General features: G+C 61.5%; 50 protein-coding genes, 1 tRNA gene and 5 pseudogenes (1 of these 56 only partly in view). 34 read left to right on the top strand and 22 right to left on the bottom strand.

The annotated features are described in order from the left end of the window. The 3 genes from NKI97_RS07485 to NKI97_RS07475 form a co-directional block, all read right to left on the bottom strand. Positions 1-699: the 5' end (the start) of a Rossmann-fold NAD(P)-binding domain-containing protein gene (locus NKI97_RS07485; RefSeq protein WP_352450575.1), read on the bottom strand. The gene continues 918 nt to the left of window position 1, outside the view; the window shows 699 of its 1617 coding nt (coding positions 1-699); it begins with the start codon at positions 697-699; the stop codon falls past the left edge of the window. After that, positions 700-1866 (bottom strand): glycosyltransferase family 2 protein, encoded by a 1167-nt coding sequence (locus NKI97_RS07480; protein WP_352744546.1) that lies wholly within the window; start codon positions 1864-1866, stop codon positions 700-702. A 192-nt stretch (positions 1867-2058) separates the two neighbouring features. Then, complete coding sequence (locus NKI97_RS07475) at positions 2059-2349, bottom strand: hypothetical protein (RefSeq protein WP_352746488.1); 291 nt, start codon at positions 2347-2349, stop codon at positions 2059-2061. A gap of 340 nt (positions 2350-2689) precedes the next feature. Here NKI97_RS07475 and NKI97_RS07470 point away from each other — a divergent pair, with 340 nt between their 5' ends. The 8 genes from NKI97_RS07470 (at position 2690) to NKI97_RS07435 (ending at position 13151) form a co-directional block, all read left to right on the top strand. Continuing rightward, positions 2690-4345, top strand: a complete 1656-nt coding sequence (locus NKI97_RS07470; RefSeq protein WP_352833324.1) for a glucosamine inositolphosphorylceramide transferase family protein — start codon at positions 2690-2692, stop codon at positions 4343-4345. 666 nt (positions 4346-5011) lie between these two features. Further along, a complete protein-coding gene (locus NKI97_RS07465; protein WP_352450579.1) occupies positions 5012-5818 on the top strand; it encodes a glycosyltransferase family 2 protein in 807 nt (268 codons plus the stop codon). After that, complete coding sequence (locus tag NKI97_RS07460; RefSeq protein ID WP_352833321.1) at positions 5818-6963, top strand: glycosyltransferase family 4 protein; 1146 nt, start codon at positions 5818-5820, stop codon at positions 6961-6963. The genes NKI97_RS07465 and NKI97_RS07460 overlap by 1 nt, the downstream gene beginning before the upstream one ends. Positions 6964-7187: 224 nt before the next feature. Continuing rightward, the gene (locus NKI97_RS07455; RefSeq protein ID WP_352833318.1) at positions 7188-8939 is read left to right on the top strand and encodes a putative glycosyltransferase family protein; all 1752 of its coding nucleotides are present in this window, start codon (positions 7188-7190) and stop codon (positions 8937-8939) included. A 100-nt stretch (positions 8940-9039) separates the two neighbouring features. Next, positions 9040-9684, top strand: a complete 645-nt coding sequence (locus NKI97_RS07450; RefSeq protein ID WP_352450582.1) for a hypothetical protein — start codon at positions 9040-9042, stop codon at positions 9682-9684. 14 nt (positions 9685-9698) lie between these two features. Beyond that, positions 9699-10976: a glycosyltransferase family 4 protein gene (locus NKI97_RS07445; RefSeq protein WP_352450583.1), complete on the top strand. Its 1278-nt coding sequence runs from the start codon at positions 9699-9701 to the stop codon at positions 10974-10976. Continuing rightward, a complete protein-coding gene (locus tag NKI97_RS07440) occupies positions 10967-12283 on the top strand; it encodes a lipopolysaccharide biosynthesis protein (RefSeq protein WP_352744557.1) in 1317 nt (438 codons plus the stop codon). Before NKI97_RS07445 ends, NKI97_RS07440 begins: the two co-directional genes overlap by 10 nt. Positions 12284-12311: 28 nt before the next feature. Then, positions 12312-13151 carry a class I SAM-dependent methyltransferase gene (locus NKI97_RS07435; protein ID WP_352744560.1) on the top strand — a complete coding sequence of 280 codons (840 nt, stop codon included), beginning with the start codon at positions 12312-12314 and terminating at the stop codon, positions 13149-13151. 114 nt (positions 13152-13265) lie between these two features. Here NKI97_RS07435 and NKI97_RS07430 read toward each other — a convergent pair whose 3' ends face one another. From NKI97_RS07430 to NKI97_RS07415, 4 genes are all read right to left on the bottom strand, one after another. Next, entirely contained in the window at positions 13266-14444 is a 1179-nt protein-coding gene (locus NKI97_RS07430; protein ID WP_352744563.1) for an acyl-CoA dehydrogenase family protein, read from the bottom strand. A 78-nt stretch (positions 14445-14522) separates the two neighbouring features. Continuing rightward, complete coding sequence (locus NKI97_RS07425) at positions 14523-17498, bottom strand: amino acid adenylation domain-containing protein (RefSeq protein ID WP_352744565.1); 2976 nt, start codon at positions 17496-17498, stop codon at positions 14523-14525. Between the two features lie 47 nt (positions 17499-17545). Continuing rightward, a complete protein-coding gene (locus NKI97_RS07420; RefSeq protein ID WP_352833315.1) occupies positions 17546-18592 on the bottom strand; it encodes a TubC N-terminal docking domain-related protein in 1047 nt (348 codons plus the stop codon). A gap of 256 nt (positions 18593-18848) precedes the next feature. Beyond that, positions 18849-19478 (bottom strand): 4'-phosphopantetheinyl transferase family protein, encoded by a 630-nt coding sequence (locus NKI97_RS07415; RefSeq protein ID WP_352744568.1) that lies wholly within the window; start codon positions 19476-19478, stop codon positions 18849-18851. Between the two features lie 796 nt (positions 19479-20274). On the opposite strand from NKI97_RS07415, the gene NKI97_RS07410 reads away from it, so the two are divergent. After that, on the top strand, positions 20275-20472 hold the full coding sequence (locus NKI97_RS07410) for a hypothetical protein (RefSeq protein ID WP_352744570.1): 198 nt from the start codon (positions 20275-20277) through the stop codon (positions 20470-20472). A gap of 313 nt (positions 20473-20785) precedes the next feature. Here NKI97_RS07410 and NKI97_RS07405 read toward each other — a convergent pair. From NKI97_RS07405 to NKI97_RS07390, 4 genes are all read right to left on the bottom strand, one after another. Continuing rightward, a tRNA-Asn gene (locus NKI97_RS07405) sits at positions 20786-20870 on the bottom strand. 250 nt (positions 20871-21120) lie between these two features. Beyond that, the gene (locus tag NKI97_RS07400; RefSeq protein ID WP_352450591.1) at positions 21121-22410 is read right to left on the bottom strand and encodes a GNAT family N-acetyltransferase; all 1290 of its coding nucleotides are present in this window, start codon (positions 22408-22410) and stop codon (positions 21121-21123) included. A 453-nt stretch (positions 22411-22863) separates the two neighbouring features. Continuing rightward, the gene (locus tag NKI97_RS07395) at positions 22864-23493 is read right to left on the bottom strand and encodes a class I SAM-dependent methyltransferase (RefSeq protein WP_352833312.1); all 630 of its coding nucleotides are present in this window, start codon (positions 23491-23493) and stop codon (positions 22864-22866) included. 186 nt (positions 23494-23679) lie between these two features. After that, positions 23680-25671 (bottom strand): polysaccharide biosynthesis/export family protein, encoded by a 1992-nt coding sequence (locus NKI97_RS07390; protein ID WP_352833309.1) that lies wholly within the window; start codon positions 25669-25671, stop codon positions 23680-23682. A gap of 204 nt (positions 25672-25875) precedes the next feature. On the opposite strand from NKI97_RS07390, the gene NKI97_RS07385 reads away from it, so the two are divergent. From NKI97_RS07385 to NKI97_RS07365, 5 genes and pseudogenes are all read left to right on the top strand, one after another. After that, positions 25876-26070 (top strand): hypothetical protein, encoded by a 195-nt coding sequence (locus NKI97_RS07385; RefSeq protein WP_352450595.1) that lies wholly within the window; start codon positions 25876-25878, stop codon positions 26068-26070. A gap of 193 nt (positions 26071-26263) precedes the next feature. After that, positions 26264-26542: a hypothetical protein gene (locus NKI97_RS07380; RefSeq protein ID WP_352833306.1), complete on the top strand. Its 279-nt coding sequence runs from the start codon at positions 26264-26266 to the stop codon at positions 26540-26542. Between the two features lie 321 nt (positions 26543-26863). Beyond that, positions 26864-27703 carry a LuxR C-terminal-related transcriptional regulator gene (locus tag NKI97_RS07375; RefSeq protein ID WP_352833303.1) on the top strand — a complete coding sequence of 280 codons (840 nt, stop codon included), beginning with the start codon at positions 26864-26866 and terminating at the stop codon, positions 27701-27703. A 101-nt stretch (positions 27704-27804) separates the two neighbouring features. Then, a pseudogene (locus tag NKI97_RS07370) lies at positions 27805-28112 on the top strand (PIG-L deacetylase family protein); the annotation flags it as partial. 218 nt (positions 28113-28330) lie between these two features. After that, on the top strand, positions 28331-28627 hold the full coding sequence (locus NKI97_RS07365; RefSeq protein WP_352450598.1) for a hypothetical protein: 297 nt from the start codon (positions 28331-28333) through the stop codon (positions 28625-28627). 810 nt (positions 28628-29437) lie between these two features. On the opposite strand, the gene NKI97_RS07360 is transcribed toward NKI97_RS07365, so the two are convergent. The 4 genes and pseudogenes from NKI97_RS07360 to NKI97_RS07345 form a co-directional block, all read right to left on the bottom strand. Beyond that, a complete protein-coding gene (locus tag NKI97_RS07360; RefSeq protein WP_352744730.1) occupies positions 29438-30136 on the bottom strand; it encodes a LuxR C-terminal-related transcriptional regulator in 699 nt (232 codons plus the stop codon). Between the two features lie 993 nt (positions 30137-31129). Next, positions 31130-31834 (bottom strand): Crp/Fnr family transcriptional regulator, encoded by a 705-nt coding sequence (locus NKI97_RS07355; RefSeq protein ID WP_352744577.1) that lies wholly within the window; start codon positions 31832-31834, stop codon positions 31130-31132. Between the two features lie 159 nt (positions 31835-31993). Beyond that, positions 31994-32668, bottom strand: coding sequence for a protein-L-isoaspartate(D-aspartate) O-methyltransferase (locus NKI97_RS07350; protein WP_352744733.1), 675 nt, complete (start codon positions 32666-32668; stop codon positions 31994-31996). A 187-nt stretch (positions 32669-32855) separates the two neighbouring features. Then, a pseudogene (locus NKI97_RS07345) lies at positions 32856-33050 on the bottom strand (recombinase family protein); the annotation flags it as partial. A 186-nt stretch (positions 33051-33236) separates the two neighbouring features. Between NKI97_RS07345 and NKI97_RS07340 the strand changes: the two are divergent. Together NKI97_RS07340 and NKI97_RS07335 are read left to right on the top strand one after the other, a co-directional pair. Then, a complete protein-coding gene (locus NKI97_RS07340; RefSeq protein ID WP_352744579.1) occupies positions 33237-33626 on the top strand; it encodes an antitoxin Xre/MbcA/ParS toxin-binding domain-containing protein in 390 nt (129 codons plus the stop codon). Continuing rightward, positions 33623-34141 (top strand): RES family NAD+ phosphorylase, encoded by a 519-nt coding sequence (locus NKI97_RS07335; RefSeq protein ID WP_352744582.1) that lies wholly within the window; start codon positions 33623-33625, stop codon positions 34139-34141. The genes NKI97_RS07340 and NKI97_RS07335 overlap by 4 nt, the downstream gene beginning before the upstream one ends. Positions 34142-34169: 28 nt before the next feature. Here the strand turns inward: NKI97_RS07335 and NKI97_RS07330 are convergent. Both NKI97_RS07330 and NKI97_RS07325 read right to left on the bottom strand, forming a co-directional pair. Continuing rightward, a pseudogene (locus NKI97_RS07330) lies at positions 34170-35093 on the bottom strand (tyrosine-type recombinase/integrase); the annotation flags it as partial. Between the two features lie 110 nt (positions 35094-35203). Further along, positions 35204-35446, bottom strand: coding sequence for a type II toxin-antitoxin system Phd/YefM family antitoxin (locus tag NKI97_RS07325; RefSeq protein ID WP_352450602.1), 243 nt, complete (start codon positions 35444-35446; stop codon positions 35204-35206). Positions 35447-35486: 40 nt separating this feature from the next. Here NKI97_RS07325 and NKI97_RS07320 point away from each other — a divergent pair. The 5 genes and pseudogenes from NKI97_RS07320 to NKI97_RS07300 all read left to right on the top strand — a co-directional run. Beyond that, a pseudogene (locus NKI97_RS07320) lies at positions 35487-35830 on the top strand (helix-turn-helix domain-containing protein); the annotation flags it as partial. A gap of 83 nt (positions 35831-35913) precedes the next feature. Next, the gene (locus NKI97_RS07315; RefSeq protein ID WP_352833300.1) at positions 35914-36597 is read left to right on the top strand and encodes an XRE family transcriptional regulator; all 684 of its coding nucleotides are present in this window, start codon (positions 35914-35916) and stop codon (positions 36595-36597) included. Then, the gene (locus NKI97_RS07310; RefSeq protein ID WP_352833297.1) at positions 36598-37206 is read left to right on the top strand and encodes an RES family NAD+ phosphorylase; all 609 of its coding nucleotides are present in this window, start codon (positions 36598-36600) and stop codon (positions 37204-37206) included. Positions 37207-37487: 281 nt separating this feature from the next. After that, positions 37488-38480, top strand: coding sequence for a LacI family DNA-binding transcriptional regulator (locus NKI97_RS07305; RefSeq protein WP_352833449.1), 993 nt, complete (start codon positions 37488-37490; stop codon positions 38478-38480). A gap of 43 nt (positions 38481-38523) precedes the next feature. Continuing rightward, the gene (locus NKI97_RS07300) at positions 38524-38934 is read left to right on the top strand and encodes a heme-binding protein (RefSeq protein ID WP_502907079.1); all 411 of its coding nucleotides are present in this window, start codon (positions 38524-38526) and stop codon (positions 38932-38934) included. Positions 38935-38974: 40 nt separating this feature from the next. Here the strand turns inward: NKI97_RS07300 and NKI97_RS07295 are convergent, their stop codons facing one another. Both NKI97_RS07295 and NKI97_RS07290 read right to left on the bottom strand, forming a co-directional pair. Beyond that, a complete protein-coding gene (locus NKI97_RS07295) occupies positions 38975-40006 on the bottom strand; it encodes an L-idonate 5-dehydrogenase (protein ID WP_352450608.1) in 1032 nt (343 codons plus the stop codon). Between the two features lie 14 nt (positions 40007-40020). Further along, complete coding sequence (locus NKI97_RS07290; RefSeq protein ID WP_352450687.1) at positions 40021-40941, bottom strand: 2-hydroxyacid dehydrogenase; 921 nt, start codon at positions 40939-40941, stop codon at positions 40021-40023. A 172-nt stretch (positions 40942-41113) separates the two neighbouring features. Here NKI97_RS07290 and NKI97_RS07285 point away from each other — a divergent pair, with 172 nt between their 5' ends. From NKI97_RS07285 to NKI97_RS07235, 11 genes are all read left to right on the top strand, one after another. Beyond that, a complete protein-coding gene (locus NKI97_RS07285) occupies positions 41114-41851 on the top strand; it encodes an SDR family oxidoreductase (protein ID WP_352450688.1) in 738 nt (245 codons plus the stop codon). Next, the gene (locus NKI97_RS07280) at positions 41820-42395 is read left to right on the top strand and encodes a gluconokinase (protein WP_352693926.1); all 576 of its coding nucleotides are present in this window, start codon (positions 41820-41822) and stop codon (positions 42393-42395) included. The genes NKI97_RS07285 and NKI97_RS07280 overlap by 32 nt, the downstream gene beginning before the upstream one ends. Continuing rightward, positions 42392-43276, top strand: a complete 885-nt coding sequence (locus NKI97_RS07275; protein ID WP_352450610.1) for an NAD(P)-dependent oxidoreductase — start codon at positions 42392-42394, stop codon at positions 43274-43276. Before NKI97_RS07280 ends, NKI97_RS07275 begins: the two co-directional genes overlap by 4 nt. 82 nt (positions 43277-43358) lie before the next feature. After that, on the top strand, positions 43359-44855 hold the full coding sequence (locus tag NKI97_RS07270; RefSeq protein ID WP_352833294.1) for a sugar ABC transporter ATP-binding protein: 1497 nt from the start codon (positions 43359-43361) through the stop codon (positions 44853-44855). 19 nt (positions 44856-44874) lie between these two features. Next, complete coding sequence (locus NKI97_RS07265; protein WP_352450612.1) at positions 44875-45930, top strand: ABC transporter permease; 1056 nt, start codon at positions 44875-44877, stop codon at positions 45928-45930. Positions 45931-45959: 29 nt separating this feature from the next. Further along, positions 45960-46895, top strand: coding sequence for an SMP-30/gluconolactonase/LRE family protein (locus tag NKI97_RS07260; RefSeq protein ID WP_352744592.1), 936 nt, complete (start codon positions 45960-45962; stop codon positions 46893-46895). 74 nt (positions 46896-46969) lie between these two features. Beyond that, positions 46970-48085 (top strand): ABC transporter substrate-binding protein, encoded by a 1116-nt coding sequence (locus NKI97_RS07255; RefSeq protein ID WP_352744594.1) that lies wholly within the window; start codon positions 46970-46972, stop codon positions 48083-48085. 131 nt (positions 48086-48216) lie between these two features. After that, the gene (locus NKI97_RS07250; protein ID WP_352450615.1) at positions 48217-48552 is read left to right on the top strand and encodes a hypothetical protein; all 336 of its coding nucleotides are present in this window, start codon (positions 48217-48219) and stop codon (positions 48550-48552) included. Between the two features lie 389 nt (positions 48553-48941). Continuing rightward, entirely contained in the window at positions 48942-49175 is a 234-nt protein-coding gene (locus NKI97_RS07245) for an AbrB/MazE/SpoVT family DNA-binding domain-containing protein (protein ID WP_352450616.1), read from the top strand. 123 nt (positions 49176-49298) lie between these two features. After that, positions 49299-49538 (top strand): hypothetical protein, encoded by a 240-nt coding sequence (locus tag NKI97_RS07240; protein ID WP_352833291.1) that lies wholly within the window; start codon positions 49299-49301, stop codon positions 49536-49538. Positions 49539-49599: 61 nt separating this feature from the next. Then, positions 49600-50028 (top strand): nucleotidyl transferase AbiEii/AbiGii toxin family protein, encoded by a 429-nt coding sequence (locus NKI97_RS07235; RefSeq protein ID WP_502907078.1) that lies wholly within the window; start codon positions 49600-49602, stop codon positions 50026-50028. 309 nt (positions 50029-50337) lie between these two features. Here NKI97_RS07235 and NKI97_RS07230 read toward each other — a convergent pair whose 3' ends face one another. Further along, a complete protein-coding gene (locus tag NKI97_RS07230) occupies positions 50338-52266 on the bottom strand; it encodes an adenylate/guanylate cyclase domain-containing protein (RefSeq protein ID WP_352833285.1) in 1929 nt (642 codons plus the stop codon). Positions 52267-52886: 620 nt separating this feature from the next. Between NKI97_RS07230 and ligD the strand changes: the two genes are divergently transcribed. Further along, on the top strand, positions 52887-54659 hold the full coding sequence (ligD, locus tag NKI97_RS07225; protein WP_352682392.1) for a DNA ligase D: 1773 nt from the start codon (positions 52887-52889) through the stop codon (positions 54657-54659). A gap of 74 nt (positions 54660-54733) precedes the next feature. On the opposite strand, the gene xth is transcribed toward ligD, so the two are convergent. Then, positions 54734-55522 carry an exodeoxyribonuclease III gene (xth, locus tag NKI97_RS07220; protein WP_352744601.1) on the bottom strand — a complete coding sequence of 263 codons (789 nt, stop codon included), beginning with the start codon at positions 55520-55522 and terminating at the stop codon, positions 54734-54736. Positions 55523-55676: 154 nt separating this feature from the next. Here xth and NKI97_RS35455 point away from each other — a divergent pair. After that, positions 55677-55810: pseudogene (locus NKI97_RS35455) on the top strand (IS21 family transposase); the annotation flags it as partial. 601 nt (positions 55811-56411) lie between these two features. Here NKI97_RS35455 and NKI97_RS07215 read toward each other — a convergent pair. Continuing rightward, the gene (locus NKI97_RS07215; protein ID WP_352833446.1) at positions 56412-57401 is read right to left on the bottom strand and encodes a Tim44 domain-containing protein; all 990 of its coding nucleotides are present in this window, start codon (positions 57399-57401) and stop codon (positions 56412-56414) included. Positions 57402-57671: the final 270 nt, after the last annotated feature.

Genomic DNA, 57671 nt, shown 5'->3' with positions numbered 1-57671 from the left:
CGAGGCCGAATAGACTAGCGACCGCGGGCACCCAGTCATGCACAGCCCGCAGGGCTGGCATTCGGGCGCTGAGAAGGCGAGGCGGGCGCGGCCTATCGTTATTCCCGTGGAGCGCACTCGATCGCGGTGCCGGTCGTAGTTGGCCAGGACCATCTGCGTCCGCGGCGCCAGCGGCGGAAGCGGGTCCGGGGATCCGATGAGCGGGAACCACTCCTCGAGATCGTCGGACTCTCCAGCGAAAGGAATGTGACCCAGGATCGTCCGATAGTGCTCTTCCATATCCGAGAAGTCGAACGGCCATCCCTTGAACGAGGCGGCGCTGAAGGGCATGATCTGGGCTCCCCAGACGTTGCTGAACCCCCCGTAGGCGCTTGATATGACAGCTGAGTTGACTCTACCCTCGGAGTGGACGCCGTCGAGCTGGCCCTTGTTGACAAACGGGAAATCGGATCCGTAGCTTCTCTTTTCAGGCAGCGAATCGGACCGGATCCGCTTGGGTTGCAGGCTGACCCCGCGGACGTCCTCCTCATCCCAGTTGTCGACACGCAGCTTGGACATCCTGGAGATTACCTCTTGCGTCTCCGCGTCAAGCACGGTGCCCGGATCGAACACGGTTACCTTCTCGTCCGGTTTATCGGACAGCGCCAACACGGCGGCGGCTGCAGCCGGACCCGAACCAATGATTATCGAAGACGGCATCTACTTGCCGCGCCCATCGCCTTGCGCGGCTGTGTCCAGTATCTGCTTGGTTGCCTGTTGGCGCCGCCGGCGCAAGCGCCGCACCAGCTCGATCCGGCCGGCGACGTGGCCTACCGCGGCCAGCCCCACGCCAGCGACTATCGCCGCGGACCGGGCCAGCCCGTGGGCGTCACCCTTGGCCGCCTGCAAAATCTCCCGCGGTAGGCCCTTGGTCAGCGCGTACCAGGCGAAGCGGGCCTCTGCACCCAGTGTGGCCGCGTCGCCCATCTGGGCAAAGGCCTCGACCTTCCCCTTGTTGACGAACAGGCAGCGGCGCCAGAAGTACCTCCAGGTCGGCCGTGAGGCGGGCACGAAGTGGCGAACGGTCGCCGCTGGTTCGTAGATGACTGCCTCACTGCCCCTGAGGTGCGCCACGCGGTGACACATGTCCATGTCGTCGTGACGGTCGGAGTGGAACCCTCCCACCTGCTCGAGGAGGGTCCGCCGCACCGACATGTTGGCTCCTATGAGGTGAGCCAAAGGACCTCGGCTGGTCGGAAGGCCGTCATAAGCGCATCCGAACACCCAGTCGAACTGCACAGGAAACCAGGCCGGGCGGCTCGTCTCGAAAACCGGTATGGGGCGCCCGCCGACGGCGCCGATGCGCTTATCCCGGTAGGGTTCGATGAGAATCTCGAGCCAGTCCCTGTCGGCCGCCGCATCGTCGTCCAGGAACGCCAGGATCTCTCCAGTGGCTGTCTCGGCTGCCGTGTTTCGGGCCGCCCCCAGGTGCCCGTCATACTTGTTCTGGATCACCCGTATCGGAGGGGCGGATGCTGCGAAGTCAGCCCAGTGCGCGGCACAACGGTGGAACAGGGGCTGGTCGACAGATACGATGATCTCGCGGGGTTGCAAGGTCTGCTCCTGAACCGAGGCCACCGACTGAAGCAACAGCTCCCATCTGTCCTCGGAGTAGGCACAGATAATCACTGAGATCGTAGGGGGCGGCTGCCGGCATTCGCTGCTGACGCCATCCTCGGGCTGCCCGGTTTTGGATCCAGGCTGACCGGTTGTGGCAACGGCAACGTCATGACCGCGGCGGGCGAGACCGATAGTTAGGTTGCGGACGTGGCCCCGCTGGCCAACGCCAATCGACATATAGGATTGCGCAAGCATCAGAATACGCATCTAGGAATTCTCCCGACTTGAGCTGCCAATGTCTGTCCAAACTCTTTGATAGACGTGCGATGGTCTTGGTTTTTGAAACGCAGGCTTCCACGCGGGATTCGGCCTACCCGGAAGCCGGTTTTCAGCATAAAAAGTTACCAACCAGGGCCGAGGTTTGCGCCATCGTAGGCTTGCTTCCGTCGAGCGACCCGATCACCGGCTGGAGAAGGTGCGGACCACATTGGCGCCCATCGCCACCGCGTCGTCGAGCACGCGGGTGACCTCAGCCTGCAACCGGTAGGTCAGATAGTGGTTGTTTACGCCGGTCACGAAGAACGGCCTGCCGTCCAACGCAAAGTTCGTTCCGGAAGTCTTGATGAGGGATGTTGCCGACGGATCGTCCGCGGCGCTCGCGACTGCCGGAACGGACAGCAACGCGGACACCAGCACCCGCAGTCCGGCGTTCCGCAGCCCATTTTTCACTCGTTGCCAGTCGATGATCATCCTGGCATTTGGCTCTCGCCGGCCACAGGGTGCAATGGCCCGTAAGGATTACCTCCTCTGACCTCACACAGCCACGGCGTCGTTCGGGCATAGTGGTGCTTAGCCGTTTCCAGTCGCTCGAGTATGGACCCGTGCTCAGGCATCTCCCAATCAAGTGTTCGGCTCCCGACATGGCGAGTCCCCGCAACCATGGTGGGTGGAAACCATCCTCGCGCTGCGGCTTTCTATCTGCCGCCCTTGGCTCGCGTGCCTGCGGCGGAATCCAGGGTAGGCGGATCGCCTGAGGTGGTTCTCGTGGAAGCTGTAAGCTGGCTTTTTGAAATCGGCCGTGAGAACAACAATGCGCATTTGCCTGAGTCTCGATTCGTCCCGGCTGCTGCGGTGGCACCTCTGGCTGGCAGAAGCGCTCGCTGAAGTGCCCGGCAACGAAGTCTTCTGCGCTTTGGCGGCCGGTCGCTGCCCGCTGCCGATAATCTGCCGTCTGCTGCTGGAACTCGAACAACTGGTCTGTGGCTTTCGCGGGAACGGCGCCATCGACCCCGTCCAGGCGGCGCTGCGGTGCCTGCCGCCGCCTCCGGCCGACCAAGTGGATGTGGTGATCGATTTGAGCGGCGCAGAATCGCTCCCGGCGGGGCGGCGCGTGCTCACCCCGGTCTTCAACGGCGCACCCGGCGAGATCGGAGTTGTGGCGGCCTGGGTGAATCATCAGGATCTTCTCGTCCACCTGCATGACACGGCGCGCCCGTTGCGGCCGTGGACGGCGCGTCCGGCCAGTGCAGACCGTGAATTATTGGCAGCGAGGCTCGACAGCGCCCTTTCCTGCGCTGTGCCGCTGATCCTCAAAGCCCTGTGCGAGGAAAGCGGTTCAACTGCGTCCGGTATCCGCGGTCCGCGGACGGCAGTGCCCTCGTTTGGCGCGCTTTCGGCGCTTGCAAGGGCGAGCGGCACGGTTGCATCGAAGGCGATCGGGCTTTTGGACGTCCTGGCGAGGGGCGGCAGGATGTGGGGGATTGGCTGGCGCTTCGATGAATCGGCGAGCCTGCTCGACAAAGGCGAAGCAGCCTTCCGGGTGCTCACCGGAAATGCCGACAGCTACCTTGCCGACCCGTTCCCGTTCCGGCACCAGGGGCAGAATTTCATCTTTGTCGAACAGTACCTCTACTCGAAGAACCGGGGGTGCATTGCGGTCGTGGCAGTGAACCGGGACGGGACAGCCGGCGCATCCCGGATCGTCGTAGAGGAACCGCATCACCTCTCGTACCCGTTCGTGTTCGAGCAGGATGGGCAGATCTGGATGATCCCCGAATCGGGGGCGGCCAAGAATGTCAGCCTCTACAGGGCAGTGGAATTCCCTTACCGGTGGACGCGGGAGGCCTGTCTCATGGAAGGCATTGAGGGCTACGATACCACGCCGCTCTGCCATGAGGGCGGCTTTTGGTTTTTCGTCAGCCCAAGGCTTTGGAGGTCCACATCCTGGGATCTTCTCAGCCTCTACCGTGCCGAGAGCCTGACTGGGTCCTGGACGCCCCATGCCGCCAACCCCGTCCTGCTCGATGCAAGGCTCAGCCGTCCCGCAGGCGCCGTCATCCGACATGGCGGACGCACGCTACGCCCGGTCCAAGACTGCGCGCGCGGTTATGGCGGCGCGGTGACGTTCTGCCAGATTGATGCGCTCGGCGCGTCGGAGTTTGCCCAGACCCCGGTCGGTCGCATTTGGTCCGGAGCGTTGGGGTGTCACACCTACAATCGCCGGTCTGGCCTGGAGGTGATCGACCTGTTCGGGCATATCCGGGGTTTGCGAGAGGTCACGACCTCGTATCGTGTGCTGATACCCAACGCGCCGGTCTCGGGACCGCGCGGGGTCTCGGGACCGCGTGGGCGGTCGCTCTCTTGGCCGGTTTTGCCCGGGTTAGTTACCCGTAGCCAGGCGGTCGAGCGCAAGGTGCCCCGCCTGCGAAGGGCCGGGCGCGCTCGACCCTTCTCGGGCACAAAATAAGCTCGGAAATCACGGCCGAGTGAAGGAGCGAGCCCACCTGCACTTCGCAGCTTCTGGCCAGTGGCAAGTCAGCGTTGCGCTGGACGTTCATTTCTTCGCGCCGGCGAGCTTCGCTGCCTTCTGCACGGTTCGCTCAATAGAAAGTGTCGCTGTGAGCTAGTCCCAGCCGCGGGTCGATGAATGTCCTCGCTGGGGTTGAAGGTGGACCCAGAGGTCTAAAACGGGTTTGGCAACGCTGCCAACACAGCTGCTGAAGGTGATCGGTGCCGCTGCCGTACTATCCGCGCTGGTCGTATGGCTGGAAATAACCTGTAGGGATACCCCAAAAGAGCTAATCATCTATTTGCTTTTCATAACCATCTATCGTCCTTCCATTTCAGATCTGCATCAGTAATCGTCGCATCACAACCCAATATTAGGGGGCGACAAGCTTGCCAATCCTCTTTCATTTCATCTTCATTTCATAATGGCCGGGAGTCCGCATATGGTTGGATCAAGCACATCCGTGGATGTGGCGGTCATTGGAGCTGGCCGCCGCGGCTTGTCGCTGGCCGCGCATTTGCGTGCGCGATATGTGGAGCACCGGATTTTCGGGGAGCTCATGGGGTCATGGAAGCACAATATGCTCCCCGGATGGGTCCCATCGTACGACCTCAAAGCGCTGCCATGAACGCCCGTCTCTCCGGCATTCTCGCCCCCGTCGGTGCCACATCGCCGCCTGACCCGTTAAATGTCGCGCTGCGGGGATCACTGACTCTGCCCCGAGTCAGCTTCGTCGTCCCGACGCTCAATGAAGCCGAGAACCTCCCGTGGCTTCTGCCGCGCATCCCCAACTGGGCGCATGAGATCATTATCGTAGATGGTCGTTCGACTGACGATACGGTCGCGGTCGCGCGCCGCCTGCGAGAGGACGTGAAGGTCGTGATGGAGCCCCGGCGGGGCAAGGGCGCTGCACTGCAAGCGGGATTCCTGGCCGCCACAGGCGAAATCATCGTCATGCTGGATGCTGACGGCTCCATGGTGCCGGAGGAGGCGATCGTCTTTGTCAGTGCGCTGATGGCCGGCGCGGATCTCGTTAAGGGTTCACGCTTTATCCAGGGCGCCGGCACCGACGACATGTCGCTGTTCCGGATGTTCGGCAATAAGGGGCTGACCCTGTTCGTGCGGCTGCTCTATGGCGGTTGGTTCTCCGATCTATGCTACGGATACATAGCCTTCTGGACCAAGCACGTCGCCACGCTGGACTGCGATTGCGATGGGTTCGAGATCGAGACCCTCATCAACGTGCGGGCCTTGAAGAACCACCTCAATATCGTCGAGGTGGCGAGTTTCGAGGCTCCGCGCATCAGCGGCGTGAGCCATCTGCGCGCCATGCCGGACGGCTGGCGCGTCCTGAAAACCATCCTGCGCGAGAGGGTGCACCAACAGCGCAGGCGGAGCGCGACAGCCTGTGTTGTCGGTGGACAGACCTGATGCGAATCCTGATGGTTGCCGCTCGCTGCTACCCCCTCATAGGTGGCATCGAAACTCACATCCAGGAAGTCGGTCCCCGCTTGGTGGCGCGTGGCCACGCCGTCGACGTGCTCACTACCGATCCCTCGGGGGAGTTGCCGGCTGAGGAGGAGGTGCGCGGTATGCGCGTGCAGCGCGTGCCGGCCTGGCCGAGGGAGCTGGACCTCTATGTTGCGCCCGGCATTTATACCGCGATCCGGCGCGGGGCATGGGATCTGATCCATTTCCAAGGTTACAACAGCTTCGTGGCGCCGATCGGGCTGCTCGCGACCCTTCGCGGGGACCTGCCGTTCATCCTGACCTTCCACAGCGGCGGGCATTCCTCCCGGCTGCGCAATGCCGTGCGCGGCACACAGCACGCGCTGCTTCGACCGCTGGTGGCCCGCGCCGCGCGGCTGATCGGCGTCTCCGAATTCGAGGCCAGCTTCTTCAGCGCCAGAATGCGCGTGCCGCGCGAACGGTTTGTCGTCATCCCGAACGGCGCTGCGATGCCGGCTCCGAGCCCCGGCATCAAGGTCGATCCGCATCTGATCGTCTCGGGCGGCAGGCTGGAGCGCTACAAGGGCCATCACCGGGCGATCGCGGCCTTGCCCGAACTGATCCGCCGGGTACCGGACGTGCGACTGCACATCGTTGGAACAGGCCCGTACGAGGGAGAATTGCGGCGCCTCGTCGCGACGCTCGGCCTCGAGAAGCGGGTCACCATTGCGGGCATCCCCGGATCCGAGCGGCAGAAAATGGCAGACCTGCTGGCGAGCGCCGCGCTATTCGTGCTGTTCAGCGAATACGAAGCCCATCCGATCGCTGTGATGGAAGCCCTGTCGCTGCGCCGTCCGGTCCTCGTCAGCGACACGTCCGGTCTGCGGGAGCTGGCCGCCAATGGCCTGTGCCGGGCGATTCCGCCCAACGCCGGTCCTGGAGAGCTGGCCGCCGCCATGGCCCAGGAACTGGAGGCGCATCGGAACGTCCCGGATTTGGCCCTGCCGGACTGGGATGCCTGCGCGCATGCGCTGAACCACGTTTATTATGATGTTCTCGGCAGCCGATCCATGCTCCGCTTGGGCCCCGGCGGCGTGACATCGTGGCCTCCTGCGACGAGGGCATGATGCTGATGATGCCGGCTCATTTCAGCGCGGGAACCAGGATCAACCCGCTTCAGGCCGGGATACGATTCGTCTCGGCCGTTGTCGGTCCCGACCTTCGCGACGGCAGCGCCGATGCCCCGTCGCAACGCGCCAATTCCGGATGGATTGCGGTTCTATGCCTGACGATCGCCGCGGCTCTACTCCTGGTCGTGGCCGGTCACGCGGCCGGGCGCCGCGGCTATGACGTGGCGCCGCCGCTCTTCTGGTCCGGTGTCGTTCTCCTGGTCGCTCCGACCAGCCTTCGCATCGCCTGGCCGACAACAGCCCGGGGTGAGCGCCTGTTCCTCCTGTTGCTGCTTGCCGAAGCCCTGTTCTATTGCAAGAACGTCTATTCCCCGACGAGCTTCAGCGGTTACGACGAGGTCTTGCACTGGATCGCGGCCCAGGATCTCATCACGGCCCGCCGGCTGTTCCTGTCCAACCCGCTTTTCCCGATCGGGCCAACCTATCCCGCCCTGGAAATCCTGACGACGGCGATCGTCGATCTGACGGGACTGCCCTTGTTTGTGGCGGGGACGCTCTTGTTGGCCATCCTCAAGGGCACGTTCATCGGTGCCCTGTTTCTGTTCCTCGAAAGCATCGCTGGGTCGCCGCGTATCTCGGCCCTCGCCTGTCTGGCCTATATGGGCTGCTCAACCTTCTTCCTGTTCGATTCGATGTTCTCCTACGAGAGCCTCGGTATCGTGCTATGCGTGCTGACCTTCGCGGTCGAAGCAGCGTCCAAGGATCTCGTCGGGCGACCGAGGCTGAAGTCGTTCGGGCTGATTGCCTTGCTGTTGGCAAGCCTCGCGGTCACGCATCACCTCTCTGCCGCCTTCGCCGCCATCTATTTCGGAGCGCTGGCGGCGCTCGAGACGTTGCGCCGGCACGATCCCCTGCGGATCAAGACCAGCACTGCCGTGGGCCTCGCGGCGATCCTCGCCATAGCCCTGCCGTCCCTGTGGGTGCAGGCCCGTGGCATCCCTCTCACAGGCTATCTCGGCCCGGTGATCGAGTCCGGTCTCGACACATTGCTCCGGAACATCCTGGGCGCGCCCACCCCGCGGTCGGAGCACCTCGGAGCGCCGGACAAGGCGCTCTACATGCGGCTGACCACCTTGCTGGCGCTCCTGCTGGTGGCCCTCGGACTGGCAACGGGATTCTTTCGGTCGCTGGCCATGGCAGCGCCGAGTGGTGCGCGGTCCGGTTGGCGTCCGATCCAGGACATTCTTAAACGCCGCTGGCGCGATAGCCGCCTCGTGCTCCTCAGCTTGCTGGCCTTCGGGCTCCCAGTCTCGGTGGCCTTCCGACTGACCGTCGCCGGATGGGAAGTCGGCAACCGCATGGGAACGTTCGTGTTCATCGCCGTCGGGCTGGTCGTCGCGGTGAGCATCGTCCACTTCTGGCAGGGCCGCACGCCACGCGGGTGGCGCCGCATCGCACCGGCCGTTGCTCTGGTGATCATCGTCCTGGGCGGCGTCACGAGCTCTTCGATTAATCCGATCCATGGGCGCTACAGGGTGGCCGCGGATCACGAATCCATCGAGCCGATGGGGATCGAAACGGCACGCTGGGCCAAGGAATGGCTCGGTGCTGGCAACCGCTTCACCACCGACCGCATCAACCGCCTTCTGCTTGCGGGCTACGGCCGGCAGGACGTTAGGGTCACCATCGTCGAAGGCGTCGATCCCGCGCGAATTTTCGAGGCCGAGACATTGGGGCCCGACGAGTTTTGGGCCTTGGCGCGAAGCAACATCGATTTCCTGCTGATTGACCTGCGCCTGACTACGGCTCCGCCGGTGCTCGGCTTTTACTTCCAGCCGTGGGAAGCGCGGCAGGGAGCGCCGCTCTCGGGCGCAGCGCTGCTCAAGTTCAATGACGTCAAGGGCGTCACCCGCATCTACGACAACGGCTGGATCGTCATCTATGACGTGAGGGGATTGCATGAGATTTTGTAGCAAGTGGGACCTTCTGGCCGCGTGCCTGTGGGCGGGGGCCGCGGTGGCGGCCGTTGCGGTCAGCGACAGCTTGCTCCTCCGTACTGCCCTGGGCGCGCCCATGGTGTTCCTCGTCTCGGGCCACACGGTGCTGCGGGCCATTGGCGTCAGGACAACCTCCGCGTTGGAACACTTCGTCTACGCGGTCGGAGCAAGCCTGGCCGCCAGCATCGCCGGGGGCTTTGCCCTGAACGCCGCAGGCTTCCTTACGCCGCTCGGCTGGGCGGTGTGGTTCTGGGCGGTGACGGCCGCCGCGGCACTGGTGGCCGCCGGCCGCCGCGACACTCCCGATCTGCCAGCCTGGCCGGCTCCGGCGCGGGTCCGGCTCTGGCAGGGGGCTGCGCTCATGCTAGCGCTGCTTGTAGCGACCGGAGCCTATGCGTTGGCCGTCCGAGACGAAGCGGCCTACCGGGAATTCAAATACACCGCGTTCTGGTTGTTGCCGTCGGCCGGTGGCGAGTCCGGCCGGATCACCGTCGGCATCAGGAGCGCCGAGACTCGACCTCAGCGATTCGACCTGGAAATCACCCTCGATGGGCAGCCGTTCGCCGTTTTCCGATCGCTCACCATCGCGCCGGGCGACACTTGGGCGCGGGAAATCCCGGTGCCCGTCTTGGCAACTCGCCAGACGGCCGAGGCGCGGCTTTATCGACCGGAAGACAACCGGCTCTATCGCAGCGTTTCGACGCTTGTGCCGCGGATCTAAAACGAGGCTGTACCATGCGCATCCTGCTGCTATCGCAGTTCTATCCTCCGGTGATCGGGGGAGAGGAGCGGCACGTCCGCAACCTCGGCGCGGCGTTGGTGGAGCGGGGCCATCATGTCAGCGTCGGGACCTTGATGCATCCCGGATCGCCCGCAACCGAGCTGGACGGCGCGGTTCGCGTGCACCGCTTGCGCGGCACGCTCCAGCGTCTGTCAGGCCTCCACACCGATCCCGAGCGCCGCCACGCACCACCTTTCCCGGATCCCGAACTGGTGCTAGCCCTGAAGCGGCTGGTCGCTCAGGAGAGGCCGGACATCGTCCACGCCCACAACTGGATCTACGCGTCCTTCCTGCCGGTCAAAGTTCTCAGTGGGGCACGCCTCGTGGTCACTCTGCACGACTACGGCCTTGTCTGCGCCAAGAAGAACTTCATGCACTTGGGGACCCATCTCTGCAGTGGCCCAGCACCGGCCAAGTGCTTACCTTGCGCCACCGGGCATTACGGAGCCGTGAAGGCAGCCGCGACCACCTTGGGCAACTGGGCTTCGAGCTTCGGCGCTCGGCGCGCTGTGGACCGCTTCATCGCGGTGAGCCACGCGGTGGCCAGCCACACCGGCCTCACCCAAGGCCGCGCCCCCTACGAGGTCATTCCCAACTTCGTGCCCGACAATGTCGAGGTACTTGGCCCGGAAGATCCCTGCCTGCGGGAGCTACCTGGGCATGGATTCATCCTGTTCGTCGGCGACATGGCGCGCCTCAAGGGCATTGACGTTCTCCTGCAAGCCTATGCCGGCCTGGAGCGGGCGCCGCAGCTGGTCCTGATCGGGCGCCGGGCCGCCGATACACCAACCGAGTTTCCGCCGAACGTCCGCGTCTTCGGTACGTGGCCGCATTCCGCCATCATGCATGCATGGCGGCGCTCACTGTTCGGCGTGCTACCATCGGTGGGACCTGAAGCCTGCGCGACGGTCATCATGGAAGCCATGGCTTCCGGCAAGGCAGTCATCGCAACCGATGTCGGCGGCATGCCGGATATCGTCGATCATGGGGAAACAGGGCTTCTCGTGCCGCCCGGCGACGCGCACGCCCTCGCCCACGCAATGCAGACACTTCTGGATGACCGCGCCTTGCTGGCCCGCCTGGAGACGACAAGCCTCGCCAGGGTTGGATGCCTCAAGGCCGGAGCGGTCGTGACCCGGATCGAGCAGGTCTACCGGGACGTCCTGCGCCCAGCCGCCAGCAGGCCTGCGGTGCCGGCAAACCAAGGTTCGGGAGAGCCGTCATGCCGGTAGACCCCGCCGGGACGGCCATTATTCGCCTGCGCCGGGAGCTTCGAAAGAGCGCCGCGTTCGTCATGAATTCCGGCGCTCTGGCGATCGGAACGACTGCAACGGCCGGTCTCGGGTTTGTCTATTGGTGGCTCGCGGCCCGGCTGTTTCCGCCTGAGGTGATCGGCAACGTCTCCGCCCTCCTGTCCGTGATGGCGCTCATCGGCCTGCTGGGGGACGCCGGGCTGGGGACGTTGCTGATGGGTGAAATCGTCCGGCATCCCGGCAAGGAGCGCGGCCTCGTGGCCGCTGCAGCGTGCGTCGGGGTGGCGCTGGCGGTCGGCCTGGCCTTGTTGTTTGTCTTCGGGGAGGCGTACCTCAACAGCCCGACCGGGCCGATCGACGGCTTGTTCGTGGGCGCTACCTTCGTCCTCGGCTGCGGCCTGACCGTTCTCGGGATCGTGGCCGATACGGCGTTCATGGGCAACCTGCGCAGCACCGGCAAGATGATCCGGCAAGTGCTGTTCTCCACGTTCAAGCTGATGCTGCTCGCCGCGGCCGCCGGCTACGCCTCCAATGCCGCGCTTCTTCTGACCTGGGTGGCCGGCTTGCTGGCGGCCTGTATCGGCGTCGATCTCTTGACCCGGGGCGGCGCGCGTCGCCTCTTTGGGACCCCCGATTTCCAGCTGCTCCATGCGCTCCGACGCAAGGTGTTCGACCACTACGCGCTCGATGTAGCTTTGCAGGCCCCGGGCACCATCATGCCCTACCTTGTGCTGGTTCTCCTGTCGCCGACCACCAATGCCGCCTTCATGCCGTTGTGGATGCTGGTCTCCTTGGCCTCGTTGATTCCCGCAGCCATGGCCACGATCCTATTCCCCGTGGTCAGAACAAGCCCGAAACAATCGAGACGCGACATCCTTATGTCGCTGACGGCGTCATTGCTCTTCTCGCTGGTCTGCGCCGTCTTCGTCTTCACCTATTCGCAGGAGATCCTTGCGGTCTTCAATCCGGCCTATCCTGAGATCGCCGGTTCGAGCCTGCGCTTCCTCGGCTTCAGCCTGTTGGGATCAACGCTCAAATTTCATGCCTGCACGCTGGCGCGGCTGGGCGACAGGATGCGCAAGGCATCTCGCTGGTTCGCGCTGGGCGGGTTGCTGGAGCTGTGCCTCGTGATCGCGGGGGCGAAGCTTGGCGGACTTCAAGGCCTGGTCCTGGGCTGGACGCTCGCCGTTAGCATCGAGGGCGTGTGCGCGGCCCTGACTTTGGCCTTCGCGATGAACCTGAATTCCGCCGGCGGTCCTGTGCACGAAGGGCCGCCGGTTGCGTAACCATCTGAGACTTGAGGAGACACCGCTCATGGCGCAACGTTATCGACCGCAATTGGATGGCCTGCGGGTCATCGCGACAAGCGAGAATTCTTTATCGCGCGCGCGTACTGCGCCACGCTACCCCCATCGCGGCGACTCGACCGCGATCGGAAGCAATGTTGCTTACAGGCTCGGCAAGTTGAGAGACCTGGGACTGCTACAGGGAGTCTGGCTCGACTGCGGCTGTGCCGAGGGCGGCTACACCGAGGCCCTGGTCGCCTGGGGTGCCCAGAAAGTCATTGGTGTCGATCCTGAACGATCGAGGATCGACGAGGCCATCGCTCGCAAGCTGGTGAATGATGAGAAGCTTAATCGGCGGCCAGATGCGATCGAATACCACTGCTGCACCGACGACTTCCCATTACCGGATGCGTCCGTTGATGCGACACTGTTGAATGAGGTTCTTGAGCACGTCGCCAATGAGGCGGCCACGCTGCGCGAAATTTGGCGAGTCCTGCGGCCCGGCGGTCATCTGGTCGTGATGAGTCCAAATCGCTGGTTTCCATTCGAGGGCCATGGGATGCGGTTTCTGGGCCGCAATTTCGGTTTCCCTATCCCACTGCTTCCTTGGCTGCCGAGTTCGTGGTCGGCTCGCGTTATGGCGGCACGGAACTACTGGCCGCATGAATTGCGGAATATTGTGGCTGCGGCGGGCTTCGAGATACAGAAGGTCGACTATGTGCTGCCGGTGTTGGAGCGTTATCAATGGCTGCCGGCTAGCGTGATACCGACCTACCGGCGGCTCATGCCACGGATCGAAAAAACGGCTTTGCGGAAATTCGGCGTTTCAACCCTGGTCGTAGCGACCCGCCCCGTCGGCCACACTTAACTGGCCAGCTTCGGAGACCAGTGCTCCACTCCGCCGAGCCATGACGAATTGTATTCGAGTTGAAACGAACTGGAGAGCCGGACGGTTGGCGCGGTGGGATGCTGCGCATCAGGCTCACGACATCGACGCGACCACCTCCAGCATCACCTCCGTCGCGCCGCCGCCGATGGATAGGACGCGGGCGTCACGCGCTATGCGCTCGATCGGGCTCTCGCGCATGAGGCCCATAGCGCCGTGGAACTGCACGCACGTATACGTGACCTCGTTGACGAGTTCGCCGCAGATGGCCTTCACCATCGAGACCTCGCGCAGGCAATCTTCGTCCGCCGCCATGCGCCAAGCGGTGGCATAGAGAAACTGGCGGCCTGCCTCCACCTTCGCAGAGAGCATCGCGAGACGTTCACGGATCGCCTGCATGTCCCATAGGACGCCTCCGAATGCGCGGCGAGCTTTCACCCAGGCGAGGGTCATATCGATCGCCGCCTCGGCCGCCCCTATCGCCATGCCGGCGAGGACAAGGCGCTCGTTCTGGAAGTTGCGCATGATGGAGTAGAAGCCCTGTCCCTCCGCGCCGAGCACGTTCTCGGCGGGGATGCGGCAACCGTCGAAGACGAGCTCCGCCGTATCGGAGGAGCGCCAGCCGTGCTTGTCCAGCTCGCGGGCGACGCTGAAGCCTGGCGTGCCCTTCTCGACGAGGAACATCGTGATCCCGTGGCTTCCTGCCGAGGGATCGGTCTTGGCGGCGACGCAGTAGAGATCCGCGTGGACGCCGTTCGTGATGTAGAGCTTCGTGCCGTCGAGGACGTAAGAGTCGCCCTCTCGGCGGGCGCGCGTGCGGATCGCCTTCACGTCCGAGCCCGTATCCGGCTCCGTGATGGCGACCGCGGTGATCACCTCGCCGCTGATAATGCCCGGCATCCAGCGGGCCCGCTGGGCTTTGGTCCCGTCGTGAAAGACATGCACGGAAGCCATGTCGGTATGGACCAGCGTCGCGCTTGCGACGCCGCCATAAGTCGAGCGCCCGAGCTCCTCGGCGAAGATCGTCGATGCGACCGCGTCCATCTCGGAACCACCGTACTCGGCCGGGTAGCGGATGCCGAAGAAGCCGAGTTCACCCATGCGGCGCAGGATCGGACGGGGAATGAACCCGTCCTCCTCCCAGCGATCCGCACGCGGCTTGATCTCCTCCTCGACGAACCGGCGCACCTGGTCGCGTAAGAGCTCATATTCCCCCGCCGCCCAAGGCAGCCCCGATCCTCGCGCCGGTACCCAAGCTTTGTCCATCATCTTCATCCGCTCTGCTCTGCAGTCCAACGCAAAAGCTTCCGTCCAGATTGGTACCCAAAGGCCATTCGGAGGCCTTGCGGAAAGCTAGAGTTCGATTTCCTCTCTCGGTCCTTCCGAGACTGAAGGGGCTCCGGAATCGGCCACCCAGAGCATTCCGTCGATCACTTCCGCCAGTCCGGCCACTGTCGGGCGCTCGAAAAGGTTGCGAAGCTGCACGTCGACGCCGAAGCTCTGCCGCATGCGCGACACTGCCCGCATCACCAGCAGCGAGTGCCCACCCAGGCCGAAGAAGTTGTCGTCACGGCCGATCGACTCGACCTTGAGGAGATCGCACCACAGCGCGGCCAGCGTCTTCTCGGTCGCCGTCGAGGGGGCGACGAAGTCTTGTGCAGGCTGGATGTTTTCCGCCGTCGGCTCGGGAAGCGCAGAGCGGTCGATCTTGCCGTTGGACGTGAGTGGCATCCGTTCGAGGCGAACATACTGCGTCGGAATCATGGACTCCAAGAGTTCTTCGGCGAGGTGGGTGCGCAGGTCCGCCACGGTCAGGGGTTTGGACGAGACATAGTAGGCCACAAGTCGTGCGATGCCGTCTTCGGCCGCTGGCGGTTCGACATAGCCGATTTGGGCCATGATCTCCTTGATGCGGGATAGGTCCAGCTCGTCGTTGAGTTCGTCAATGGCTTCATCGCGCGTCTTCTGGCCGAGACGCACATCCCAGCTGTAGGGAAGGGCGTAGTTGTGATGTCCCCGCTGCTTCTTATGAACGTAGATGCCGACATCGTTGATGAGACAGTTCGTGGAGCGTCCTGTATCCGCAGGCCGATCCCATCCCGCCTGCGTCTTCAGGAAATCGAGCATGTCCTCAAGAGGGACGCTCCAGTAGCGGTAGAAGTCGATGAACTTCACTTCCTCGAATACTGAGTCGTTCCGGAAGGCATCCACGTCGAGATAGCGCGACACAGCATCCTCGCGGCGGTGATACTCCTTGCGCGCCTCGGCGATGAGCGCGTCCAGACGGGCCGGATCGTAGTCGTCCCGCTTGAAGACCTCCTCGGTCAGGCGCGTCTCAAAGAACTGGCCGCGGGACAACCCAGTCACGATGTACCCGATCCCTCGTTCGCGGGCGACGTTCGTGGCCAGGGTGTAGATCGTCTTGAAGCAGCCGTTGCAGACGTTCGCGAACCGTTTCAGGCTGTCGACGAAGATCTCGTTCATATGCGGCGTGCTTCCCCAGTGGTGATCCACGCCGAGGGAGTTCACGAGCCGCCTGATATTGGCCTTGGCTCCTTCCGAAATGAAACCGTTGTCAAGGGTGAAGGTAAGCGGCTTCACCCCCATGGCGACGAGCTTGCACAGCATAAAACTGCTGTCTTTGCCGCCGCTCAACAGCACGATACAGTCGTAAGGTCCCTTCCGGTTAGCCTGCATCTCCGCGATGAGAACCTGGAGGTCATCCGATGTCTTGAAATAGGTCTGCGCCTTGTCGACATAGGTGTCGAAGGCCCGGCACAGATTGCAGACGCCTGCCGCATCGAACGTCGTGCCGGGCAGGCCGGACGCAACACCGCACCGTTCGCAATAACGCACTTGTGTCTCTGGTTTCGCCACCGAGGTGGCGATGGCAGCGACAGCGCATTCCTGAACGTGCGGGTGCTGCAGAAGCCGGGCTTCGATCTCGCCCAGCTCGATACGCGCGCCACCAACCTTCACCTGGTGATCGGCGCGGCCGAGAAAGTCCAGGCGCCCTTCCGAGTTCCAGCGGGCGAGATCGCCCGTCTTGTACAGCCGCAGCTTCGAAAACCCATCTCGGGGATCGATCGCCGTGAGGAAACGCTCGTCGGTCAGGTCAGGGCGATTGAAATAGCCTCTCGCGAGACCGTCGCCGGCAATGAACATCTCACCGATGATGCCGGGGGCGGTGGGCTGATGTGCCTTATTGAGGACGTAGATGCCCGCATTGGCGGCCGGAACCCCGATCGGCACCGATGCGGATTGATCCCGGTCAATGTCGAAACGGTGAATCATGCAGCCCACAGTGGCTTCGGTTGGTCCGTACTCGTTGTAGATCTCGATAGGGTGGGGGATGGCTTTCGTGATATCGCGAGCCAACTCGGTCTTGAAGTCCTCGCCACCCACGATGAACTTGCGCAGCCTTGAGGTCTCAAGATTGCGGTCGCGGATCATCGCGAGATGCGCCGGCGTCAGCTTCATGACATCGACGGCATTGTCGTCGATGACCTTGAGCACGACCATGCTCTGGACTCCGGGATCACCAAGATAGACCACGATGCGGCCGCCGGTGATGAGTGACGTGAAGAGCGTCGTGACGGTCAGATCGAAGGCGAGGGATGAGAAAAGGGGCCATGCGAGACGTTCGCCGCAACTGTACACCCGAGCGGCCCACCCGATGTAGTTCACCAGATTCCGGTGCTCGATCACGACGCCCTTGGGCGTGCCGGTCGAGCCGGAGGTGAAGATGATATAGGCGGCGCCGTCCGGAGTGGCAGCGGACGGTCGGGCCGAGTCCGGCTGATGTAAAATCGACCCGAAATCGGCGTCGAGCACGAAAATGTCGGCAAAGTTCGGGGAAATGACGGATTGCAGGCGCGCCTGAGTGATCGCCACCGGCGCCCGCCCGTCGGTCCCGTTGGCAATGTCCTTCAGGATTGTTGCCAGACGCCCCTTCGGCGTTGCCGCATCCACCGGCACATAGGCTGCGCCGGACTTCAGGACGCCTAAGATCGCGACGACGACTTCAATGGAGTGCTCCATGAACACAACGGCAATCCGACCCGGCCCCACGCCGGTCGATGTCAGATGCATGGCCATCTGGTTGGAGCGTTCGTTGAGCTGCTGGTACGTCAGCGTTGCATCGCCGAAGCGGATCGCTTCAGCGTCAGGACTACGCGTCGCCTGGTCGCGGAAGAGATCGATGATTGTCCTGTCCGACGGGTAGGGCGCTGCCGTGGCGTTGTACTCGACAACCAGCGCCTGATGATCGGCATCTTTCAGCAGGGGAAGCATTACGCCCTCCGCCGCGATAGGAAGGACTTCATTCATGAGATACGCTCCCCATTGCGGAAGTCAAAAAAATCAAATCACGTCAATCATTCAGCTTTTTGGGTTGCCCGGCGATAAAGCTCTGCAATGGCAGGCGCGTCCGGTTCCTCCAGCATAAGGGGACCGTTGCAGTCCTCGGGCCCGAAATAAAATTCGGCATGCGGCACCACTCGAAGCCATCGGTGCGGTGCTGCACCCGATCGCAGCCAGGCCTTGTTCGGAAGAAATATGCATACTCGACCCGAATACGGAGTGGGAATGTACCGCCGCAAAGCCGTGATCGCCGTCGATTTGAGTCGAGCTCTGCTCGCCAGCACCGGATCTGTCGTGACAGGCTCTTTGCTTTTGCGAACGAGGGGCACGAGGGCGGCGCGGACGCGCTCGCCGAGATTCCGGAGGCGACTGCCGAAATATCGGAGACGGGCGCCGAATGTCGGCAGCTTCGCCATCTCTCGCAGGCACGAATCGGCGCTCCGCCTGGCATAGAAATACAGCAGACGCGGCAATTCCTTATAGGTGGTGGGGTGAAGAGGGCCAAAGAGCGCTATGCACGGGACCTCCGCTCCGCTTTGACCCAGCATTTTCGCCAGTTCGAAAGCGGTTGCAGCGCCGGAGCAGTAACCGGCGATGATGTACGGACCGGTGGGCTGATATTCGACGATCTGGCGGGCGAAGTACTCGGCGATATCTTCGACGCGGTCCATCGGATCGCTCTGCCCATCGAAGCCAGACGGTTGGAGTGCGTAAAACGGTTGATCGCCGCCCAGGTGCTTCGACAGGTCCGAGAATGAGAACGGCGCCCCGATATGGCCGGGTACGGCGTAAATGGGCGTGCGTGTTCCGCCAGACTGCAGGGGAATGATTGCAGGCTGTTGCCGGGCCGCCGCCGTGGCCATATTCAGAAACGCGATGATCTCGCCCTTCCGGCCCCGCAACTGGTCGCGAAACTCCGCCGTCAGTGCGCCAGCTGGGGCGTTGCACCGCAGCCGGTCGCCCTCTACCCAGATCTTGATGTCCTTGACCGCGAGGTCTGCGAGAAGCTCCGGGAACTGCATCACGTCCGCCGACATAGGTCTTCCGATCACTTTCTTCATGATTCACGACGGAGCCGAAGTGGTTCCCGCGTCCCAGTTTCTCCAGCACGACGGTTTCATCGATGAAACTGCCGCGCTTTCTCCATACGCCCGGGACATGTCAGTGAAGCGCTGTCCCGTGTTCTCAACCGCGACCCACCGCGAAGTGTGGGGAACAAGTCCGGTTCGAATGAACTTGCGTGCAGTCCAATGGAATTGGTTGAGCTCCTCGTTTATCCGCGGTGCATCGTAAGTGAATTATGGCATCGCGGGCACTTCAATTCCGGACTACCACCCAATTCCGGACTACCACGGTCCCGATGTACCCAGGTTTCGGTACGAACCTACGGACAGCCCATTCCCTTTCATCCCAAGAAAGGGATTGCCCTAAGCCGCACCCCAGGGCCTTAGAGATAGCCTCCAGCCGGGTCCAGCGCCGGAGGAAGCCTTCCAGCCGGTCTTTCGGACCAAGGGCGATGTAAGACCCATACTCGGAGGCAGAAAAGCAATGCGCTGCGATCTCGTCCGCTTCGGGCACAGCCAGAACTGCCTCGATGTCCACCCCAACCTCCTGCCTGGTCGAGAGGGCGACGACCGCGACATCTCCGGATCGCGAGACACTGAAGCGCAAATCGCGAGCAGGCATGCGGTGCGAGAGGTGGGGTTTGCCTAGGCGTCCATATTCTAGTTCGATGTCGGACGGCGAGATTCCCAGTTTGGAGGCGAGGACCCGGCGCAGCTGCCCGCGGGTAGCGACATAGCGGCGGCGGTCCCGCTCCAGTCTCAACCCCTCGGCGCGCCGACGTTCCTCTTCGTTGAGGCAAACGCCTATCTCGCGGATGACGTTCTGCTCCGCATCGAGCATGAATGCCAGGATCTCCAAACCATCGTTCTCGAGGACCGGCATTATGATCCCGGGTCTCAGCTCGAGTTTATCCAAGTTTGGAGGGGGCGGTGCCGGCTCCGCAAGAGGCTGACTGACGCCGAATCTGACGGGTCGAATTGATCGATGTCCCGAGACAGCATGAAAATTCCAGCTCGTGCCCAATGCGTCATGGCCCTCGTCCCCGCCCGCGCCACAAAATTGGATAAAGTCGAACTCAGGGCAGCAGTCAGAAGTCATACGTGGATTCCGATCGCTGGGAGCGCTCATGCGCACAAGTGCAATTCTTTCTAATGAACGGCAGCGCCATTCTTGCGGATTTCCCTAGTGAAACAACCGCGTAAGGGCGAAAACAAGGAGCGCCTGGTGGCTATTTCGAGGTATGGATGGGCTACATCAAACGACCCAGACATGCTGCTGCTCCCAAAGGGGTCTGCCGGAGGCGAAACTGCCAACTTTATCTTGCCGGATTGACAATGAACTGGCGCTCCAATGATCTCCTGCTCTGACGAGCAAGGCTGCTGCGCCGGCTTTTGCCAAAAAGCAGTTACCTGGATGCGGAATTACATCAGATCAAAGCAATCTCCGCGCTTCGCTTGTGCGGCTGAGTGGGCGCCTGGGCGATGCGCTTTTGCTGCTGGACGACGGAAGCCTCCCGGCCTGGCCGCGCGGCTTTTATGCCTTATGGAAGACTTGGTTTCTGGGGACGACGCGATAGCGCCGTCGTTAAAGATCCAATTCGGATTACCTCTTCTGAGTAATTGATCGGTTCTCAATAGGTCCGCATCGCCAGTCCCGTTCGAACATCGCCGATTTCGGCTTGGTTTCCACAGCGGGCCCGGCTGGCGTCCTGCTCGGCGGTGGAGGCACGCAGATAGAGTTGGGCGAGGCGGGCGGCGATCTCGACCGTCTTTCCGGCGAGCTTGGATTCGCCGCCCAGCGGGCGACGCGCGCCAGTCCCGCATTGTGGGCGTTACGCAGCCGCTCGGGGACGATCATGACGATCGGTGCCCGATAATCTCCGTAAGATCCCAGCCAAACAGCGCGCCGGCCGCATGGTTGGCGAACCGGATGACACCGTGGACGTCGATGGTGAGGATTGCAACCTGCGTGGCGCCGGCAAAGCCCATCATCGCCCCGCGGGCGATCTCGCTGCAGCGGAGCTCCAACTGCTGGATGACGGATGACGAGCGCCGCGGCCGCTGCGGTGAACCTCGCCCTGCCGGCGGCGGATCTGGTGGACCAAGGGTACTCCTGCACGGGAAGAAAGGCGGCCGAAAGGCGCTTATTCAACCACTTAAAATGGTGGCTACGCGGCTACTTGTAATCTATGGCTCCAGCGGTAGGAGTCGAACCTACAAGCCTTTCGGCGTCGCATTAACCGTGCGGTGCGTCTACCAATTCCGCCACGCTGAAACATAGATTAGGGAGCCCGCCGCGCGAACTGGTGCTCTGATCCCGAATTGAACGGAATACGCGCTGTGCTTATCCGGCACTGCCGATAGTCCAAAGTGGCCAGCACCGACAACGGTCACATCGCATAAAGTAAGCAAATCCAACCTCCCCTTGGTCCTCGCCTGCCGAAGGGCCGAACCCGCCGATCGATTGTGGAAGAGCCTGCCCAATACTTGATACAAAGTGGCGGCTCCTTTTTTCAGTCGACGCTTCAAGCCGCGGCCTGTTTCATGTGAGCAGCAATGGTCCCTAGCACCCGCTTGGCACCGCGCAGCTGTGCCTCGATGCGGCGCTCTGGACTGTCTCTGCCTATTGCGATCCACTTCATGGGATGCTCCGCATTGGCCAGGTGGGACTTGTGCCCGGCGAAGCCTGCCAGAAAATCGTAGCCGCACTCGCCGCGTCCGATGCTGTCCTCAATAGCCAGCACATGGCTGATAAGCCCTGGCTTGAGCCGGCCATCGCGCTCATAAAGAAAGCCGCTTTGATAGTTGAGAACACGGCCGTCACACACGAAATTGTACAGGACCCCGACTGTCTGGTCCCCGGCCAACGTCTGTGAAATGCGGACGGTCCCCGTGGGAACGCCGCGCGCAATGAGCTCCTCGTGAAATCGACGGAAGCTCGGGTTGGCAAAGGCTCCCCTGCGTCCCCATCGCGCCTGATGAAGCTCGGCCAGCAAATCAAACGCGGCGAGCGCCTCCGATGTCACTTCGACAGTCCGGAACGCAACGGGGCCGCGTTCCGCATATAACCGCATGGCACGGCTTACCGCTTGGCGAGTATTGCGGCCTAATGTGGCGCGGTAATTTGCGCCTTTCTGGCGGACTTTGGCGAAATCGATCCACCGTGCCGTATCTTCTGCTTTCACCTCAGTAAGGAGCCCGGCCCGGCCCGCGGTGCGACAAGCGGCCAATTCGAAGTCGGAATCAATTCCGGAGAACACCAGTTGGTCAGAGCGGCGCAAGTGATGCGCCAAGGCCTCGACGCATGCCGCTCGAGTGGCATCGGCCAGGGATCGCTCCGCAAGAATATCGTTATACTCGATGAACAATCGATCGAATCGAACATCTCCGGTTTCATTGAGCAGCCAACGCGCCCGCGCATGCCGCCCGAAACTCCACGCCCTCCGCCGGCAAATAATCGCCAAGCCAACGATCCTGCTTGACGTCCGAGCGACTAGAACATGTGGTTGCGCGCCCCCCGGCAGATGCCGCAGCCAAGTTCCGATCCAGAGCCAGGACAGATAGAATGAGTGCGTTGCTCGCGCTTCGAGCTCATTCCAAGCGGTCTCGAGTGTCGCGATGTCCGGCAAGTCCTCCACGGTAACGTCGATGACCATATCCTGGCGCATGGCTTGTTCTACTGAAGCCACGCGATAGGGTTCCGCACCGATGGCTGAGACACCAAGAGGTCCTGATATACAACCATCTTCCTGATACTTTGCGCATTGCGGCGGGAATGCCAGGAGTATCCTCGCTGCACGCTGCTGTTCGTCCATGGAGCACCCGGGGTTTTCCTGTTTGGAGAAGACTTCATGTCGGGAGGCGCTAAAAGTGAAGACCCTATTCTTGACTACTCACGGAGAGCCTAGTCTGTGCCGGCTGCAGGAGGACGAGCGACCGCTTCACACGGCGCCTTTTAAAGCGGCCGGGACCAGCGAAGGCGTTTCCGAGGCATTGTCTCAAACCGCAGCGGCTCGCGCGCTCATTTATAGCCGAGCAGGCGAATCCCCATCAGATGCCGAAGAACCGAATTCGTAGTGGGTCTCGATCGCCGCCGCCAAACTCCTTGCATGATCATTTCGAGCATGATCCCAATTTTGGCAGGAACGAGCACATTAACGGCCCCATTGCCGAACAGCACAGCCTGCTTTCGAAGGCCAATTCCCGTAAACGCGCGTGACAGCTCACGATAGCTATATTCCTTCAGGTGGAATCCACATGCAACGTTGTCAAAGTATACCGAAATGTCGTGAGGGTCCCGTGACGGCGTTTGGAGTGATGCAATAGTAAGCACCGCCGGGTGAAAGAACACGATAGACCTCGGAAAGCTGCCTTACTGCGTCGTCGGGGTGTAGGTGCTCCATCAACTGATCGCTGAACATAAAATCGAGACTATTATCTGCGAAAGGTAGATGAATACCATCGATCCTAACAAATTGAAAATTGACGGGCTTCTCCCCAGGTGGCAGTAACGCGTCAGTTACGTCGATTGCATTTACTGACGAGCAATGACTGCACATGCTGAGGCTAAGCTTACAATCACCGGCCCCCAATTCGCCGAAACGCGCGCCTTTCTGGATAAGCGTTCTTAAAAGGGTGGTCTGAAGATTGACTATACGATCGTCTCTGTATTCATTTCTATTTTGGGGATGATCTTCAACGGAAGTGAAAAGTTTGCCGTATACTTCAGCATAGAGGCTGAGCCGAGCATCTTGATCTGAATTCAGCAGCTGAGCAGCCAGAGCTTTCTCGATTTGATAGTGCGCAAATATCCGCTCGGGCGTGCGCGCGTCGTGACAAAATTCCGAAATCTTTGACCAATCCCGCTTGATAGGCACCTGTATCCCGTTCGATGTCATCTCACTGCACCTTTGTCAGTGATCCGAACTCCTGAGCGGAGGCGGACATGCTCCTTATGAAGCGGCTCAAGCTGTCGGCGACGGCGAGTGGTCGTTTCGCTTCCCACTTTCGTCCCGACGAGTTCACTACGCAGACCAGCCATGCAGACCAATCTCCTTGCCGGGCATCAATTTCGGACCGATCCTCTATTCCCTCACCACGCGGGAAGGCTCGACATCGTTGGGGTTCGACGCGGCCGGCAAGCTCTCGCCGGTCGGCCACGAGGTCGGGACCGGCGAACCGGCCGGCTCTCTTGGCTCGCTTTCGCCCACGATGATGTTGACGAGGTCACCTGGCTGCAACAGGGTCATCCCGACGGACTCAATGCTGACCGGCCCCGCTGCCGATTGCCGCACGATTTGATAGGTTGCGCTGTTCGCGTCCTTGGCAAACTGGACGCGGGCCACGGGCAATGTGTACAGGACGCCTTCGCTGGCGTTCAACTCGCGCACATTGGCCGCGATCTGGCTCTCCGCGGTCTCGATCTCGATCTCCAGATCGTTCCTGAGGTCGGCCCGGGTCCGCAACACCTCAGACTCCAGCGAAGCGAGGCGCTGCTTGGCGCTTGCGTATTGGTTAAGGGCGTCCTGCCGACGCTGTTCCGCGTCGGACAACTCACTCTGGATCTGATCCATCACCGTCATGCTGAGAACTTTGCGGTCCACGAGCGTGCGCATGCTGTTGACGCGCTCCTGGCGCAGCTTGACGAGTTTGTCGAGCGACTCCGTGCGCCCATAAGCGACAACATCCTGCCTGGCGGCCTCCAGCGCCCGCAGGTTCGCGCGCTCGCGATCCTTGTGCGCCGTGGCGACGGCCTTGCGCCGCTCGCTCTGCTCGTTGACGAGGTTAGCCGCTTCGGTGGCGCCGGCCAGTTCAAGCAACTGGCGCGGGATAGTGGGTGCTGTACCGTCGCGCTCGGCCTTCAGCACTGCCGCGCGCGCGAGCAATTTCAACAAGGCATCGATCGCCCCGCTCCGCTTCTGGGTCTCACGCACGGCTTCGATCTTCTGCCACGGCTCGCTCTCGGCGCGGTCGAGTCCGCCGGCCAGCGCGATCGCGTGCAGGACCGTCATGCCGGCCGCGTATTTGAACGAGCCTGGATTCTTGACCGGCCCCAGTACGTAAATGGGCGGGCGCTCCAGCGGCAGGATGTTGACCAGTCCCTCGCGGCCCACCAGTTGATTGAAGGTTTCCACCAGGTCGGCCTGTACCTGTTGCGTTGACCGGTTGGCGACCGGAATGGAGCCAAGCAAGGGCACGGAAATCGTGCCGTCCTCTTGGACAATATATTCGCCGCTCAGTTCCGGACGCTGCAGGATGCCGTGCAAGGCCGAAGATGCGCCCCCCCACTTGTCTTCCTCGACGTCGACGCGCTCGTAGAATGCGACCTTGAGGCGGTCACCGACGCCAAACAGGGCTCCGGTTGGCATGCCTGGCGCCTTGCTGAGGGTTTTGGGGCGCTCGGCACTGGTGGGAACGGCAGGGACGACGCTCCGCTCGATCAACGCCGCGGCCGATGCATCCGGTCCCGTGCTGAGGGTTTGGGGGGGCTCGGCGCTAGCGGGGACCTCAGGGACGGCGCTCCGTTCGACGAACGTCGCGGCCGACGCATCCGGTCCCGACACGAGCGCACGGGAGGGTTCGGCCGTGGCGTGGCCCGGCTGTTCTTGCCAGCTATCGATAGCAGCAGACACCTTCTGCATCACGGCTCCGGAGACATTCTCGACCCTCTGCACCACGGCTTCGGAGACATCCTGGATCCTCGGCACCACGGTTCCGGAGACATCCTCGACCTTCTGCATCGCGGCGCCGGAGGCGTCCCTGACCTTTTGCATCGCGGCTGCGGAGGCGTCCTTCACCTTCTGCACCACGGCTGCGGAGGCATCTTCGACCTTCTCCATTAGGGCTCCGGAGGTATCCTCGACCTTCTGCAACACGGCTGCGGAGGCATCCTCGACCTTCTCCATTACGGCTCTGGAAACAACTTCGATGGGCTCCCAGTTTCTGACCGCTCCCGCTCCCAGGACGGCGACCCCGGAGATCCCCAAGACAAGCAGGACGGCCTTCATTCCGCTGCGGCGGGCCGCCTGTGACAAGGGAGTGACGGGCTCGGAATTGTGTTTTGCATCCATGGCCATGGCGCGTGGCTTTCAATTTCAATGGTAGCCAGCCCATCCCGAAGTCGCGAGCATTCGGTCGACGGGGAAGGCTCTACCTTATCGTGACCCTTCACCGCTAGCGGCACAACTATCCCTTTGTAGGCACTCCTTCCGGATAAACGCCCCCTCCGGCGAACTCGTCCAATGAGCAGATTGTTGCTGCGCTGAAGGAGAACCCCTTTGATGGCAAACGGGACAAAGGCGATCGAACGCAACGAAGAGCCGGAAATAGTGGTCCGACGCAGCGTCTCGAACCCCCTGCGGCCCCAACATGCATTCGCAGAATGGCTGGCCGTCTCCAACTTCGTCGTCCTGGCTCTGGAAAACGAGCCGATCACGATCTCCGGCTCCGATCATTCTGCTACGTCGATCCCCTGATCGACGGCTGACCCGCCTGATTTGAAGAGGCGAACCTCGACGAAGCCGCCAATCTTGGCAATTCTACCGCGGTAGCAATAGCAGAACTGGCCCGCCTCACTCATTTCTCTCGCCGGATCTCACCCAAAGGACTTCCCCGGCAGCGCTGCCCCGATATGGGCCGCCCCAGGGGGCGCGCCAGGCAACTCCTCTGTTGCTCACCGCAGGTGCAACGCAACGAAGGCAGACCATCGCCCATTTCGATGCCCGGAAGGTATCCGAGCTGTTGTGCGCGCTGCGGCTCATCGCGCTGGCCCACACCCAGTCGCCACGCCATCTGTGGCACATTGCTCCTCAAGCTGGTGAAGCTCGGGCGCTGGTCAGGATCAGCGCGCGCCGCGCCAAGATCGCCTTCTCCTCGGCCTGCGCCGTCATCCCAAAATGGCGGCTGGTCGCGGCGCGGGTCGCCTGGGCCAGCGGTTCTCCCGCCTGACACGCCGCGCCCCCCCGCGCCAGAGCGGCGGCACCACCCACGCCCCACGGGAGACCAAGTCCGGCAACTCTCGCGGTCCGCGCATGCGGCGCCACGATGGTGCTGGTTGCCGCCCGGAGCGGCTGAAACCCAGGGCTCGCACTCCTCACTAAGGCCTCGGGCTTGAAAATCCGGGGTACCCATCGACGAAGTTACCCTACGCCTAAAGAGGGTGTTCTTGTCTAGGGTTTTCCTAGCGTAAGGTAACACGGTCAAAAAAGAAACTATGCGAGGAGCGCCTTGCGAGACGCGCGTACCTCAATCGCGTCAGGGGAGGCTACGATGACAACGAAATCCTTGATGATCACAAAGTCTTTTATGACAGTGCTTGTCAGCCAAAGCGAGTTACTCCGAGAGGGCCTTGTTCTAATTCTGGATGCAGCAAAGTTTCGTATTCTTTTCTCTGCGGCTTGTGTTCACGACCTCCTGCAGAAGCCGCTGCCCAAGCACCGGTCCATCTTGCTCATCATGGATGTCGACGGTATTGATGCAGATGCTGGATTCGCACAAATTTCAGAATTTAAAGGGATTTATCCGACCAGCCATGTCGTTGCGCTAGCCGATCACTGTCGACCGAACGACATAGTTTCAGCCCTTCGTGCGGGAGCTGACGCGTATTTGACAAAAGTTGCCGCTCACGACACCTTCATCAAAGCTCTCGAATTGGTTATGCTAGGGCAGACGGTTCTACCTGCGGAAACTTCGACGTTTATTCAGGACATAAGACATGGTTTGAAACATGATGAAATAGCAGTACATGAGTTTACAAATGTGGCTGTTACAATGGAGAACGCTGATCGAAAACCATCAATGCTGTCAGCTCGGGAAGATTGTATCATACGTTGCCTGATCGGAGGGGAGTCTAACAAGACAATCGCGCGCAAGATTAACATCGCCGAAGCGACGGTGAAGGTACACGTGAAGGCCATCCTTCGAAAGATTCGGGTCGGCAACCGCACCCAGGCTGCAGTTTGGGCGATGAACCATGGTATGCTCACTTCCGCTCCTGGCAAAGGTCCGTCAGGGACCGAAAACACGGCTACTCAGCCTTCTCACCATCCGCAAGAGCTACTTGAAGGACAAAAGGAGTACCACCTTCTCAAGAACACTCATCCTGTGTGACCGCCTCCGGGTCTTGACAGCGACGGATCGCAATGGGGCGCTGAGGTGGACCCTCCAACGGGACCACAACCCAGCCTTTAGTGATTGCAGTCGCGGATTTCGCAGACAGATGCCGGGTTCATAGCGACGTGGTGTTAACCCAGGCCAAGTTCGACGCCCATCAGGACCCCCGGGAGGTTCAACCAACTGACCTGGAACGTCTTCCGCGATCATCTGGTGCCACCCCAATGCCTACGTGCCGCTCACGGCCGACGTGCTGGAACGCAAGATCGAGCTCCTCGACAAGCACTTCGGAACGCGGCGCACCAAGGACTGGTTCGACCGTCAGACACTCGCTGGGCTTGCGAGGTTGCGCTGGATGGAATGCCGGGCACCCGAGCATTTCGCCGAGGCTTTCACGCTCCGGAAGGGAAAAATACTTAGCAGTTTGCGAACATTCTCTCGCAAAAGACTTACGGGGCGACCGTCGAAAATGGAGTGGGCCTTGAACTCACAGTGTGATCTGCTTAACTAGTTGTTCTACAGTGGTCCGGCAAAAAAGACATCTACAAGCAAAGATAGTACAGAACTAGCCATGTGCAAGCCGATCGTTTCTACTATCCATTTTGAAGTTGAGGGTGCATCAAAGTGGGCAAGGGAAAAATAGCTCCTGGATTTTCGTTCAAAAAAGCGCGGATCGGAACGGTCGAGGGCGGAGAGTCCGGGGTTTTGGTGTGGAAACGGGATCAACTGGTTGCGGTCCTTACTCAGATCGACGAGGAAGCCTACTCCACGAAGGGCAAATGGTTCCTCGAGACAGGCTTCGGGCTGCTGAGCGGGCAGCACAAGAATTTCGATACGATCGAAGAAGCCATAAGATGGGTGGCCAGACACACTTTCCCTGACAGTGCAGATGGATCGGCCGATTCAGCGGCAGAAAGTTAACCCGATTTGCGGTCAGCTTCCCGCCTGGCGGAAGTCGCGCATTCCCTTCTCAATCGATCGTCCGCGAGGCAAGTTTCCTGTCGCCTGGAAGCTTCTTGGCTTGCGTGCCCATGCAGGTCCCAGCGAAGTCTTTCGGCCCATGTCTCATACCTACCCTCGCCGGGCGGGACTTAGCCCCGCCGTCACCTTATTGGCCAGCATTATTGGTCCGCAACTGAAGTGAGGTCGTGCTCATCACCGGCAGTGCACCGTCGGCGGCCCTTATCGTCCTCATGCCAGCCGTCTCGGCGCAGTGTAGCTGACGACGAGAGCGGCGTGAGCACTCCACGCCTGAACATCCTGCAGGAACAGGGGACGGTATGTCTACGCCGCCCTGCCGGTTGGGATCGAGCGCAGAGAGCTTCGGCGGCCGCATGCTCCCCGGACCCGGGGCCATGCGGATCCTCCATTCCGGCTGTAAGGTCTACATGCTCGGCTGAGGATTTACGCCTTCCCTATTGGGTCTCGGTTGGCACCTATGGTGGAGGCCCGAGGCGGACACACTGCCGACGACACCGCGGCCTTGGAACAGCTTTCCAAAGGACTGGAGAACAAGATCATCGCGACGAAGCCGGGGCTTCGGAGCACCCCGCCAAAATCCTCCTACAGCATGGTATCAGGAAGCTAGGGGCAACCCGCGGCTGGCCCCTGTACCTCGGCTGTATCTCGGGCGCTTCCCGGATGCCATTCTGCAACGGAGATCCCGCGACTGTCAATAAGACGGCCCGCGGGATTCACCCGAGGCGGGCCGTCTTATTGCTTGGGAACGCTTCAGGAAGAGTTCCTTCTCGCGATGAGATCGTTGACCTTGTAGGCGACTTCCGTGCGGTTGGTCGCCTTCAGCTTCTTCATGATGTTTCGGATGTGGACCTTCACGGTGCTTTCTCGCAGGTTGAGTTCGTAGGCGATGATCTTGTTCGCTTTTCCGCGCCGGAGCGCCTGGGCGACCTCGGCCTGCCTAAGCGTGAACATGCCCTTCAAAGGCTGCGTGTCGCGGCTGTCCGAACCTATCAGGTGGCGCATGCAAAGGACACTGCTCGCAGTGACGAAGATACCTCCCGCTGCCGCAAGGTTTATAGCCTCGACACAGACATCAATTCCGACCGAGGTCGGAATGTAGCCGCGTGCGCCGCATTCGAGAGCGGTCAATATGTGTGCAAGATCTTCGGTGTCGGCCAGGATAACTACAGGGACTGATTTGAATTCGGACGAAATATGCCTAATCTCGTCTGCGATCCCATGATCGGTGACCTTCCGGCCGCCAAGGTTCAAGAGTATGGCTGCAAGGGGAGGGACCGAGCCCTTCTTCACGCGCCATTCATCGATCGAACCCATGGCCGCGATTTCCATGCCGAGTTCGTGGTCCGCGAGGGCAAGAACGAGACACTCGCGGTCTAGGGCCCTTCCGTCCAGGACGAGGAGGCTTCCTTTGCCTGCATGGCCGTGGACGCTTTTCGTTCCTCTGGACAGGACTCCTGACCGATTGGCCGTGTGTTTATGCCGTCCTGCTGTGGAATCCACGTCAATCCCCAATCTTTTCGCACAACCCGCGTTGCGGCTGCCAAAACACCCCTCATTCTTCGCAATCTGAAAGCTTGAATACGCTGCCCTGTGTTTGAATGCACTTGTGATTGAACACCCAGCCCTTGTGAAAGCGTGAGGCTCACCCAGCAGTTTCAGCAGTTCTTCGCCCCTAGCCGAGAACAGCTTGTGCAGCCTATCGTCTATTTATAAGCGTTCTCTAACATAAGTTAATTTTTAGAAAATTTCGCGTCGACGGTCGCCTGAGGGCATGTGTTGAGACCGCGTCACCCCGCGTTGAAGCTCCCGCGAGTTCGATCGTGACGCGCGGGTCCGGTCAGATTCAATCCCTTTGGCCATGTGCCAACCGTTGAAATGATTCCCGACCGCTCAAGGAATGCCAAGGAGTGGGATAGCTCTGCGAGGTTGACTAACCGGCTAGGCGATGATGCCATTCTCAGGATGGGACCGCTCAGCCAAACCCCAAGTCCAGCAGCCATTCGAGGGAGGATCGGTAGTTCCTCGCGATTGTGGACGAGAATTCCTGAAGGTGGATATTGGCATGACCAGGGTGCAGTTCGTGGCATCCGTAGCCAAGCGCACTAGGTCCGAGAACACCCGGCTGTATTTGCCGCCGTTTATGGGTGCAGCTTACGCGCATTTCGGCAGCACCTTCTGCTCATGCGATATGCCATGGTGCCGTCGATCATGATAATCGGGCCTTTGCGGCTGCCCTCGTCAAGATAGACTGCGGCCCCGCCAGGTAAGCCGCGCACTACCGGCCCGGAAAACTCGTGTGGAACTGCTCGAACGACGGCGCACTGTCGTCTTCCAGCAGAAATTTTGCTGACGGCACATGCACTGGCGCCCCGCACCGCGCCGCAGGGGGCGACGCGAAAGCCCCGCTAGGGACGATTGAACCCGAGCTAGAGGGAATAACCTTTACCTGAGGTACTCGCTGTCGAATCCGGCTGTTTTGACCAGCTTCTTGCGGTTGATCACCTCTACATAGCCTGCCTTGAAAGCGACGAGATCGGCCTTGCGGAGTTCCCTCAACGTCCGATTGAGGTGAACGGTGGTCATTCCGAGGATGTCGGCCAATTCGTGCTGGGTAAGGGGACACTCATATCGTCCATGGGCCGACAGGCCAACGATCGAGAGCCTCTCCTCCAACTCGAGCAGGAAATGGGCGGTGCGGCTCATCGCGTTCCGCCGCCCGGCATTCATGAGATGTTCGGCAAGGATGGCGTTCAGGCGGGCCAGGGAGCAGGCGATAGTCTTGCCGAGCCGGCCTTCCGACAAGATGGCCTCCACCAATTTCTTGCTGGAAATTTCATAAACAGCTAGTTCGGTTATGGACGCCAGGGACGCTAAACGAGGTCCGTCTACGGAACGGAAACCGACAATGTCCCCCCGCAGAGGAGTGTCGATGATCTGCCGTTCTCCGTCCAGTAGCCCGCGGTAAAGGAGGGCCCAACCCGATTTTACGATGAATATCTCATCGTTCTTGTCATCCTGGCGGCATATCACCGAATGGGGTTTGTAAGTTCTTGCGGTAACACCGAGAAAATCGCTGTTACCCCAATCGTCCTTCGAGAATGTCCCCCCTACGGGATGCGAGTTTATGAACTGCAACAGTGTTTGCATGTTGCTTCAATTTCCGCACAACCTACAGCAATTACTCCCGTACGAGTTCGACAGAAGGACCACCTACGGTAGAGGCAGGATGGCCTACTGTCCTCGTCTGTTTGAATGAAGGTAGATTGACGGTCGGAAAAGCGCGGTCGCGCCAGTTGTCGCACCTCACTAGACGGTTTCGAGCCGGCTGAACCGAACCGGGATGATTTTCCGGGTCTCGAGCTGCCCTGCCGCATCCTTGTCGATGACAGTCAGAAACTGTGCTTCTTTAGATCCCAAAGGCAGAACCAGCCGTCCCCCCGGCTTGAGTTGCTTCAGAAAAGCCGGCGGTGTCTGCTCAGCCGCCGCCGTGACCAGGATCTTGTCGAATGGGGCGTGCTCGGGCCAGCCGCGAGACCCGTCTCCGACACGAATGCCGACATTGGATAAGCCTAGCTCCTGCAGGAGAGCCTCCGCACGGCTTACGAATTCCTCGATGATTTCCACGCTCCAAACCTGCCCGGCGAGTTCCGCGAGGATTGCGGTTTGATAGCCCAGGCCAGTGCCGATCTCGAGCACCGCCTCGTTCCATTGGGGAGCAAGGAGATCGGTCATGAGAGCGACGATGAATGGCTGCGAGACGGTTTTATCGAAGCCGATCGGCAGCGGCATGTCCTGGTAGGCATAAGGTGCAACCGAGGCTGGCACGAAGCGATGCCGCGGCACTCGCCGCATCGCTGCCATCACCCGCTCATCGAGCGCCGCCTTGCCGAGTTCTTCGCTTGCAAGGTCGGTATGGATTGCAATCATCTCGACCATGTGCCTGCGTAGGACCGCGAGGTGCTCTTCGTTCATTGGCTTCATGACGGTAGGGCCTTCCTCAACCAGCTTGCTGCCGGTGAGCATTATATCCTGTTCGTCACGATAGCGCCCGCCATCGTTTCCATTACGGGTGCCCAGGGCAAGCGTGGGTGACCGTCTTGGCGGGCTATCGCCGGCGGCGACCCTGGAGATTCTGGGCGCTCATATCGCCATAGCGGTGTGTCCCACATGCGACTATCTCGCGCATCAGCTTCGCCAGCGCCGGCCGAGAGGGCGAGGCGCCGGAGCCGTGCTCCTGGTGGACGAGGCGGCAGCCAGCCGCCTTGATCTCGTCGACCTGGGCGTCGGTCGCCCGATCCTCTGTCGAGACGCGGGCATCGCCAATGGGGCGGCCGATCCGGAGAACTGGACGTTGTGCGTGCATTTGGCCGGTTTCGGGGCCGTTTTTGGGTTTTTGTACACACAAGGAATGTGCCAGAACATGAACGTGTGAATGCGTCTGGAGAGGCCTCAACGACGTCTCATCAGCCAACCGAGGCTTGTAATCCGTCACTAATGCCATATCCTACGCACAAGAAATGTGTCTCTGGATATGGCAAAGGGGACAGGGATGACCCCAGCATTGAAAGTTCCAGTTCAGAACGAACCGTTAGTGCTGTCCTATATGGATCGGGCTGGGAAGATCGCTGTCGCCCAGGTTGCGGATGGATTCGGTATGTCCAAAGGTCAGCTTGCCGAGACGGCGGGTCTTGCGCGGGAAACCCTCTATAGGGCTGAGCGTAGCCGTGCTGCAAAGACGCAAGGTCGCCTTCGTGAAATGCTTGAGATCATCAGCAGAGTGATCGACTGGGCTGGAGGCAAGGAGCAGGCGATGGCCTGGTACCGGGCCCAGCCGATACCGGCATTCGGCGGGCGGACGGCGGAAGCTCTGGTTAAGGAAGGCAAGGCCAGCGCGGTTCGCGACTATCTGGATCATGTCGCCGTTGGTGGCTTTGCTTGAGGTTTGCCGGAATTTGCTACCGCGCCCATGATCCGCGGTGGTCCTTCCAGCCTATCTCAGGCGACGGAGCGGCTATTCGGGGTGCCAGGTTCAACCCGAAAGGTGTGCCTACGCTTTATCTGGCGCTCGACATCATGACGGCCGTGAAGGAGGCCAATCAGGGTTTTGCACATCGCATTGATCCCTGCGTGCTTTGCTCATACGAGATCGATTGCGATGACATTGTCGATCTGAGGACGGCGCAAGGCCAGGCCGACGCCGGGATCCGGTTCGAAGATATGGCTTGTGCCTGGATGGATTTTCTCGCCCATGGCAAACGGCCGCCCTCATGGAGCATCCATGACCGCCTCGTTGCTGAAGGCAAGTTCGGCATTGTCGTGCCCAGCTTCGCGCCAGGTGCCGGCACATGTGATCAGAACCTCGTGCTATGGAGCTGGGGCGAGGTGCTCCCGCACCAGGTCAAGGTGATCGATCCGGGAGGCCGGCTGCCTCGGAAGCAATTGTCCTGGAGCTAACGCCGCAAGGGTCGGATCGAATTGCGACTCAGGCGATTATCCGCGCCGCCCGCGCGAGCGTGCGTTCCGCGTCATTGTAATAGTTTGAGGCCTGCTGCACGGAGCGATGCTGCGACTGCTGCAAGGCTTCGGGCAGCGGAATGCCGCGGCGTGCGGTTTCGGTGAGATAGCCGGAGCGCAAGCTGTGGGCGGAGAAGGCTTGCGGATGGAGCCCGGCCTCGGCGGTGCGCCGCTTCAGGATCAGATTGACGGCCTGCGGCGTCAGGACGCGCGCTTCGAGATTGCCCCGTGGTCGATGCCGCCAAACACGGCGCCGTCCCTGATCCCGGCGCACGCCAGCCAGTCATTCAAGACCAGCACAGGCCGGCCGACCAGCAGCACGAAAGCGTCGCTGTCGGCTTGCGTCTTCTCTGTGCGGCCGAGCCGTATCGACAGGCACGGCAATTTATCGCCGCCGGGAGCGTTGGGATCGGCCGGAACCGGGTCTTCGTCGACCAGCTGTTCGACGCGAAGAGCAGAAATTTCGCTGCGACGCCGGCCGCCGGAGGCGAAGGCGGTGATGAGAATCGCGCGATCCCTGACGTCAACGAGACGGTCGCCGGCGCATGTCTTCAGGAGGGCGGCCAGAATATCGGCGGTCACGGCCTTCCTGCTCTTGCGGCCGCGGATGGGCTTGGCGCGCACCGCCAGTTTGATTGCGCTCTGCAGCCCCGGCGCATTGAATTCCCGACAGGTTTCGCCATTTGTCAAGATTGACCAGCTCGACAGCCGCCGGCGCACGGTGGACGACGCGTGCGGTTTTTTTGTCACCCTTAACAGGCCTTGGGCTACCAGCGACGCCGCTACGTCAGCCGGCATGCCCTGCCGGGTCGGCCTCGCGTTTCGAAAAATCCCAAACGTGGTGAGCGACGAATTTGAGGAGCAGGGATTCCGGCGCCGGCCAAGAACAGGGAAGGGACTGGAGATTGGCCTCTCAGTCCCGCGATTGTTGTTTCGGCCGCCTCACTGTGCTGCTCGGGCAAAAGCCAGGCAGCGGCAAGGAGGCGTCGAGGGCCAGGATCGTCAGTAGCGATGCCCTTCGTGACGCCAGGCCAGGATCTCTTCGGTGGTCACTGGCTTCGCCTTGGCGCGCGCGGCGCGAACCTCGTCGATCAAGACGTCCAGCCGGTTACCCTTGTGGATTCGGGAGAGTTTTGCGATCGGATCGTTGCCGCGCGAAATAATCAATTCCTCGCCGGCCTCGACTTTCGCCAGCAGTTCGGAGAGATGGGTCTTGGCCTCGGCGACCTTCACTGTGATGGTCATTTTTCCGTCCTCGTGTGGCGTTGTACGCTTTGGCCTGCCTCTCGGCGCCAAAAACATTCCACGCGAGCGGCGCCGGCGCGCAATCGGTCCGACCGGTTGCTGGCCTCTGTCGATGCCATCCACGACGCCGCCCTGCTCGGCCTGAAGGAACATGATCGGCTGGTGCTGGCCAAAAGCCAGATGGAGCGAAAACTCCGCGACCGCCGCGCCAGCTCGAAACTGCCCGACTTGATCGAACTGGTGCTGTCGCGGCCACTTGTCTCGACAGGCCTTATCCAGGACAGCCTGAACGTGACAAAACAGGGGGCGCTCAATCTTGTCGGCGAGCTCGGCCTGCGCGAGATGACGGGCAGGGGAAGGTTTCGCGCCTGGGGGATTGTTTAGTCCGCTTCCATGATTTACGAAATTATCGAACTTGACGAACTTGCGCTCTGCAACCATATTGATGACAGCAGGAGGTTCTCATCATGGCCGCTCCAAAACGCAGTAATCATAGCGGGGCCGCATCGCATGCGGGAGTTGCCGCCCTGAGCTTCACCACAAAGCTGCCGGCACAGGCAGACTTCAAGAAGGTATTGCTCGAACGCTATCAGGAAGCGATCGCACGCGGCCGCAAGATCGGCCATCGCGTATCGTTCCGGGTAGAGGTCGATCCGGCCGCCGATGCGCAGACGATCACGCCGGTCGAAGAGCAACCGATCGCTTCGGATGTGTTTCCCGTCGAGGATACAGGCAAGCCCGATGCCGAACTCGAGGCGGCTCTTGCCGAAGCGCGCGCGCGTGGCCACAAGCGTGTCGCCGAAATTGTCGCCGGCGAGGAGATGCTGAGCGCGGAAGCCTTTGCCAGACTGCTCGGCACGTCGCGCGTGACCGTCAACGCCAGGCGGCAGAGTGGGCAGGTGCTCGGCATCGATGGGGCCAAACGCGGTTTCCGCTTTCCTGTCTGGCAACTCGACAAGAACGGTCGTCCCTTCGGCGCATTGCCGGCGCTGCATGCCATGTTGGGCAACAGTGCCTGGGCCGTCTATCGATTTCTGGTGTCGCGCCATGGCGCCCTCGATGGCCGGACCGGCCTTCGAGCCCTTCAGCAAGGCGATGACGCCTCGGTTTTGGCCGCGGCGGAAGGCATGGCCAGGGGCGATTTCGACTGAATGCCCGGCGTTCCACCTCCACCCGATTTCGGGCGCGCAAAGCTCGAAATCGAGACCGTACCGCGGGGTCGGACGTTCGGCCGGATCTACTGGAGTCCCTATCCCGATCCGTTGGGATACGGGAAGTCGCCGAGCCGGTTCAGCGATCCTCGACGCCGTGTTGACGCCAACCGGTTTGGCGTTCTTTACCTCGGCGACTCCCTGAAGGTGTGCTTCCTCGAGACCGTGCTCCGCGACCGCCGCGAAGGAATCCTTGACGATCTTCCAATAGAGGAGGTGGAGTTGACCCGACGGCGATATGCGGAGATCGCGACCACGACAGACCTACGCCTGGTCGATCTCAGAGCCGACAATGCCGTCAGGATGGGTGTTCCGACCGATGTCGTTCGGGCACAGCGCCAGAACCTGGCACGCCGGTGGTCACTGGCGTTTCACGAGCACCCATCTCAGCCCGACGGGATCATTTATCCCTCGCGCCTCAATGAGGCGACCAATCTTGCCATTTACGATCGCGCGGTACCGAAGCTTCAGGCGAAGCGTGTTGTGACCCTTCTCGGCGCGCGAGGGCTGGCTCAGGTCCTGGAGGATTTCAGGGTGGGGTTGGTGTGAAGATGCAGCTCGTATCCGTATCGCTTGGCGAAGATGGCTGTAGCGCCAGAACCCAAGGCGGACATGACGACCTGGTTGTTGCCAGCTCTCGGTGATATCGATAACATTATCGAAGTCGATCCGATTCTAAGAGGTGGTGCATGAACGCGGCCGGACGCCAGATAAACCTCGTGCCCAAGTGTCTGGCGCTCCGCCTTGATCAGACCGGCGCGGCCGGCCGGTAGAGAGCGCTGATGGCCAAGGCAGCCTCATCGAGACCGGGCGAGAGCCACGCCCCGACGATGGTCGACGTGGCGCGGCGGGCAGGTGTGTCCACCATGACGGTTTCACGCGCCCTGAAAGAGGGCAGCCTCGTTTCCAAGGCGACGCGGGAAAAGATCATGGTCGCGGTCAACGACCTCGGCTACGTGCTCGACCAATCGGCCGGCAGCCTGTCCTCGCGCAAGACTGGATTTGTTGCCGCGATGGTTCCATCACTCAACAATTCCAACTTCGCCGATACGGCGCGCGGCATAACGGATGAACTGGAGAGCACGGGACTCCAGCTTCTGCTCGGCTACACCGACTATACGGTCGAGAAGGAGGAAAAGCTGATCGAAGCGATGCTCCGTCGGCGGCCCGAAGGCATCATTCTGACCGGCGGCGCCCATACGGAGCGCGCCCGCCGGCTTCTTAAAAACGCGGGCATCCCTGTAGTCGAAACCTGGGAGTTGCCGGCGAAACCCATCGATCAGGTGGTCGGATTCTCCAACGAAGAGGCGATGGGGCTTCTCGTCAAGACGCTGGCCAGAAAAGGCTACAATAAATTCGGTTACATCGGTGGCACGACCTCGCGCGACACGCGCGGCAGCCAACGGCGCGAAGGCTTTGTCAGAGCCATTGAGGAGCTCGGCCTGCCAACCGGGCGCCTCGTTTCCTTTGGCGTGCCGCCGATATCCATCGAGCAGGGAGGCCAGGCCGTCGTCAGCATGCTGGAGCGCTGGCCGGACACGCAAGCCGTACTCTGCGTTTCGGACCTTTCGGCCTTCGGCGCACTGATGGAATGCAAGCGCCGGGGCATGCGGATCCCGCAGGACATCGCCATTGCCGGCTTCGGCGACTACGAGGTAGCCGCCTTTTGCCATCCCGGCATCACCACCGTGAATGTCGACTGCTACGGCATCGGGCAACAGGCCGCCCGCAGATTGATCCAGGTGATCCGAGGCGACGAGAAACGACACGGCGAAGAAATCGTGCTCACCGGCTATCGCGTCGTCGAGCGCGAAAGCACCTGAGTTCCTGCATCGATTCAAACGCAGCGAATGCAGCCCAATAGCGATGTTTCGCAAGACCATCACCCTCACGCATGACGGTGCTTTGAAAGCCGTTGCAGCCGGAGCAGCGCGCCGTCACGATGGGCGTGCCGCAATGTCTCATGGTCGTCGATGCGAGCGGCGAACTCCTCGCCAGCCTGCGCATGGATGGCGCGCGGTTCCTCAGCATGCGTACGGCGCAGGCGAGGCGCGCACCGCAGCGTCAATAAATGCCGCTACTGGCGGTATGGCGTTCGAAGCGGCGCACTCAGCCGGTATCGCTTCGCAGGGCGGCGTGACCAATTTGCCTGGGGGGTTGCCGATCCGCTTCGGCGGACGCCTTGCGGGCGGCATCGGCGTCGGTTCGGGAACCGGCGAGCAGGATTTCGATGTGGCACACGCCGCCTTGGCGGCGGTTGGCGCCGACGTGATTTAATGCGATATGCCGATGCGCCTCCAGCGCAACCGAAGGATCTTCAGAACGCGATCTGAACCTTCATGGATTTGTTTCGGTCACCGGCGATGTCGAAAGCCGCGACCGCCTCGTCGAGAGCATAGATGCCCGTCAGTAGCGGTTTGACATCCACCCGGCGGCGATTGATCAGGTCGACGGCGAGCGCAAACTCCTCGTGGAAACGGAAAGTGCCCCGCATCTCGATCTCTTTCGCGACGATGAGGTTCTGCGGGATTGACAGATCGCCGCCGAGACCGAGCTGCACGAGCACTCCGCGCGGCTTCAGGACATCGAGCCCTGCACGTACCGCGCGCTCATTGCCAGAGGCCTCGAACATTATGTCGAAACTACCCTTGTCGACATTATAGGCGGCGAGCTTTTCGCTATTTATCGCGACATTGATCGTACGGTCGGCACCGATCTCCAGGGCCTTCGCCAGCACGCCCTCCATGACATCGGTGGCGACGATTTCGCGCGCACCGTGGGCTCGTGCGGCGAGGATGCAAAGCGCGCCGATCGGCCCGCAGCCGGTGACCAGAACCCGCTTGCCGAGCAGCGAGCCGGCGCGGTTCATGGCATGCAGCGTCACCGCGAAGGGCTCCGCAAACGCGGCTTCGTTGATGGAGATGTGGTCGGCTATTCTGTGGCACTGCCACGCCTCGGCGACCAGGCGCTGGCGGAACGCCCCCTGTATGTGCGGCATCGGCATGGCGCTGCCATAGAAGCGCATGTTGAGGCACTGGTTCTGCATGCCTTGCAGGCAGTAGCGACAGGCATTGCAGGGCCGGCTGGGCGAGATCGCCACGCGATCGCCGACCGCAAGTGTGGAGATGCCGTCGCCGAGGGCCCGCACCGTGCCCGCAACCTCGTGGCCAAGAATCATGGGTTCACGAAGGCGGATCGCGCCGAAGCCGCCATGGTTGTAATAATGCAGGTCCGAGCCGCAGATGCCGCCAGCCTCGACCGCGATCTCGACCTGTCCGGCGCCAGGGGAGCCCGGATCGGTCTCCTCGATCCGCAGGTCTTTTGCCGCGTGGATGACGATCGACTTCATGATGTGATCCCTTCTCAGACGACCGGTGTCAGCAAGGTCTGTCCGCCGAAATGGGCCGCGAGATTATCGCGAACGAGCTGACCCATGGCCTTGCGGGTCTCCACCGTGCCGCTGGCGTGGTGCGGTTGCAGCACGATGTTGGTAAGCTTCAGGAAGCGCTCGTCGATGGTTGGCTCGTTCCAGAACACGTCGAGCCCGGCACCCTTGATGGCACTGGATTCCAGGGCCGCGAGCAACGCGGTCTCGTCGATCGTGCTGCCGCGCGAAATATTTATGACGATACCGTCTGCTCCGAGCGCTGCCAGGATCGACGCATTAATCATGTGTTTTGTGCTTTCGCCGCCGGCGAGCGTTACGATCAGAAATTCGCTGTCGCGCGCCAGTTCGACCAGATCGCCGACAAAAGTATAAGGAAGATCGTCGCGCTTGCGGTTGTCGAAATAGGAAATCGTACAGTCGAATGCAGCGGCGCGCTTCGCCACCGCCGCACCGACGCGGCCCATGCCGACAATGCCCAGCCTTTTTCCACAGACACGCGTGACCAGCCCCATATTGCCCTTGCGCCAGCTTCCATCGCGTACATAGGCGTCGGCCTGCGGGATTTTTCGCGCCACGGCGAGCAGCAGCCCGATGCCGATATCGGCTACGTCCTCGGTTAGAACATCAGGTGTATTGGTGACACGAATGCCGTTCGCCCTGGCATAGGCAAGGTCGATGGCGTCGGTGCCCACGCCGTAGCAGGAAACGATTTCGAGCTGCGGCAGCTTTCCCATCAGCGCAGCACTTGCGCCAAGCTCGCCGCGCGTAGCTATGGCGCGGATCGCGCCGGCGTGGCTTGAGAGCAACGCGTCCTTGTCCTCGGACTGCCAAAGTTTGTGGACGCGATATTTCGCCTCAAGATCTGCCATGTCCCAATCCGGATAGGGACCTGTCATCAAAATGTCGGTCACGGCATCATCTCCTGTGCGGATTTATTTTTCCATTGACTATGTTATCGATAACATCCATGTCAATAGGGACTGGTGGCGCTGCGCTGCAAATCGTGGCCGCTCAGGAAAGATTGCTCAGGAGGAGCATTTGGGCAGTTCATTGTTCGATTTGACCGGCATGCGGGCGCTGGTCACCGGCTCGGGACAGGGGATCGGCCTGGCGCTGGCCGAGGGGTTGGCGCAGCACGGCGCCGAAATCGTGCTCAACGGACGCAGCGCCGAAAAAATGAAAACGGCTGCGGATGCACTGACAGCGAAGGGACACAAGGTCCATAGCGCCGTCTTCGACGTCACCGATCATGCTGCGGTGGCGAACGGCGTCGCCGATATCGAGGCGACGATCGGCGCCATCGATATCCTTATCAACAATGCCGGCATGCAGTTCCGAATGCCGCTCGAGGATTTCCCCGCCGACAAATGGGAGGAACTCTTGCGCACCAACATCTCCAGCGTGTTCTTCGTGGGACAAGCGGTGGCGCGGCACATGATCCCGCGGCGGCGCGGCAAGATCATCAATATCGCCTCGGTGCAAAGCGAACTGGCACGGACGAACATCGCGCCCTATACGGCCACGAAAGGCGCTGTGCGCAACCTGACGCGCGGAATGTGTGCCGATTGGGCGAAGCATGGCTTGCAGATCAATTCCATTGCGCCGGGTTACTTCAAGACGCCGCTCAACCAGGCGCTGGTCGACAATCCCGAGTTTTCAGCCTGGCTGACCAACCGCACACCGGCGGGTCGTTGGGGCGATGTCGGCGAACTGGTCGGCGCGGCGATCTTTCTGGCTGGACGGGCCTCATCCTTTGTCAATGGACACACGCTCTATGTCGATGGCGGCATCACAACCTGCCTCTGAGTCCTGGTCCATCGTCGTAATGGGTGTCAGCGGCTGCGGCAAGACCAGCATTGGCATCGCGATCGCGGCTCGTCTAGGGCTCGCTTTTGTCGAAGGCGACGCGCTGCACCCGCGCGGGAATGTCGAGAAAATGTCGGCGGGCATACCGCTTACCGACGAGGATCGTTGGCCTTGGCTGGACCTGTTGGGCGCAGCCTTGCGCCATGCACATGAGCAAGGACGCGGGCTCGTCGCGAGTTGCTCGGCGCTGAAGAAATCCTATCGCGATCGCCTTCGCCATGGTGCTATCGGGCCGGTGCTTTTCGTATTTTTGGACGGTTCACGTGCGGTGCTGCAAGCCAGGCTCGCCGAGCGCCGCGGCCACTTCTTCCCGCCGGCGCTGCTCGACAGCCAGTTCGCTACGCTGGAGCATCCCGGCGACGAACCGCTGGTGGTCACAGTGGACATCGACGCGCCTGTCGACACGATTGCCGATAAAGTGTTGCAGGGTCTTGGTGCATTTGGGGTCGGCCCTGCCAGATCAAAGAGAGGCACGTTGAAATGACGCAACCAACAAAAGTCGCCGTTGTCGGTGCCGGCATCATGGGGTCGGCGATAGCCACCCGCCTGATCGAGACTGGGCAAGCCGTAACGGTATTCGATCTGGACAAGGCCAAGGTCGCCGCCCTGACCGCCAAGGGTGCGGCTGCCGCCGCATCGGTTGCCGAAGCAACGCGGGCGAGCAGCTTCGTCATCCTCAGTCTCAACCATGCCGATATCGTGCGTTCGGTGGTGTTCGGGGACGCCGGTGTTGCGGCCGCTGCGTCGCCCGAAAAGCTGCTGATCGACATGTCGTCTATCGATCCGGCCGACACCGCTGGGATGGCCGGGAAGCTGTCTGCCGAGACCGGCATGAAATGGCTCGACTGCCCGCTTTCGGGCGGCGTTCCCGGCGCGCTGGCCGGCAGGCTGACCGTCATGGCGGGTGGCGAGGCTGAAGACTTCGAACAGGCGCGCACGGTGATGCGGCATCTCTGCACCAACTACACACTGATGGGGCCGAGTGGGGCAGGGCAGACGACAAAGCTGATCAACCAGCTGTTCTGCGCCGTACTGTTCCAGGCTGTCGCCGAAGCCGTGAAGCTTGCCGAAGCCGGCGGCGTAGACCCGAAGGCAATCCCCGCGGCACTCAAGGGCGGGCGGGCCGATTCCAGCATCATGCAGGAATTCATGGCAAAATTCGCTGCCCGGGATTTTTCGGCCACCGGCCGCATCGACAACATGCTGAAGGATCTGGATTCGCTGCAGGCCTTCGCGCTGAAAACCAAGACGCCGATGCCGATGACCGGGCAGGTGGTCGAGATCCATCGCCTGCTCTGCGCCGCTGGATTGGGGCCGAACGATTCGGCCGAGATGATGCGTCTGCTCGACGGCAAGACCAGCTGATCCGTTGGCCTTATTCTTTGATGCTTGACGCCTAGAAATGTTATCGATAACATAATTTGGGCGATCTCGGGAGGAACCCATTGTGACCGAGCAAAAACTGATCGAGTTCAAGGCAATTACGAAGGAGTTCGGCGGCACCCGCGCGCTCTCCGACGTGACGCTTGATCTGCACAAGGGCGAGATCCTGGCGCTGCTCGGCGAGAATGGCGCTGGCAAGTCGACGCTGATCAAGACGCTCGCCGGCATCTATCGGCCGGATGGCGGCCAAATCCTGTTTCGCGGCGAGCCCTACCATCATCGCCCGCCGCGGCCGAACCAGCGCCAGCCCGTCGCCTTCATTCACCAGGATCTCGGTCTTATCGAATGGATGACGGTCGGCGAGAATGTCGGTCTGGCCCAAGGCTTTTCGCTGCGCTCCGGGCTCATCGACTGGCGATCGACCGAGGCGAGGGCGCATGAGGCGTTAAAGCTGGTCGGCTGTGACTTCGACCCGACGACACGCGTTCAGGATCTGACGCGTACAGAAAAATCGCTGGTCGCCATCGCTCGCGCCTTGGCTACCGAGGCCGATGTGCTGGTGCTCGATGAGCCGACCGCCAGCCTTCCCGCCGACGAGGTCGAGCGGCTGTTCGACGCCATCCGTCCGCTCAAGCAGCGCGGCGTCGGCATGATCTATGTCTCGCACCGCCTGGATGAAATTTTCCGCATCGCCGATCGCGTCGCCGTGCTGCGCGACGGCAGGCTGGTCGGCGAGAAGAAGGTCGCCGACACAAAACCGGACGAACTGGTCGAGATGATCGTCGGCCGTCCGGTCAGCCAGATTTTCAGCAAGGCTCAAACGCAGGCCGGCGAGACGATCTGCGCCGTGCGCGACCTGGTCTGCGCCGGTGCCGGCCCGGTGTCTTTCGACGTGCGCAAGGGTGAGTTGCTCGGCCTGGTCGGCCTGCGCGGCGCCGGGCAGGAACTGGTTGGCCGGGCGCTGTTTGGCTGCCAGGCCTTTTCCGGCACGGTGACGATCCGCGGGGCTGCGCCGGACCTGTCCAGCCCGATCGCGGCGATGTCGTCCGGCATCGGCCTGATCGCGCGTGACAGGACCGAAGAATCAATCGCTGGATCCTTGTCGATCCGTGAGAACAGTTTCCTCAATCCCGGCGCCGGCAAGCGCGGCCTGTTTTCCTTCCTTGCGCCTCACAAGGAGGCTGCGCTGGCGCAGGCGATCGGCAGTTCCGTCGGGCTGCGCCCCAACGATCCGAACCTGCCGATAGAGGCGCTGTCGGGTGGCAACCAGCAAAAGGTGGTCGTCGGGCGCTGGCTGCACACCGGGCGTACGTTGCTGATCGCCGAGGATCCGACGGCCGGCGTCGATGTCGGCGCCAAGGCTGAGGTCTACCGGCTGATCGGCCGCGCGCTTGAAGCCGGCCTCGCCGTCGTCGTGGTGTCGACCGATTTCGAGGAGATTGCCCACATCTGCCACCGCGCTTTGGTGTTTTCGCGAGGACAGATCGTTCGCGAACTCACCGGCAAAGACCTCACCACATCCGCCGTGATCACCGCGGCATCGGTTTCCGAAGCCGCCTGATCTTTCTGGGAGCGAACTCATGCAATCGATCGAATCCAGCGCCCTCGAACCGACCCGCGGCGAGATGGCTGATTTGTCCATGGGGCAGAAGGTCATCCGGCTGCTGCCGGTCTACGGGCTGGTTATCCTGACGGTGTTGCTGATCCTGTTGTTTTCGATCCTGCTGCCGAACACGTTCCCGACGCTGCTTAACCTGCGCTCGATCATCTCCGACAAGGCGATTATTGCGCTGTTGTCGCTGGCGGCGATGATCCCGATGGCGTCGGGACGCATCGACCTCACCGTCGGCTACGGCATTGTGCTGTGGCACATCCTGGCCATCAGTCTGCAGACCATGTTCGGCATTCCGTGGCCGCTGGCAGTGATGATAGTGCTGGTTCTCGGCGCCGCGACCGGCTTCCTCAACGGCCTGCTGGTCGAAGTCGCCCGCATCGACTCTTTCATCGCCACGCTGGGCACCGGCACCGTGCTCTATTCCTTGGCGCTTTGGCACACTGGCGGCCGGCAGGTTGTCGGCGTGTTGCCCAACGGCTTCTACGCGCTCAACGGCACGATGGTGTTCGGGCTGCCGATCACCGGCCTCTACGTGCTTGGCATCGCCGTCGCACTGTGGATCATTCTCGAATATCTGCCGATCGGCCGCTACGTTTATGCCATCGGCGCCAACCCGAAGGCGGCTGCTCTCAATGGCATTCCGGTGCGCCGCTTCGTCATTGGGGCGTTCATCTCCTCGGGCTTCCTGACGGCGCTGACAGGAGTGTTGCTCGCCTCCAAGCTTCGCATTGGCCAAGCCAGCGTCGGACTGGAGTATCTGCTGCCGGCTCTCGTCGGCGCCTTTCTCGGCTCGACCACGATCAAGCCTGGACGAGTCAACGTCTGGGGCACGATGACGGGCGTCATCATCCTGGCGGTCGGCATTTCCGGCATCCAGCAGTTCGGCGGCTCGTTCTTCGTCGAGCCATTGTTCAACGGCGTCACGCTGCTCGTCGCCATAGGCATTGCCGGCTACGCCCAGCGCAAGCGCGGCGCAGCGCAAAGAAACAGGACCAAGACCGTCGCGCAGCCCTCGAAGTGACAAATCGAGCCAAACCCGTGGATCATGGAATGAACGACTACGAGGTTCTCGACGATCGGTTCGGCAAGCTGATGATCGGGCATGCCAAGCTCGAACTTCTATGGAGCGGTAGCCGTTGGGCGGAAGGACCGGTGTATGTCCCCGCCGCAAGGCATTTGCTGTGGTCGGACATCCCGAACGATCGGCTGCTGCGCTACGACGAAAGCGATGGTTCCGTCAGCATCTTCGAGGCCCATTGTAACTACCAGAACGGCCACACACTCGACCGCGAAGGCCGCGTCGTTGCTTGCGAGCATGGCGGGCGCCGTGTCTCCCGGCTCGAGCATGACGGGCGTTGGCAGACGCTTGTCGAAACCGTTGCAGGCAAGCGGTTCAATTCACCCAATGACGTGGTGGTCAAATCCGACGGTACGATCTGGTTCACCGACCCGGTCTACGGCATCGAAAGCCACTACGAGGGCAAGATCGCCAGAGCGGAGGTCGGCGGCTCCCATGTCTACCGGTTCGACGAGCTTTCGGGTGAGGTGAGCGCCGTTGTCACCAACATGGTGCAGCCGAACGGCCTGGCTTTTTCGCCCGACGAGACGATCCTCTACGTGTCGGACAGCGGCGCCAGCCATGTGCCCGGCCTGCCGCGCGCGATCAAGGCCTATGACCTTGCCGCCGATGGCCGGTCGGCGCGCGCAGGCGGCATCTTCGCCGAGTGCGGGGCAGGCCTCTTCGATGGTTTTCGCGTCGATCGCGACGGCAACATCTGGGCCTCCAGCGCCGACTCGGTGCGCGTCCATGCGCCGGACGGAACCCTGATCGGCCGTATCCTGGTTCCCGAGCTCGTTTCCAATGTCTGTTTCGGCGGTCCCAAGCGCAACCGCCTCTACATCACTGCGCAGACATCCCTTTACTCCATCTACGTCAACGCACATCCGGCCGGCGTTGGTCCGGTGGCGGGCGACATCAGCCGGTGACATGTCGTCAACTCCAATCGAAAGCCGAGTTTTGAAAGACCATGCAATTTCTTGAAACCAAGGGAGGTACCAACATGCAACGCAGAACATTCCTGAAATCATCCGTCGCCTTGATGGCCATGACAATCGCTGCTCCTGTCCTGTTCGCCGGCCAGGCACGGGCGGACGCCACAGCCGACGCCATGGCGGTGGTCCAGAAATATGCGCAGAAGGTCACGGCCTGGGATGGCCCGACCACCGGTCCGAAGGCGCAGCAAGGCAAGACGATCGTCGTGCTCGCCGGCGACCTCAAGAACGGCGGCATCCTGGGCGTCACCAACGGCGTCGAGGAAGCAGCCAAGGCGATCGGCTGGGACGTCAATGTGATTGACGGCGCCGGCTCGATCGGCGGCCGCACCGCTGCCTTCGGCCAAGCCATGGCGTTGAAGCCGAATGGCATCGTCATCAACGGTTTTGACGCGGTCGAGCAGGCGCCGGCGCTGGAACAGGCCAAGGCCGCAGGTATCCCGTTGGTCTCCTGGCATGCCGGACCGGTGATCGGGCCCGACGAGAAAAGCGGCGTGTTCGCCAACGTGTCGACGGATGCCATGCAAGTCTCCACGGCCGCGGCCGACTGGGCCTACGCCGATGCCAAGGGCAAGCCCGGCGTCGTCATCTTCACCGATTCGACCTATGCCATCGCCATCGCCAAAGCCGACAAGATGAAGGCGGAGATCGAGCGGCTGGGCGGCAAGGTGCTCGAATATGTCGACACGCCGATCGCCGAGACTTCGCAGCGCATGCCGCAGCTGACCACTTCGCTGCTGCAGAAATACGGCGATGCCTGGACGCATTCGCTGGCGATCAACGATCTCTATTTCGACTTCATGGGACCCTCACTTGCCGCCGCCGGCAAAGCCGGTACCGACGCGCCGATCAATGTCGCCGCCGGCGACGGTTCGGAATCGGCCTATCAGCGCATTCGCGCCGGTCAGTTCCAGAAGGTGACCGTCGCCGAACCGCTCAACTTGCAGGGCTGGCAATTGGTCGACGAGCTGAACCGCGCCATCGCTGGAGAAAAATGGTCGGGCTATCTGTCGCCGCTGCATGTGGTGACGGCCGACAATGTCGAGTTCGACGGTGGGCCGAATAACGCATTCGACCCCGGCAATGGCTACCGCGACGCATACAAGAAGATCTGGGGCAAATAGGAGCCCGGCGATGCGGGCGCAATACGCGATGCGCCCGCATCGCATTCGCGCGACAAATCCACGAATTGCACCGCGACCTGCCCTTGCCGCCCGGCGGCCATCCCAGCGCAGAAAATCAGGAAACCCTCGCCATGATCATTCGCTACGCCCTGTTCGAAGGCGAAATCCACCCCGGACGAGAGAGCGAATTCCGGCGCTTTGTCAGGGAAAGGCTAGTGCCGTTGTGGACGCAATTTCCTGGAGCCGAGGAGGTGCGCGTTCTGGATGGCACGGCACGGGATGAGGGCGCCCCCGTCTATGCCATGGCGCTCGCCATCCGTTATCCCGACATGGACGCCTGCAAGAAGGCGCTGCAGTCCGATGTTCGCTTTCAGAGCCGCGATGTGACTGGAGAGCTGCTCAAGATGTTCACCGGCCGTGTGCATCACCATGTTTTCGAAGCGAACGAGTTTCCAACCGCTCGATAGGATGATCAAAAAAGCGCCACACGACAATCGCCGACGCACGTCCAAAGACGGACGTCCCCTGGTTCTCGGTCTAATTCAGAAAGCAGTCAGTTGTTGGGACTCGAAAAAGAGGAGTGAGAAGGCGGGAAGCGGACTTGCAGCGGCTCGGAATGACTTCGCGCACAGTTGGTGAAGCGGACGTTCGGAACTGTTGCTAGTCACTTTGCGAGGATGGCCCTGCCCCAGTCCAGATGAACTCAAGATGGTCGCGGCGATGCCGCGTTCCGAAGGTCAGCGGCGAAGGATCTGCGGATGTCCCGTTCGCGGCTAACGGCTCAGGCAACTCCCGATACTTGAATCCATCGCGCGGAGGTAATACCGTATTTCCAAGTGTCCTTACAGAGGCTGCAATGACAACGACCGTAACCGCAAAAGGTCAGGTGACCATTCCCAAGCCCGTGCGCGATCTCTTGGGGATCGCACCGGGCAGCCAAGTGGATTTTCGCCGCGCCGCCGACGGCAGCGTGGTGTTGGTTCGTGCGGACGAAAAACGGCCGGCGAGCCGCTTTGCCAAGCTGCGCGGCCATGCCGGCAAGGGGCTGAGCACCGAGGCGATCATAGCTTTGACGCGCGGCGAAGCGTGACGCTGGTCGACACCAACGTTCTGCTCGATCCCGCGCGCTTCTGTAGCGATTGTGAGTCTCGCGAGCCATTTGCAGTACCCGAGTCTCGCAGCTTGTGCCCGATCCACGAATTGACTATTTTGCATGACTACGAGTGAGCATCTGGCCTTGGTTCTGACGACAGTGAACGCGCCCTACAGCGAACAGCTCGACGGGGTGGCGCTGGCTCATTGTCTTTCGGATCTAGATCTGGCGAAGCAGTATCCTGGGCAGGTCAGTGCCTTCCTTGGAGAAGTGCCGGTCAAGCAGCAGATGGAGTTCGCCGCCGCGCACCAGATAGCGGTCGATGATCTGAAGGCTTTCGCGGCCCATTTCTCTGCCTAGTCCGGCGAGAGCTATCAACTCGCTGCCTGATGATCGAGGTCCATAGCCGTCGTCCGTCCGAATGGCGGCGGCTTTTCGCCATTGCTGCCGATCTGATCGACCAACTCCGGGAGAAGGAGGTTTTGAATTCGAATGGTCGTTTGGCGGCGGCACGGCGATGATGATCCAGATCAACCATCGCGAAAGCCACGACGTCGATATCTTCCTCGACGACCCTCAGCTACTCGGCTTCATTGACCCATCCAAGAGCCAACTGAGCTTCAGCACGGGCCCTGCCGCATATGACGGCGACGGGACGAGGTTTCAGAAATTCGCGTTCGAGGGCCTGGGCGAGATTGACTTCATCGTGGCCGGGGCCCGGCGTCCTCCGGGCATTTCCGGATCGTGTCGCTCGAACAAGGGAGCGGCTTGCAGAGCTGAATCCGGAGTTCGTCAGACGGACGATCGCACAGCTCATGATCATGCCAGACTACGAGGAGATGGCTGCTGATAGCCTTGCCATTGCAACAGCCCTGCTCGAAGAGGTGCTGTCGCCAGCGACATCATCCTGACCAACACCGGCAGCCGGCTTCGAGCGGGACCTTTTTGAGCCCAGACGCCTTGGTGAGGTTGGTCCGCAAGATGGGAGTCTTTGAGCGACCCCGAGGGGAAGGTCGTTCGCGCAGGACGAATTCACGCCGATGACCCTTTCGAGACCTTGCGGAGCCGAATTCTCTTTTTGGAAGTCGACATTAGCCGGAACCAGCATTCGCGCCGGCTTCTCCAAGCCGCCGATCAACGGCATGGAAGCGGCATGGCCCTAGCCTGCTTGGGCGTGGCGAACGTCCATACGGGGCGGTGCTGACGTTGCGACTTTGCGAAGCTGAAAGACTTCCGTCGCTTCGCCGCGCCCGCGCAACCTGTGCTTGCCCGCCGGGATCGTTTCGAACTTTTCGTCGAGCCGCGAAACAGTCTCGCCGGAAATCGCGATGGCGGTCGCGGTATCTGGTGCGAGCAACTTGCCGAGTTCCTGAAGCCGCTGGCTGATGTTCACGGTGTCGCCGACGATTGTGTAGTTCACGCGATCGGATGCGCCGATATTGCCGACGATGACGGAGCCCGTGTGGATGCCGATGCGGACGTGAAGCGGAGGCCGGCCTTCGCCAGCCGCTTCCAGATTGTCCTTGTCCAGCTCCTCGCGGATCGCCGCGGCGGCGCGGACGGCCGCGGCGGCATGGCCCTTCAGACGATCCGGCGCGCCGAAGAACGCCAGCATGCCGTCGCCCAGGAACTTGTCGACAGTACCGCCATGTGCATCGACCGCGCCGCACAGGATCGCGAAGTGGTGGTTCAGCAGCCTGGCCGCGGCTGCGGCGTCCATCTGCTCCGACAGCGTGGTGAACCCGACGATGTCGGTAAACATGACGGTGACGACCGCTTCGCGCGGTTCGGCGATGCCGATCTCTCCGGTGCGCACCAGCTTGGCCACCAGCGAGCGCGGAATATAGGTCGAGAATGCACGCAGACCGATCAGCATGGCGTTGAAGGCCGAAGCCTGGTTGTCCAACTCCAGAACCCTGCTGCGCGGCAGCGGAGTCACGCCGTCGAGATCGAAATCGGCAACGCGCATGGCCTGGCCGGCGATCGCCTGGATCGGTCGCGACAGGCGGCTGCCAAGCAGGATCGCGACGATGACCGCCACGGCCATCGCCCCAAGACCGAGCAGGGCCGATCCCAACACGCGCTCGATCTCCTTGCTGATCTGACTGGTCTCGAAATACGCGCCGAGCGTCCAGGGCTCGTTGCCATAGCCTGCGATCTTGCGGGTGATGGCGATGTAGGTGGCGTCGCCGCTCCACTCGGACGCATTGTCCACGCTGCGGTCGATCTCGGCGATTTCTATGTCGCGGGCGCGGCGCGTGTCGAAATCCCGCTCTACCTTCCGCGCGCTATAGGCGGTCAATACCGGATCGCCATACGTGGCCAGCGGCGTCAGCGGCAGGACGCCGTTCTTCAGAGCGTCGGGATCGGCCAGCCTTTGGTCGGCGAGCACGCGGTCTTCGCCGTCGAGAATGAAGGCATGCGTGCCAAATCGCGATGATAGCTCCCGCGTGATATCGGACAGTTTCTGCAATTCGACCGCCGCGATCACCCAGGCCTGCGTCACGCCATCACGTGCCAGCGGCACTGAGACATGCGCGTACAGGCCGAACTCGTTGGCTACGAATGCCCCCCATTGCCTGCCGCCGACCCGTCTGCGTTGTTCGAGGGCGGCGCGGACTTGGGGCGACTTCTCGGGCTTGGCCGGAAAATGCTCGATCGCGCCCGTTGCAACGTTGTTTTCGACGGAGCGCGCGGCGCCGCGGCAGACCAGGTCGGGGGTGCAGATCAGCATCGCCTCGACCCCCGAGGCGGTAGCCAGAGCACCGGCAACGGCTGCAGACATCGCCTCGTCGTCGATCTGGAACTCGCCCTGGGCATACAGCTGCGCGATGCCGTCGACCGCGTTCTCGGCGTCCCCCATCTCTGCGCGCAGCGAGTCCTCCATCGCATCGATCAGGAGTGTCGACTGGGCGCCGAGCAAGTCGAACGTGTTGCGAAAATTGGCGCCGACCGACAACGCGAGCACGCCCCCGACCGACAGGAATACGAGGCTGCCAAAACTCAACGCCATGATGACCGCAATAGGGATGCGACGCCGCTTCTTTTCGGGGCGGGCCAGACGCACAGGTTGTGCGGACGTGCTCATGCAGCGAGTGTCGCAATGCGCCACCGAATTGCAAGCCCCGTGACGCCTTTAAAGAGGGCGCGCCCCGAATGCACGAGCCTCCTTGCTTCCGTGCCTAGCGCATCACCCGAATGTCCACTTCGGAAGGTGTTTCTCAACTTCTGCTCATGGCGGCCCGTTCCGGTTCAAATCGATCGCAGCAATGTGAGGCTTCCACCCAACCGTTGCTCATCCATGGCAGCCGCAATGAACGGCTATTCACAAAGCGGACCTTTGGTGAGGACAGAAATTGCCGCTTGCCCCGATGCAGCCATGGAAGGAGAGTCCATGTCAGGACGCACATCAGATCAGGATGGTGCAGGGAGGCTCGGCGGACCCCGACACCTCGACTACGACTCCACGGCGGTGCAATTGCGGTGCGACTACGATCCGCGCCACGCAAGCCTCCCAAGCCGTTGGCTATTGTCATTGCATTTTGGCTGGCGGCGGATCGAGCCATAGCGCGCCAGTCCTTGCTATGTGCGCGACTTGATAATTGATGCTAATTCCAACGGAACCATAAACTGCCCCAACATACAATTTCGCTAAAATGCCCCGGAACCTATTGCTGCTCTGCGTCTTGACTCGCCGTCGGAGGGTGCATGCGTAACGCCACAGACGGGCTTTCTTTCATTGAGTTCCAGTCGCCGACGCTGGTCGAGAATGCGCCCGAGGGCGGCGAATGGCTTCATGAGATCAAGTACGACGGCTACCGCACCGAACTGATCATTGAGGGCGGCAAAGCGAGAGCCTTCACGCGCCGTGGCTACGACTGGTCGCACCGATACCGACGAATTGTTCAAGCGGCGGCGGGCTTGCCGGTGAAGGCGGCGATCATCGACGGGGAGGCTGTCGTTCTCGGCGACACTGGCCTGCCGGACTACCAAGCGTTGGAACGGGAGTTGAGCAACCCAGACTCGCCGAGGCTCATCTTCTACGCATTCGACCTGCTGCACCTCAACGGGCGCGATCTGCGGCAGCAGCCACTGGTAAGGCGCAAGGCAGCCCTAGAGAAGCTGCTGAAGAACTCAGCCCCGACACTGACCTACGCCGAACATCTGGAGTTGGGCGGCACGGACGTGTTTGAACATGCCTGCCGGATGGGGTTGGAGGGCATCGTCTCCAAGCGCACCGATGCCACCTACCGCTCAGGGGTCCAGACGAGTTGGCTCAAGGTGAAGTGCATCAAGAGCGACACTTTCCCCATCGTGGCATTTGTCGAGAAGCTGGGCGCTCACCCGCGCCGCATCGCATCCCTCTACATCGGTCGCCGCGAGGGCGACCGACTGCTCTATGCCGGGAAGGCCCGCAGCGGCTATACCTTGAGCGTTGCTCAATTGGTTCGAGAGCGGCTCGACCCGCTGATCATCAGCAAGTCGCCTCTGTCAGAGCCCATCGTGAAGCCGAAGGCGACGTGGGTCAGACCAGAGGTGCTGGCCGAGGTACAGTTCAGCGGCGTCACTGATCGCGGCGTGTTGCGCGAGGCAGTATTCAAGGGTCTGCGAGAAGACCTCGTGGCGATCCCGGCCAAGCCTCCGGCGCCATCAAAGCGACGTGGGCCAGCCCAGGAACATGGCATTCCCAGGGAGAACATCCTGCAATTGCTGCCCGACGCGGTCTCGCCCTCCAAGGAAGAGCTTGCGCGCTACTGGCAGAGGGTTGCCGATTACGCACTCGTCCATCTCGGCCACCGACCGCTGAAGCTGGTCCGCCATGCTCTCGGGGCAACCTTCTACCACAAGGGCGCGCTGCCGAAGATCCCCGCAGCAGTGCATCAGTTGCGCGTTCAAAAGCGCGAGGGTGGCGAAGGTGTGCGCGTGTGGGTGGACGACCTTGCCGGCTTGCTGGGGCTGGTCGAGATGGATGCGGTAGAGCTGCATCCCTGGAACGCTACTGTTGACGACATCGAACATGCCGACCGGGTTGTTCTGGACCTTGATCCGGGCGAGGGGGTCGAGTGGGACAAAGTGATCGAGACCGCGCTAACGCTCCGCGACATCATGGAAGCGGAAGGTCTGCAGAGCTGGCCGAAGGTGACGGGCGGCAAGGGAATTCACCTGATGGCCCCACTTGAGACGAAGATCACGCACGACAATGCCCGGCTCCTTGCCCGATCGTTCGCCAAGCGCCTCGCTGAAGCCCATCCTGATCGCTATCTGCTCTCCGCCGCGCCGGCAGCCCGAAAGGGCCGCATCTTCATCGACTACCTTCGCAATGGGCGCGGCAACACGGCGGTCGGCGCCTTCTCCCCACGAGCGCGACCCGGCTTCCCAATCGCCCGTCCCGTGACCTGGAGCCAGGTCGAGGCAGCCATCCGTCCAGATGCGTTCACCATTGACCGTCCGTTTAGGGCGGCTGCCAGAAAAGCAGCGTGAGCAATCTCGCAGCGCATTCTATTAGCAGTGGGCGAAGACGCCCAGCGATTCCGCCGAACATTCGATCATGTCAACTACTTGCCGGACGGGTCGATCTCTATCCAGGCGGGCACATGATCACTCGGCTTTTCCCAGCCTCGCAGGTCAGCGTCCACGCCCGCGTCACGTAACCTGTTCGAAAGTGATGGGCTGACGAGGAGGTGGTCCATCCGGAGGCCGGAACTCCGATCATAACCGCCTCGGTAGGAGAAGTTCCAGTACGTGTAGATGCCTTTCTCCGGATGAATGCAGCGGACGGCATCCATCCAGCCATTGTCTAGCATTTCGGCGTAGGCCTGCCTGCTCTCCGGAAAGTAGACTGCATCGCCTGTCCAACGTCTCGGCACCACGGCATCGATCGGCGTTGGCACGACGTTGTAGTCGCCGCACAGAACGCTTGTGATCCCCTCCTTAAGCAGTAGCTGGCCGTAGCTGATCAGACGGTCGAACCAGTGGAGCTTATAGTCGAATTTCGGGCCGGGCGCTGGATTGCCGTTGGGCAGGTAGATGCACCCCACGACGATCCCATCCACCTCTGCCTCGATATACCGGCTGTGAGTATCGTCAGGGTCACCCGGCAGGCCGCGTCGACGCTCCAGGGGCTCCTTTCCCCGTGCGAGTATAGCTACACCGTTGTAGGACTTTTGCCCGTGCCAGATCGCGCCATAACCGGCGTTCCTGACGGCTTCCGCGGGAAATTTCTCATCCGAAGTCTTCAATTCTTGAAGGCACACGATGTCATAGTCGGTCTGACCCAGCCACTTGATGAGCAAGGGCAGGCGACCGTTCACGCCGTTGACGTTAAAGGTTGCGATACGGGTCATCCGAAGTTCTCAACAACCCTTGGCGATTTGAGCATGGAAGGCTCAGATGTTGATGCTTGCATCATGGCGGCAAAGGGAGTGTCGGCCGAATTGAGAAACTGACCCCCTGACGAAATGAAGAACTGACCCCCCTCGGTTATGAGAGGAGGCATGGATGACGATTGGGATTTCGGCGATTCCTGCATTGTCGAGAACGATGCAGGGAGAGGAGATGCTTGAGCCTGAAGAGGTGGCAACGGTGCTGCGGCTGCATGAGCTTGGCTGGGGGCGAAGCGACTGGCGAAGGAATCCGATATGGCCGAGCCACAGCTCTCAATTCGTAGCGGCAAGGCGGGCGATCTTGCGAAGGGTTGAACCGAAGCACGGCTCGATCTTGTGGACCACATCGGCCATGGGTCTTGTCCGACCGGACCCGCAGCTTGTGCTGGACGGCGTCCTTGCCCTTGCCCGGCAGGTCGGCCGACTTCGTCGCTCGTCGTGCGAAAGACGTCCGCAATCGTGCGCGGAGCGAAGAAGCCAATGTGGGAGTACTGGACCAGTGCCATTCTCACTGCCTAATCACAAAATGCCTCATAACCTGACGAGATATAGCGTCAAAATGGCATATCTTTGAAAGAAGAAGCTGATAATGGGGAATAATAAACCGTGACCATGCGGTGTTTAGCTGGTCTATTCACCGCAGAAATTGCGGCAAATGATCTTGCATATGCCGTTTGTCGCTCGGCACTGGCCAAGTCCATAGGGCTCAAGGCGACGCCGGCGCGCGCTGGTGAGCTACCGCATCAGTCCGTGACGGATTGATCAAACGCGCGAAAAGGGCGCTGGCCTTCGAGTGGTAGCGCGAAACCTGAACAGCCTCTGCGCAGACATCTCAATGAAGGCAAGCACATCAGCCAGGCTGCTGTATTGCGGCAAGCTTCCAGTCACCGCCGTTCTGCCGCGTAAAGGTCCACAGTTCGGCCGTCTCCGTCGGCTGATCGGCCTGGCCCTCAACGATCTTGCCACTGATGCGGTCGCGGGTCACGTCGCGAGACTCATAGCGCAAAGCAGCCGTCGCGTAGTCGCGATCACCCTCCCGCCAACTTTCCGCAATATCGGCCTCCAGCAGGCTGACGTCCGACACGTCGTTCCTGACGCCCTTTTTGGCATTGTCGGCAAGTTCCTCGGACAGATAGGACACCATCTCGGGTGTCACCAACCGGCGCAATGCAGCATGGTCCTCGCGCCCGAATGCTTCCTGAACTTCCGTCAGCCGGTGCTGGAACGTGTCCAGATCGGTTTGGGTGAGAGTGATCTCATCGGAAGCATTGTCTTGGTTCGTTCCGCCATATCCTGACCCAATGCCTGGAATGGGGAACGCTGTGGTGTTGCTCGGGTCAGGCCGGGCTGCAGCGCTTCGCCCAAAGGTCCGGGTGCCTCGCGGGGCACCGGCCATAGCGGGTGCCGGGTTTTGCGCCGCCTGCGAGCGGAAAAAGCGGATCGCCAGCATGATCGCGCCGCCGAACAGCAGTACTTGGAGCAAAAGACCCAACATGCCGGCCAAGCCGCCGAACCCATGGCCCAGAAGAACGCCGATCAAACCGCCGAGAAGCAGCCCACGCATCATCGATCCGCCGAGGCCGTTGAAGAAGCCCGGGCGCTGGAATGCCTGCGGCTGACGGGCCGCATTGTTCGTGGCCGCATTGGGCGTCATCGAGCGCTCGACCGGTGCGGCCGGTTGCGGCGCAACTCTGGTCGGCGGGACCGGCTGGAAAGTGCGCATGCCGCGACTGCCGAAGCTGCCGCCACGGCGCGCATCGGCGTGATCCACAGCGACCATGGAAAATGCCAGGAACAACCCCGCAAACAAAACTGCAAACCGTCCCCAACGCGAAATCAGCATAGGCAAGTCCTCAAGTGACACTCTTTCCGCTCATATGGGGTGCGTCGATCGAAATATCAGTGAACTGTCCGGCGAGATATTTTCGGGCGGCATGGTCGGCCGCCCGCCGGTGTTCACGACGAGAATGTCTGCCCTACCCAAGCGCGATGATCGCTGTTCGTTCACGCAGGCTCCCGCACCCGGCCGACCGGCATCGGTCGCGTCAACAGCATCGGCCATGCAAGCCTCTGGTCATCGATCTCCCCGGCGATGATGCCGAGGGTCTCC

The sequence above is a fragment of the Mesorhizobium sp. M0296 genome (genome assembly GCF_040321675.1).
Lineage (GTDB): Bacteria > Pseudomonadota > Alphaproteobacteria > Rhizobiales > Rhizobiaceae > Mesorhizobium.
The sequence above is the reverse complement of the archived record's forward strand: the minus strand, read 5'-3'. Positions and strand labels throughout refer to the sequence as shown.

Bases quoted from the DNA above. Each gene is read 5' to 3' on its own strand.
- NKI97_RS07480 (WP_352744546.1), bottom strand. From the start codon at position 1,866: ATGCGTATTCTGATGCTTGCGCAATCCTATATGTCGATTGGCGTTGGC.
- NKI97_RS07475 (WP_352746488.1), bottom strand. From the start codon at position 2,349: ATGATCATCGACTGGCAACGAGTGAAAAATGGGCTGCGGAACGCCGGA.
- NKI97_RS07470 (WP_352833324.1), top strand. From the start codon at position 2,690: ATGCGCATTTGCCTGAGTCTCGATTCGTCCCGGCTGCTGCGGTGGCAC.
- NKI97_RS07465 (WP_352450579.1), top strand. From the start codon at position 5,012: ATGAACGCCCGTCTCTCCGGCATTCTCGCCCCCGTCGGTGCCACATCG.
- NKI97_RS07460 (WP_352833321.1), top strand. From the start codon at position 5,818: ATGCGAATCCTGATGGTTGCCGCTCGCTGCTACCCCCTCATAGGTGGC.
- NKI97_RS07450 (WP_352450582.1), top strand. From the start codon at position 9,040: ATGGTGTTCCTCGTCTCGGGCCACACGGTGCTGCGGGCCATTGGCGTC.
- NKI97_RS07445 (WP_352450583.1), top strand. From the start codon at position 9,699: ATGCGCATCCTGCTGCTATCGCAGTTCTATCCTCCGGTGATCGGGGGA.
- NKI97_RS07440 (WP_352744557.1), top strand. From the start codon at position 10,967: ATGCCGGTAGACCCCGCCGGGACGGCCATTATTCGCCTGCGCCGGGAG.
- NKI97_RS07435 (WP_352744560.1), top strand. From the start codon at position 12,312: ATGGCGCAACGTTATCGACCGCAATTGGATGGCCTGCGGGTCATCGCG.
- NKI97_RS07430 (WP_352744563.1), bottom strand. From the start codon at position 14,444: ATGAAGATGATGGACAAAGCTTGGGTACCGGCGCGAGGATCGGGGCTG.
- NKI97_RS07425 (WP_352744565.1), bottom strand. From the start codon at position 17,498: ATGAATGAAGTCCTTCCTATCGCGGCGGAGGGCGTAATGCTTCCCCTG.
- NKI97_RS07420 (WP_352833315.1), bottom strand. From the start codon at position 18,592: ATGAAGAAAGTGATCGGAAGACCTATGTCGGCGGACGTGATGCAGTTC.
- NKI97_RS07415 (WP_352744568.1), bottom strand. From the start codon at position 19,478: ATGCCGGTCCTCGAGAACGATGGTTTGGAGATCCTGGCATTCATGCTC.
- NKI97_RS07400 (WP_352450591.1), bottom strand. From the start codon at position 22,410: ATGGACGAACAGCAGCGTGCAGCGAGGATACTCCTGGCATTCCCGCCG.
- NKI97_RS07395 (WP_352833312.1), bottom strand. From the start codon at position 23,493: ATGACATCGAACGGGATACAGGTGCCTATCAAGCGGGATTGGTCAAAG.
- NKI97_RS07390 (WP_352833309.1), bottom strand. From the start codon at position 25,671: ATGGCCATGGATGCAAAACACAATTCCGAGCCCGTCACTCCCTTGTCA.
- NKI97_RS07385 (WP_352450595.1), top strand. From the start codon at position 25,876: ATGGCAAACGGGACAAAGGCGATCGAACGCAACGAAGAGCCGGAAATA.
- NKI97_RS07375 (WP_352833303.1), top strand. From the start codon at position 26,864: ATGACAACGAAATCCTTGATGATCACAAAGTCTTTTATGACAGTGCTT.
- NKI97_RS07355 (WP_352744577.1), bottom strand. From the start codon at position 31,834: ATGCAAACACTGTTGCAGTTCATAAACTCGCATCCCGTAGGGGGGACA.
- NKI97_RS07350 (WP_352744733.1), bottom strand. From the start codon at position 32,668: ATGAAGCCAATGAACGAAGAGCACCTCGCGGTCCTACGCAGGCACATG.
- NKI97_RS07340 (WP_352744579.1), top strand. From the start codon at position 33,237: ATGACCCCAGCATTGAAAGTTCCAGTTCAGAACGAACCGTTAGTGCTG.
- NKI97_RS07325 (WP_352450602.1), bottom strand. From the start codon at position 35,446: ATGACCATCACAGTGAAGGTCGCCGAGGCCAAGACCCATCTCTCCGAA.
- NKI97_RS07315 (WP_352833300.1), top strand. From the start codon at position 35,914: ATGGCCGCTCCAAAACGCAGTAATCATAGCGGGGCCGCATCGCATGCG.
- NKI97_RS07310 (WP_352833297.1), top strand. From the start codon at position 36,598: ATGCCCGGCGTTCCACCTCCACCCGATTTCGGGCGCGCAAAGCTCGAA.
- NKI97_RS07305 (WP_352833449.1), top strand. From the start codon at position 37,488: ATGGTCGACGTGGCGCGGCGGGCAGGTGTGTCCACCATGACGGTTTCA.
- NKI97_RS07300 (WP_502907079.1), top strand. From the start codon at position 38,524: ATGTTTCGCAAGACCATCACCCTCACGCATGACGGTGCTTTGAAAGCC.
- NKI97_RS07295 (WP_352450608.1), bottom strand. From the start codon at position 40,006: ATGAAGTCGATCGTCATCCACGCGGCAAAAGACCTGCGGATCGAGGAG.
- NKI97_RS07290 (WP_352450687.1), bottom strand. From the start codon at position 40,941: ATGACAGGTCCCTATCCGGATTGGGACATGGCAGATCTTGAGGCGAAA.
- NKI97_RS07285 (WP_352450688.1), top strand. From the start codon at position 41,114: ATGCGGGCGCTGGTCACCGGCTCGGGACAGGGGATCGGCCTGGCGCTG.
- NKI97_RS07280 (WP_352693926.1), top strand. From the start codon at position 41,820: ATGTCGATGGCGGCATCACAACCTGCCTCTGAGTCCTGGTCCATCGTC.
- NKI97_RS07275 (WP_352450610.1), top strand. From the start codon at position 42,392: ATGACGCAACCAACAAAAGTCGCCGTTGTCGGTGCCGGCATCATGGGG.
- NKI97_RS07265 (WP_352450612.1), top strand. From the start codon at position 44,875: ATGCAATCGATCGAATCCAGCGCCCTCGAACCGACCCGCGGCGAGATG.
- NKI97_RS07260 (WP_352744592.1), top strand. From the start codon at position 45,960: ATGAACGACTACGAGGTTCTCGACGATCGGTTCGGCAAGCTGATGATC.
- NKI97_RS07255 (WP_352744594.1), top strand. From the start codon at position 46,970: ATGCAACGCAGAACATTCCTGAAATCATCCGTCGCCTTGATGGCCATG.
- NKI97_RS07250 (WP_352450615.1), top strand. From the start codon at position 48,217: ATGATCATTCGCTACGCCCTGTTCGAAGGCGAAATCCACCCCGGACGA.
- NKI97_RS07245 (WP_352450616.1), top strand. From the start codon at position 48,942: ATGACAACGACCGTAACCGCAAAAGGTCAGGTGACCATTCCCAAGCCC.
- NKI97_RS07240 (WP_352833291.1), top strand. From the start codon at position 49,299: ATGACTACGAGTGAGCATCTGGCCTTGGTTCTGACGACAGTGAACGCG.
- NKI97_RS07235 (WP_502907078.1), top strand. From the start codon at position 49,600: ATGGCGGCGGCTTTTCGCCATTGCTGCCGATCTGATCGACCAACTCCG.
- NKI97_RS07230 (WP_352833285.1), bottom strand. From the start codon at position 52,266: ATGAGCACGTCCGCACAACCTGTGCGTCTGGCCCGCCCCGAAAAGAAG.
- ligD (WP_352682392.1), top strand. From the start codon at position 52,887: ATGCGTAACGCCACAGACGGGCTTTCTTTCATTGAGTTCCAGTCGCCG.
- xth (WP_352744601.1), bottom strand. From the start codon at position 55,522: ATGACCCGTATCGCAACCTTTAACGTCAACGGCGTGAACGGTCGCCTG.